Annotated in this window: 44 protein-coding genes and 1 pseudogene (2 of these 45 running past the window's edge); 20 read left to right on the plus strand and 25 right to left on the minus strand. The window is 66.7% G+C overall.

What is annotated here, in order from left to right; all coding sequences use genetic code 11:
• Together ACQY4T_RS21295 and ACQY4T_RS21300 are read right to left on the minus strand one after the other, a co-directional pair.
• Positions 1 to 662, minus strand: partial view of an LLM class flavin-dependent oxidoreductase gene (locus tag ACQY4T_RS21295; RefSeq protein WP_428534770.1) — the start only. 670 nt of this gene lie to the left of the window's left edge; 662 of the gene's 1,332 nt are visible here — the first part of the coding sequence; its start codon is at positions 660 to 662; its stop codon lies off the left edge, out of view.
• 50 nt (positions 663 to 712) lie between these two features.
• Positions 713 to 1,744, minus strand: a complete 1,032-nt coding sequence (locus tag ACQY4T_RS21300) for an LLM class flavin-dependent oxidoreductase (RefSeq protein ID WP_428534772.1) — start codon at positions 1,742 to 1,744, stop codon at positions 713 to 715.
• A 103-nt stretch (positions 1,745 to 1,847) separates the two neighbouring features.
• Here ACQY4T_RS21300 and ACQY4T_RS21305 point away from each other — a divergent pair, with 103 nt between their 5' ends.
• From ACQY4T_RS21305 to ACQY4T_RS21315, 3 genes are all read left to right on the plus strand, one after another.
• Positions 1,848 to 2,594 carry an SIR2 family NAD-dependent protein deacylase gene (locus ACQY4T_RS21305; protein WP_428534774.1) on the plus strand — a complete coding sequence of 249 codons (747 nt, stop codon included), beginning with the start codon at positions 1,848 to 1,850 and terminating at the stop codon, positions 2,592 to 2,594.
• A gap of 505 nt (positions 2,595 to 3,099) precedes the next feature.
• Positions 3,100 to 3,459 (plus strand): type II toxin-antitoxin system RelE/ParE family toxin, encoded by a 360-nt coding sequence (locus ACQY4T_RS21310; RefSeq protein WP_428534776.1) that lies wholly within the window; start codon positions 3,100 to 3,102, stop codon positions 3,457 to 3,459.
• A 2-nt stretch (positions 3,460 to 3,461) separates the two neighbouring features.
• Entirely contained in the window at positions 3,462 to 3,833 is a 372-nt protein-coding gene (locus ACQY4T_RS21315) for a helix-turn-helix domain-containing protein (RefSeq protein WP_428534778.1), read from the plus strand.
• 411 nt (positions 3,834 to 4,244) lie between these two features.
• On the opposite strand, the gene ACQY4T_RS21320 is transcribed toward ACQY4T_RS21315, so the two are convergent.
• A complete protein-coding gene (locus ACQY4T_RS21320; RefSeq protein WP_428534780.1) occupies positions 4,245 to 5,411 on the minus strand; it encodes an acyl-CoA dehydrogenase family protein in 1,167 nt (388 codons plus the stop codon).
• A gap of 90 nt (positions 5,412 to 5,501) precedes the next feature.
• On the opposite strand from ACQY4T_RS21320, the gene ACQY4T_RS21325 reads away from it, so the two are divergent.
• Positions 5,502 to 5,858: a rhodanese-like domain-containing protein gene (locus ACQY4T_RS21325; RefSeq protein WP_428534782.1), complete on the plus strand. Its 357-nt coding sequence runs from the start codon at positions 5,502 to 5,504 to the stop codon at positions 5,856 to 5,858.
• 9 nt (positions 5,859 to 5,867) lie between these two features.
• Here ACQY4T_RS21325 and ACQY4T_RS21330 read toward each other — a convergent pair whose 3' ends face one another.
• Together ACQY4T_RS21330 and ACQY4T_RS21335 are read right to left on the minus strand one after the other, a co-directional pair.
• A complete protein-coding gene (locus tag ACQY4T_RS21330; RefSeq protein WP_428534784.1) occupies positions 5,868 to 7,928 on the minus strand; it encodes a tetratricopeptide repeat protein in 2,061 nt (686 codons plus the stop codon).
• 99 nt (positions 7,929 to 8,027) lie between these two features.
• On the minus strand, positions 8,028 to 9,602 hold the full coding sequence (locus ACQY4T_RS21335; RefSeq protein WP_428534786.1) for a gamma-glutamyltransferase: 1,575 nt from the start codon (positions 9,600 to 9,602) through the stop codon (positions 8,028 to 8,030).
• Positions 9,603 to 9,812: 210 nt separating this feature from the next.
• On the opposite strand from ACQY4T_RS21335, the gene ACQY4T_RS21340 reads away from it, so the two are divergent.
• Complete coding sequence (locus tag ACQY4T_RS21340; protein WP_428534788.1) at positions 9,813 to 10,511, plus strand: EI24 domain-containing protein; 699 nt, start codon at positions 9,813 to 9,815, stop codon at positions 10,509 to 10,511.
• Positions 10,512 to 10,806: 295 nt separating this feature from the next.
• Positions 10,807 to 11,346, plus strand: a complete 540-nt coding sequence (locus ACQY4T_RS21345; protein ID WP_428534790.1) for a bactofilin family protein — start codon at positions 10,807 to 10,809, stop codon at positions 11,344 to 11,346.
• Positions 11,347 to 11,363: 17 nt separating this feature from the next.
• On the opposite strand, the gene ACQY4T_RS21350 is transcribed toward ACQY4T_RS21345, so the two are convergent.
• A complete protein-coding gene (locus ACQY4T_RS21350) occupies positions 11,364 to 13,649 on the minus strand; it encodes an NADP-dependent malic enzyme (protein WP_428534792.1) in 2,286 nt (761 codons plus the stop codon).
• Positions 13,650 to 13,798: 149 nt separating this feature from the next.
• On the opposite strand from ACQY4T_RS21350, the gene mnmG reads away from it, so the two are divergent.
• The 5 genes from mnmG (at position 13,799) to ACQY4T_RS21375 (ending at position 23,550) form a co-directional block, all read left to right on the plus strand.
• Complete coding sequence (gene mnmG / locus ACQY4T_RS21355) at positions 13,799 to 15,667, plus strand: tRNA uridine-5-carboxymethylaminomethyl(34) synthesis enzyme MnmG (protein ID WP_428534794.1); 1,869 nt, start codon at positions 13,799 to 13,801, stop codon at positions 15,665 to 15,667.
• A gap of 292 nt (positions 15,668 to 15,959) precedes the next feature.
• Positions 15,960 to 18,557, plus strand: a complete 2,598-nt coding sequence (gene mutS / locus ACQY4T_RS21360) for a DNA mismatch repair protein MutS (RefSeq protein WP_428543028.1) — start codon at positions 15,960 to 15,962, stop codon at positions 18,555 to 18,557.
• Between the two features lie 13 nt (positions 18,558 to 18,570).
• On the plus strand, positions 18,571 to 21,384 hold the full coding sequence (locus ACQY4T_RS21365; RefSeq protein WP_428534796.1) for a [protein-PII] uridylyltransferase: 2,814 nt from the start codon (positions 18,571 to 18,573) through the stop codon (positions 21,382 to 21,384).
• Positions 21,385 to 21,773: 389 nt separating this feature from the next.
• Entirely contained in the window at positions 21,774 to 22,220 is a 447-nt protein-coding gene (locus ACQY4T_RS21370) for a hypothetical protein (protein ID WP_428534798.1), read from the plus strand.
• Between the two features lie 238 nt (positions 22,221 to 22,458).
• The gene (locus ACQY4T_RS21375) at positions 22,459 to 23,550 is read left to right on the plus strand and encodes a Zn-dependent alcohol dehydrogenase (protein WP_428534800.1); all 1,092 of its coding nucleotides are present in this window, start codon (positions 22,459 to 22,461) and stop codon (positions 23,548 to 23,550) included.
• A gap of 285 nt (positions 23,551 to 23,835) precedes the next feature.
• On the opposite strand, the gene ACQY4T_RS21380 is transcribed toward ACQY4T_RS21375, so the two are convergent.
• The 5 genes from ACQY4T_RS21380 to ACQY4T_RS21400 all read right to left on the minus strand — a co-directional run bounded on the left by ACQY4T_RS21380 (position 23,836) and on the right by ACQY4T_RS21400 (position 28,586).
• The gene (locus ACQY4T_RS21380) at positions 23,836 to 24,048 is read right to left on the minus strand and encodes a dodecin (RefSeq protein ID WP_428534802.1); all 213 of its coding nucleotides are present in this window, start codon (positions 24,046 to 24,048) and stop codon (positions 23,836 to 23,838) included.
• Positions 24,049 to 24,158: 110 nt separating this feature from the next.
• The gene (locus ACQY4T_RS21385) at positions 24,159 to 24,788 is read right to left on the minus strand and encodes an NUDIX hydrolase (protein ID WP_428534804.1); all 630 of its coding nucleotides are present in this window, start codon (positions 24,786 to 24,788) and stop codon (positions 24,159 to 24,161) included.
• A gap of 210 nt (positions 24,789 to 24,998) precedes the next feature.
• The gene (locus ACQY4T_RS21390) at positions 24,999 to 25,793 is read right to left on the minus strand and encodes an arginyltransferase (RefSeq protein ID WP_428534806.1); all 795 of its coding nucleotides are present in this window, start codon (positions 25,791 to 25,793) and stop codon (positions 24,999 to 25,001) included.
• Complete coding sequence (locus ACQY4T_RS21395) at positions 25,790 to 26,296, minus strand: RDD family protein (protein WP_428534808.1); 507 nt, start codon at positions 26,294 to 26,296, stop codon at positions 25,790 to 25,792. Before ACQY4T_RS21395 ends, ACQY4T_RS21390 begins: the two co-directional genes overlap by 4 nt.
• Positions 26,297 to 26,306: 10 nt before the next feature.
• On the minus strand, positions 26,307 to 28,586 hold the full coding sequence (locus ACQY4T_RS21400) for a penicillin acylase family protein (protein WP_428534809.1): 2,280 nt from the start codon (positions 28,584 to 28,586) through the stop codon (positions 26,307 to 26,309).
• 245 nt (positions 28,587 to 28,831) lie between these two features.
• On the opposite strand from ACQY4T_RS21400, the gene ACQY4T_RS21405 reads away from it, so the two are divergent.
• Complete coding sequence (locus tag ACQY4T_RS21405; RefSeq protein ID WP_428534810.1) at positions 28,832 to 29,320, plus strand: Lrp/AsnC family transcriptional regulator; 489 nt, start codon at positions 28,832 to 28,834, stop codon at positions 29,318 to 29,320.
• Positions 29,321 to 29,330: 10 nt separating this feature from the next.
• On the opposite strand, the gene ACQY4T_RS21410 is transcribed toward ACQY4T_RS21405, so the two are convergent.
• Both ACQY4T_RS21410 and ACQY4T_RS21415 read right to left on the minus strand, forming a co-directional pair.
• A complete protein-coding gene (locus ACQY4T_RS21410; protein ID WP_428534812.1) occupies positions 29,331 to 31,652 on the minus strand; it encodes a xanthine dehydrogenase family protein molybdopterin-binding subunit in 2,322 nt (773 codons plus the stop codon).
• Positions 31,653 to 31,728: 76 nt separating this feature from the next.
• Positions 31,729 to 32,658 carry a LysR family transcriptional regulator gene (locus tag ACQY4T_RS21415; RefSeq protein ID WP_428534814.1) on the minus strand — a complete coding sequence of 310 codons (930 nt, stop codon included), beginning with the start codon at positions 32,656 to 32,658 and terminating at the stop codon, positions 31,729 to 31,731.
• Positions 32,659 to 32,749: 91 nt separating this feature from the next.
• On the opposite strand from ACQY4T_RS21415, the gene ACQY4T_RS21420 reads away from it, so the two are divergent.
• The 5 genes from ACQY4T_RS21420 (at position 32,750) to ACQY4T_RS21440 (ending at position 37,621) form a co-directional block, all read left to right on the plus strand.
• Positions 32,750 to 34,213 carry a form I ribulose bisphosphate carboxylase large subunit gene (locus ACQY4T_RS21420; RefSeq protein ID WP_428534816.1) on the plus strand — a complete coding sequence of 488 codons (1,464 nt, stop codon included), beginning with the start codon at positions 32,750 to 32,752 and terminating at the stop codon, positions 34,211 to 34,213.
• Positions 34,214 to 34,227: 14 nt separating this feature from the next.
• The gene (locus ACQY4T_RS21425) at positions 34,228 to 34,662 is read left to right on the plus strand and encodes a ribulose bisphosphate carboxylase small subunit (RefSeq protein WP_428534818.1); all 435 of its coding nucleotides are present in this window, start codon (positions 34,228 to 34,230) and stop codon (positions 34,660 to 34,662) included.
• 142 nt (positions 34,663 to 34,804) lie between these two features.
• Positions 34,805 to 35,707 carry a CbbX protein gene (gene cbbX / locus ACQY4T_RS21430; protein WP_428534820.1) on the plus strand — a complete coding sequence of 301 codons (903 nt, stop codon included), beginning with the start codon at positions 34,805 to 34,807 and terminating at the stop codon, positions 35,705 to 35,707.
• Between the two features lie 4 nt (positions 35,708 to 35,711).
• Positions 35,712 to 36,746 carry a class 1 fructose-bisphosphatase gene (locus ACQY4T_RS21435; protein ID WP_428534822.1) on the plus strand — a complete coding sequence of 345 codons (1,035 nt, stop codon included), beginning with the start codon at positions 35,712 to 35,714 and terminating at the stop codon, positions 36,744 to 36,746.
• Complete coding sequence (locus tag ACQY4T_RS21440; protein ID WP_428534824.1) at positions 36,746 to 37,621, plus strand: phosphoribulokinase; 876 nt, start codon at positions 36,746 to 36,748, stop codon at positions 37,619 to 37,621. The genes ACQY4T_RS21435 and ACQY4T_RS21440 overlap by 1 nt, the downstream gene beginning before the upstream one ends.
• 10 nt (positions 37,622 to 37,631) lie before the next feature.
• Here ACQY4T_RS21440 and ACQY4T_RS21445 read toward each other — a convergent pair whose 3' ends face one another.
• Both ACQY4T_RS21445 and ACQY4T_RS21450 read right to left on the minus strand, forming a co-directional pair.
• The gene (locus ACQY4T_RS21445) at positions 37,632 to 38,621 is read right to left on the minus strand and encodes an adenosine kinase (protein WP_428534826.1); all 990 of its coding nucleotides are present in this window, start codon (positions 38,619 to 38,621) and stop codon (positions 37,632 to 37,634) included.
• Entirely contained in the window at positions 38,618 to 39,811 is a 1,194-nt protein-coding gene (locus ACQY4T_RS21450) for a mandelate racemase/muconate lactonizing enzyme family protein (RefSeq protein ID WP_428534828.1), read from the minus strand. Before ACQY4T_RS21450 ends, ACQY4T_RS21445 begins: the two co-directional genes overlap by 4 nt.
• Positions 39,812 to 40,012: 201 nt before the next feature.
• Between ACQY4T_RS21450 and ACQY4T_RS21455 the strand changes: the two genes are divergently transcribed.
• Positions 40,013 to 40,303 carry a YciI family protein gene (locus ACQY4T_RS21455; protein WP_428534830.1) on the plus strand — a complete coding sequence of 97 codons (291 nt, stop codon included), beginning with the start codon at positions 40,013 to 40,015 and terminating at the stop codon, positions 40,301 to 40,303.
• 39 nt (positions 40,304 to 40,342) lie between these two features.
• Here ACQY4T_RS21455 and ACQY4T_RS21460 read toward each other — a convergent pair whose 3' ends face one another.
• Both ACQY4T_RS21460 and ACQY4T_RS21465 read right to left on the minus strand, forming a co-directional pair.
• On the minus strand, positions 40,343 to 43,435 hold the full coding sequence (locus tag ACQY4T_RS21460) for a bifunctional diguanylate cyclase/phosphodiesterase (protein ID WP_428534832.1): 3,093 nt from the start codon (positions 43,433 to 43,435) through the stop codon (positions 40,343 to 40,345).
• Between the two features lie 371 nt (positions 43,436 to 43,806).
• Positions 43,807 to 44,889: a TRAP transporter substrate-binding protein gene (locus tag ACQY4T_RS21465; protein ID WP_428534834.1), complete on the minus strand. Its 1,083-nt coding sequence runs from the start codon at positions 44,887 to 44,889 to the stop codon at positions 43,807 to 43,809.
• 243 nt (positions 44,890 to 45,132) lie between these two features.
• Between ACQY4T_RS21465 and ACQY4T_RS21470 the strand changes: the two genes are divergently transcribed.
• Positions 45,133 to 46,143: a DMT family transporter gene (locus tag ACQY4T_RS21470; RefSeq protein ID WP_428534836.1), complete on the plus strand. Its 1,011-nt coding sequence runs from the start codon at positions 45,133 to 45,135 to the stop codon at positions 46,141 to 46,143.
• Positions 46,144 to 46,178: 35 nt separating this feature from the next.
• Here the strand turns inward: ACQY4T_RS21470 and ACQY4T_RS21475 are convergent.
• The 7 genes and pseudogenes from ACQY4T_RS21475 to ACQY4T_RS21505 form a co-directional block, all read right to left on the minus strand.
• Positions 46,179 to 46,778, minus strand: a pseudogene (locus ACQY4T_RS21475) (N-acetyltransferase family protein); the annotation flags it as partial.
• Positions 46,779 to 46,877: 99 nt separating this feature from the next.
• Positions 46,878 to 49,247: a type II secretion system secretin GspD gene (gene gspD, locus ACQY4T_RS21480; RefSeq protein WP_428534838.1), complete on the minus strand. Its 2,370-nt coding sequence runs from the start codon at positions 49,245 to 49,247 to the stop codon at positions 46,878 to 46,880.
• Positions 49,248 to 49,560: 313 nt separating this feature from the next.
• On the minus strand, positions 49,561 to 50,439 hold the full coding sequence (locus ACQY4T_RS21485) for a general secretion pathway protein GspK (protein WP_428534840.1): 879 nt from the start codon (positions 50,437 to 50,439) through the stop codon (positions 49,561 to 49,563).
• Positions 50,436 to 51,017, minus strand: a complete 582-nt coding sequence (locus tag ACQY4T_RS21490) for a PulJ/GspJ family protein (RefSeq protein ID WP_428534842.1) — start codon at positions 51,015 to 51,017, stop codon at positions 50,436 to 50,438. The genes ACQY4T_RS21485 and ACQY4T_RS21490 overlap by 4 nt, the downstream gene beginning before the upstream one ends.
• Positions 51,014 to 51,430, minus strand: a complete 417-nt coding sequence (locus tag ACQY4T_RS21495; protein WP_428534844.1) for a type II secretion system protein — start codon at positions 51,428 to 51,430, stop codon at positions 51,014 to 51,016. The genes ACQY4T_RS21490 and ACQY4T_RS21495 overlap by 4 nt, the downstream gene beginning before the upstream one ends.
• On the minus strand, positions 51,427 to 52,650 hold the full coding sequence (locus tag ACQY4T_RS21500) for a type II secretion system F family protein (RefSeq protein WP_428534846.1): 1,224 nt from the start codon (positions 52,648 to 52,650) through the stop codon (positions 51,427 to 51,429). The genes ACQY4T_RS21495 and ACQY4T_RS21500 overlap by 4 nt, the downstream gene beginning before the upstream one ends.
• Entirely contained in the window at positions 52,647 to 54,344 is a 1,698-nt protein-coding gene (locus ACQY4T_RS21505; protein ID WP_428534848.1) for a GspE/PulE family protein, read from the minus strand. The genes ACQY4T_RS21500 and ACQY4T_RS21505 overlap by 4 nt, the downstream gene beginning before the upstream one ends.
• A 447-nt stretch (positions 54,345 to 54,791) precedes the next feature.
• Between ACQY4T_RS21505 and ACQY4T_RS21510 the strand changes: the two genes are divergently transcribed.
• Complete coding sequence (locus ACQY4T_RS21510; protein WP_428534850.1) at positions 54,792 to 55,661, plus strand: ferritin-like domain-containing protein; 870 nt, start codon at positions 54,792 to 54,794, stop codon at positions 55,659 to 55,661.
• 148 nt (positions 55,662 to 55,809) lie between these two features.
• Here the strand turns inward: ACQY4T_RS21510 and ACQY4T_RS21515 are convergent, their stop codons facing one another.
• On the minus strand, positions 55,810 to 57,671 hold the 3' portion of the coding sequence (locus tag ACQY4T_RS21515; protein WP_428534853.1) for a bifunctional diguanylate cyclase/phosphodiesterase. Its footprint extends 943 nt past the window's final position; 1,862 of the gene's 2,805 nt are visible here — the last part of the coding sequence; its start codon lies beyond the right edge, outside the window; its stop codon occupies positions 55,810 to 55,812.

Genomic DNA, 57,671 nt, shown 5'->3' on the forward strand with positions numbered 1-57,671 from the left:
TGCACGATGACCGGCCAGCCCTGCACCGGTCGGGCGATGTTCAGCGGGCCGCGAACCGAGAAGTGCTCGCCCTTGTGGTGCAGCAGGTGCATACGTTCGGGATCGAAATATATTCCCGTCTCGACGTCGCGGATGAAGGCGTCGTCGGCCCAACTGTCCCACAGGCCGGTGACAACATCGTAGAACTCGCGCGCCCGGGCGTAGCGTTCGCCGTGTTCGACGTGGCTTTCCAGGCCGAAGTTGCGCGCGGCCTCGGGGTTCGAGGTGGTGACCAGGTTCCAGCCGGCGCGGCCGTTGCTGATGTGATCGAGCGAGGCGAACTTGCGGGCGATGTGATAGGGGTCGTTGAAGGTGGTGGACGCGGTCGCGATCAGCCCCAGCCGCTCGGTCAGCACCGCGAGGGCGGGCAGCAGGGTCAGCGGATCGAATGACGTGGTGGTCGCGCTGCGCTTCAGCGCGTTCATCGGCATGTTCAGTAGCGCCAGATGGTCGGCCATGAAGAAGGCATCGAACTTGCCGCGTTCCAGGGTCCGGGCGAAGCCGGCGATGTCGCGGAAATTGAAGTTGGCGTCGGGATGGGCACCGGGATAGCGCCACCACGAGGTGTGGATACTGACCGGGCGCATGAAGGCGCCCAGCCGCAATTGCCGCCGCTCTGGCATGGGTTCGGCTCCGATCTGTTAGCCGCAGACTACTGGTTTACCGCGCCGCTTCAAAGCTGGCGCACCCGGGGCATGATTTCGGTGGCGAAGCGTTCCATCTCGGCTTCGAACGGCTGGAATTGCAGCATGAACAACTCGATGCCGGCGTCGCCGAATTGGCGGATGCGCAGGGCAACCTGATCGTAGCTGCCGACCAATCCGGCCGCGGTGCCACCGTTGCTGCCCACCCGCGGCGTCTTCGACATGGTGGCCGCCATGACCGAGGCAGGATCGGTGTTGGCGCGCTGCACCTCGCGGATCGGCGCGTCCAGTTTCGCTAGGTCGGCGAGGCGGACCAGCACGGCCTGGGCGCGGGCCTCGGTGTCGCGGGCGATGACGAAGGCGGACAGCCCGAATTGCAGCGGCCGCCCGGCGCGCGGGCGCGAGCTGACATCGGCAATTAGGGCCCGCACATCGGACAAAGGCTGGCCGTTGATGAACCAGACATCGCCATGATCGGCGACCAGTGCGCGGGCTGGTTCCGATTCGCCCCCGACATAGATTTTCGGCCGCGCGCGATACGGATCGGCGGGACGCAGCGTGTAGTCATCGATGTTGAAGTAGCGGCCGCGGAAGCTCACCGTTTCGCCGCGCATCAATGGTTCGACCACGGCAATCCATTCCCGGCCGTAACCGTAACGTTCGTCGTGCGGGGCGAACGGGATGCCGGCCTTTTCCAGCTCCGGCATGTTCCAGGCGTTGACCAGATTGAGCGCGAAGCGACCGCGGCTGATATGCTCGATCTGCAGCGCCATCTTGGCCAGCACGACCGGGTGATACAGATAGGGCTTGATGGCGGCGATGATCTCGATGCGGCTGGTGACCGCGGCCAGCGCGGCGGCCGAGGTCCACGCCTCCAACTGATCGTTCGGCGCATGATGGGGGTTGATGGTGTGCTGCGCCACAAGCGTGCTGTCGTAGCCCAGTCGCTCGGCCTGCTGGATCAGCGCCAGGTTGCGCGGCCACGACGCGTCGTAGGGTTCTTCCGGGTCCTGCAAGGCGCCGCGGCTGCCGTGAACCAGTGCCCAGATTCCGAACCGCATGCCGGCCTCCCGTTGCGTCTGTATCCGAGCCGGGGCGGGCTGTCGAGCGAGCGGCAATGTGGTAGGCCACTGCGATGCCGGGCGATGATCAGGAGCCGCTGCAATGGACGACGAACTGCGACACCTTGGCCGCCTGATCGACGCCGCGGAGCGGATCGTGCTGTTCACCGGCGCCGGCATCAGCACCGAGTCCGGTATCCCCGACTTCCGCAGCCCGGGCGGCATCTGGACCAAACAGACGCCGATCGATTTCGCCGACTTCTTGCGCTCCGACGAGGCCCGCCGGGAGACCTGGCGCCGTCGCTTCGCGATGCAGCCGGTGTTGCGCCATGCCGCGCCCAACCGCGGTCACCGCGCGGTGGCGGAACTGATCCGCGGTGGCCGGACGGCGGCGGTCATCACCCAGAATATCGACGGGCTGCACCAGGATTCCGGCATTCCCGACGACAAGGTCATCGAACTGCACGGCAACACCACCTACGCGCACTGCCTGGACTGCGGCACGCGCTACGAGATCGAGGCGTTGCGGGTCGATTTCGAGAACGATCGCATCGTGCCGCATTGCGCATGCGGCGGCTGGGTCAAGACGGCGACCATCTCGTTCGGCCAGTCGATGCCGATCGAGGCGATGCGGCGGGCGGAAAACGAAACCCTGCAGGCGGATCTGTTCATCGCCATCGGGTCGTCGCTGGTGGTCTATCCGGCCGCCGGGTTTCCCGAACTGGCGAAGCGCAACCGGTCGGCCCTGGTCATCGTCAACCTACAGCAGACCGGGCTGGACGATGTCGCCGACCTGGTGCTGAACCGACCGATCGGCGATACGCTGGGGGCGGTCGTCGGAGTGGATTAGAGCATCAATCGGTTCAGGTTGAACCGATGATGCTCTGCAACTCATTATTCACGAGGGCTATTCACACTTTGGGTGATGCCACCAAAAGGGATCGCACTCTGTGGATAGCAAGCTGTATTTTTGCAGGTTAAAGAGGCTTGGTCAGGGGGCACCGCCTGACACTCCCGCTAGAGAGGGCGCACAGATGGGAAATGGTACGGCTGCCCTCGATTGGCGCATCGGCCTGTGACCCGTCGCAGCACCCGAAAGGGGGGCGCAGCTTTGGGGTCAAGATACGATGCTGTGCGCCGCTCCGCGGAGCCGTGCCGTGCCGGCGTCGTGTCATCGGTTCGCAGGATGCGAACCATGACCCGCCCTTGGGGCAAGGCGTGGAGGGGCCAAAGGCCGCACTTGATGTCGGGAGCCTGGCCGTAACGACGGGGCAAATGAGGCGGGACAAGTAACCGGTTCGTCCGACATTAAATTATGTAATTGAAAACATATCTCCTCTATGGTATGATGATCAATGGCTTGGATTGTCATCTTCCATGAGACATTCGACGCCGAATTTTTAGGACTGCCTCGTGACGTGCAGACGGCACTCGCGGCAAAGGCGCGCCTGTTGGAAAGCATCGGGCCATTGCTGGGCCGTCCTCACGTGGATTCGCTCAAGAACTCCAAGCACAGCAACATGAAGGAGTTGAGATTCGATGCGGGCGGCGGCGTCTGGCGGGCAGCGTTCGCATTCGATACGGCCCGGCGGGCAATTGTTTTGGCGGCTGGCAATAAGTCCGGAGGGAGCGAAGCGCAATTCTACCGCCGGCTGATCGCCACGGCGGACAAGCGGTTTGACGATCATCTCGCGCGACAGAAGAAGGGAGACTGACCATGGCAAGGACATTGGACGAAGTGATCGGCAGCCTGCCGTCCGATCAGCAGGAAGAGATTGCGGTTGCCGCCTCGCAACTCCTTGAGGAGGAGATGACTTTGCGCGACCTGCGCAAGGCCCATGAACTCACCCAGGTGCGGATGGCTGAAGCGCTGCATATCTCACAGGACGGCGTGTCGCGGATCGAAAAGCGCAGCGACTTCCTGCTCTCGACGCTCCGCTCCTACGTAGAGGCCCTGGGCGGGAAATTGCGGCTCATGGCCGAGTTTCCCAACCGCAAGCCGGTCACCATCGCCGGGCTGGACAGCCTAGCGGCACAAGCCAAGCCGCAGCGCCGCGGGCGCAAGTCACTGGATGAGCGTCAGCCCTAAAGGAGCGCAATAACGGTCATTATACAAAAGAAATATAAATGAACACGCGGTCGGCGGGACCTAGAACAGCAGCACAAATTATATGCCGGGTTTCAAGCCCTTTTAGGCCCGGTGATGGGCGGTGCTATCGAAGAAATTGTAGCGGTGGCCGATTTCGAACTATCAGACGAAGCTGCGCGTCCGTTCGTTGAATTCATCACTGGGTCAACGTGAGACCCGCTTTTATTGCCCGATGGAGGGCGGACCCAGTTGCTGAAGCTCGGGATTATCCCAGATTATGACCGTTGCGGATAGTGCTCGTGCTGCATACGCGGGAGCTTGCTATCACTCGCCGGGCCCGGTCTCGGCGTTTCCCTGTGGTAGCGACGCAGCCTGGCTGACCGGACTGCGCCCCGCCTGATACAGAGTTCATTAGTACGACTTCGGCAAGTCCAGCACCCGTTCCGCCAGATAGCTGAGGATCAGCTCGCGACTGACCGGAGCGAGCCGCGGCAGCATGCTTTCGCGGAACAGCCGTTCAACGTGATATTCCTGCGCATAGCCCATGCCGCCATGGGTCAGCACCGCCTGTTCAGCGGCGTGATAGCCGGCCTCCGCCGCCAGGTATTTCGCGGCGTTGGCCTCGGCGCCGCATTCCCGCCCGGTGTCGTACAGCCAGGCCGCCTTGAAGGTCAGCAGATTGGCGGCTTCCAGTTCCGCCCAGTTCTTCGCCAACGGGTGCTGGATGCCCTGGTTCTGCCCGATCGGGCGGTTGAACACCACGCGTTCGCGGGCGTACCGCGTCGCCTTGGCGAGCGCCGCGCGGCCGATGCCGACGGCCTCGGCGGCGAGCAGCACGCGTTCGGGGTTGAGCCCGTGCAACAGGGCGCGGAACCCCTCGCCTTCCTCACCGATGCGGTCCTCGACCGGGACGCGCATGTCCTCGAAGAACACCATGTTCGAATCGACCGCGTGGCGGCCCATCTTGTGGATCAGCCGCACCTCTGCGTGGGTCTTGTCGAGGTCGGTGTAGAACAGCGTCATGCCGTGCGATTTGCGTTTCACCTTGTCCAGCGGCGTGGTGCGAGCCAGCAGCAGGATCTTGTTGGCGACCTGGGCGGTGGAGGTCCAGATCTTGGTGCCGTTGATGCGGTAGTGATCACCGTGCAGGTCGGCCCGGGTGGTGATCTCGGTGGTGTTGAGCCCGGCGTTCGGTTCGGTCACGCCGAAGCACGACTTGTCCTTGCCCTCGATCAGCGGCGGCAGCATGCGCGCCTTCTGCGCCTCGGTGCCGTACACCACGACAGGGTTGAGGCCGAAGATGTTGATGTGGATGGTGCTCGCCCCGCTCATGGCGGCGCCGGACTCGGCGACCGCTTGCGCCAGGATGGCCGCTTCGGTGATGCCGAGGCCGGCGCCCCCGTAGGCCTCGGGCATGGCGATGCCGAGCCACTGGCCGGCGGCCATGGCGTCGAAGAAGGCATGGGGGAAGGTCGCGCTAGTGTCACGCTCCAGCCAGTAGGTGTCGTCGAAGCGGGCGCACACGCGCAGCACCTGTTCGCGGATTTGCTGTTGCGCTTCGGTGAATGCGAAGTCCATTGCGGCGACCCCTTTCAGGCTGCATCGGCGGATGCGATCATACCGCGCGATGGGATTTTGGCGAAATCGACGCGACGAAAGGAAACTGGGATGGGGCTGTTGGACAAATTGCGTGGCCCCAGCGCCGCTGCGTCATTCGGCTGGCTGGAAACCGACGACCTGTCCGGGTTGCTGGACAGTGCGTCCCCGCCGCTGCTGATCGATGTCCGGGAACCAGCGGAATACACCGGGCCGCTCGGGCATATCGAGACCGCGCGCAACATCCCGCTAGGCGACATCGCGACGCGCGCCGCCGATCTGTTAGCGGAACGACGACCGCTGGTGCTGGTTTGTCATACCGATCGGCGGTCGGCGGCGGCGGCGGAGCAACTAGCGCGGGCGGGAGGCACCGACATCAGGGTGCTGCGCGGCGGCATGGTGGGGTGGCGGTCTCGTCGCGTGGACTGACCGAGTGGCCTATTCGTCGTCCCGCGCCGATCGCCAATGCGCCAGTCGAGCCTGCAACGCCTCGCGTTCGACGGCGGTCAGCTTGTTCCGCGCGTCCCTGGAATAAGCCACCGCCTGCACCTGCCATTCGTTGCCGCTTGCGTGTTCCGCCGCCAGCGTCAGCCAGGTCGCCGCCTCCACCAGATCGTAGCTGCCGTCGAGCCCGATCATGATGGCGTAGCCCAGCATACCGGCCGCCACCGGGTCCCCCGCCTCGGCCGCCTTGCGTTCCCATTGCAGCATCCGCGCGTCGTCGGCCGGCGCGCCGTCGCCGTTGGCATAAGCGATCGCCAACTTGCGTTCAGCCGAGGCGATGCCGCGGTTGGCGGCGACGCCGTAATGCCGCACCGCCTCGGCGCGGTCGCGCGACAGGTCGGCGGAGCCCCGCCAATACAGGTCGCCGATCTTCTCCTCGGCCAGCGGTTCGCCATGATCGGCCGCCAGTCGATACCAGCGCAGCGCCACCAGATCGTTGCGCGGCTGTCCCAATTCGCCACATCGGGCGATATCACCAAGCCGCATCTGCGCGGCCGTCACGTTGCTGTTGCCGGCGAGTTGATACCAGGTCAGCGCCTCATTGGCGTCACGCGCCACGCCGGTTGCCTCCTCATACGACCGGCCAAGCGCGAACCAGGCCGGCGTAAAGCCCAGCGCGGCGGACCGACGATACCAAGCCAGCGCGGTCTGGCTGGATCGTTCTCCAACCCATCCGGTCGCGTAGCCGTCGGCCAGATCGAACGCCGCCGACCCGACGCCGGCGGCGGCGGCTGCCTGATATAGTTTTGTCGCCGTTACATTATCGCGCGCCACGCCATCGCCGCGATGATACATCCGGGCCAGTTCATTTGTAGCAAGACCGCAACCATGATCCGAGGCGTGATGCAACAGTGCGATTGCCCCGGCGGTGTCCCGGGCCACGCCGGTTCCGTGCAGCAGCAGCATCGCGAGATGGAAGCGCGCGAGCGCCAGTTCGCGGCCTCGGTAGGTGGCGGCGTCCTCGGTCAGGAACGCCGCGTCCTTGGCGGCGGCGTCGATCGCGATGCGCAGCCATTTCGCGGCGTCCGCGGGATCGGCGTCGTCGACGCCCACGGCTGCGGCGGCCAGCGCGTGGCCATGTTCGGCGGCATCCAGCAAATAGTCGTGCGCCTGCTCGGGGTCGCGCGCCACCCCCCTGCCCTGGGCGTAGATCTCGGACAGCAGATACATTGATTCCGCATCGCCATGATCAGCCGAACGCTTGAGCCAGGCGGCTTGTTCGAGCGGATCGCGCGGTGTGCCGATGCCGTCGCCGAACGCCAAACCGAGTAGACGTTCCGCTATCGGGTCATTCTGCTGGGCCGCCCAGATATACAGGGTGAACGCGCGCACCGGATCGCGGTCAACGCCAAATCCTCGTTCATACAGCAGGCCGAGCCGGACCTGGGCCAACGCGAAGCCATGATCCGCCGCCCTCCGGTACCAGGCAGCCGCTTGCGCCGGGGCGGGCGCCCCGGTTCGACCGGTTTCGAGATACAGCCCAAGATTGGCCTGTGCCCAAGGGTTGTCCTGCTCAGCCGCGCGGCGCGACCATTCCACCGCCAGCGCCCAGTCCCGCGGCAGTCCGTCGCCGTAGGCATAGATCACGCCGAGCGCTGCCTCGGCCTCGGCGTCGCCCGCGTCGGCGGCCTGGCGAAGCAGCGACGCGGCGCGTTCGGGGTCCTTCTCGATGCCGTTGCCCCGCAGCAGCAACAGTCCGAGTTCCCGCCGCGCCGCGTCCGAACCGAGATCCGCGGCGCGGCCGAACCAACGCGCCGCCTCCGCCGCGTCGGGCGGCGTGTCGATGCCGTCGGCGTACATCCGACCGATCTCGGTCGCCGCCGCGACGTCGCCATCGACCGCCTTGTGCATCAGGTCGTTCCACTGCCGATAGACCACCGCCGGCCTGGGCGACTGCGGCAGCGCCGGGCCGCCGGACGGCGAGGGCGAGGCCAGCCCGGCGGGGACCCAGGCCGTCAAGACGATGGCGACCGAGGCGCAGACGGCGCGATACATGCGTGATGACTCCTCACGATTTCGTGCATATCACCGCATGTAGACACGAAAGTGAAGTTATTTCTGCCGCAAAATCGCCATGATACCGGTAACGTATCGTTACGCCTGGGCGAGCGCCGCCGACCACGGCGACGCCACATCGCTTATACCGGCACGAGTGCCATCCGGTTCGACGACGATGAAGTTCGGGCAGGCGAAGTTGATCGGCATCACGCCATGCTCGACCAATACGGTGGGACCATCGGCGGTCAGCGCGGCGATCACCTCGGGATCCAGCCGCCGGTCGGCGGACACGTGGTCGGGATCGGACACATCGATCCGCGGGTGATGCGCGGCTTGTTGCGGGTCCATGGCAAAATCGGTCAGGAATGCCAGCATCTGGCTGACCGAGGCGAGGATCCGCCGGCCGCCCGATGCGCCCCCCGCCAGGAACGGCCCGGCGTCGTCGCGCAGCAGGATCGGCGACATGTTGGTCAGCGGCCGCTTGCCGCCGGCGATCGAGTTCGGCTGACCGGGGCGCGGATCGAACCACATGACGCCGTTGTTCAGCAGCACGCCCGAGGTCGGCAGCACCACCCGGCTGCCCATCGACGACAGCAGGGTCGTGGTCATCGCCACCATGGTGCCTTCGGCATCGACGACCGACAGATGGGTCGTGCAGGTGTCGGCTGCCAACGGGTCGGCGTCGCCCAACCCTTCGAGACGTTCCTTGTAGGCTTGTTTCATCGCCCGGGCGAAGGCCACATACCAGGCAGCATCCGGTTTGCCGCCGACACGAACTGCCGCCATCTGCCGCAGCACGCTGATCATTGTCGGCGCCGCGGTCAGGCTGCCGGCCTGTTGCAGCGTGTGGCCGCGCCAGGGGAACTGCGTCGCCGGACGCAACACCGCCTGGCACGACCGCAGATCACCGGCGTCGAGCAATCCGCCCATCGCCCTGACGTCGGCGATGATGGCCCCGGCCAGGTCGCCTTCGTATTGATCGCGCAGACCGTAACGGCCAAGATGGGCCAGCGTGTCGGCCAGTGCGCCGAGCCGGAAGAACCCTGGCGAGCCTTGGTATGGCGCCACCGGGGGCAAGCCGTCGGGCAGGTAGATGCGGGCGCTTTCGGCATAGCGGCGCAGCACCGAGGCGGACGCGCCGACCTTCAAGGTGGTGTACCAATCCTGCGGCAGTCCGCGCTGAGCCAGGGCGATGGCCGGGGCGATCACCTCGGCCAGCGGCAGCTTGCCCCAGGTGCTGTGCATCTTCTCGTAGCCGGCGGTCGAGGACGGGATGGCGAAGCTGAGCGGGCCGTGGATGTTGGCGTCATCCTCGACTTCCGGCCAGGCGAACAGGTCGCGCTTGATCCGCCCGGTGAGCCGGAAGGCGCTTGGGTCAAGCCGTCGCGGTGCCACCGGACCGAAATCCACCACCTCCGCCATCGGCTGTCCGGCGCGATGTACCAACGCGAAGCCGATGCCGCCGAGGCCGGAGTTCCACGGTTCCACCGCCGCCAATGCCAAGGCTGTCGCCACCGCGGCATCCACCGCGTTGCCGCCGGCGTCCAGCATCGCCACCCCGGCCTCGGCCGCGCCGCGCACCTGGGAGACGACGATGCCGCGCCGGCCGCGTGCCATCGGCTTCGAAACGACCCAGTTCTGGGTGACGTGGGGTGATGGGGAATAGCTCATGCTTGGGGCTCCGGCCAGCGGGTGAACGCGCGCATCTAGCGCACCCCCCAGGTCGCACCGAGTCAAGCTTTTGCGGCGGCCCCGGCGGGGGTTTGCCAAACCGAGGCCGCCTCGCCTATCCAGGCGCCGGCGCTTTCGCCGCAACCCATCCAACATGCGCATGCCCAGCAGCGCGCGTTGTTACCCGGCACACCGGGTCTGGAAGTCCGCATGCGGCCTGTCGGTTCGACGCATCTGCTGTTGCCTTTCAGCCGCGCGGTCAGCCAGTTCGATGACCCAACGTTTCGCCGCGTGCTGTTGCTCAGCATTGCCTGGTCGGCGGTCTGTTTCGCGCTCTTGCTGGCAGCCTCGATCGGGATCGTGCACCGCATCCTGGAGCTGCACGGCTGGTGGGCCTGGGGCGCCGACCTGCTGGGTTCGATCGCCACCTCGCTTGTGGCGCTGTGGCTGTTCTTGCCGGTCGCGGCGGCGATCGGCACGCTGTATTTCGACCGCATCGCGGCCTCGGTCGAGCATCGGTTCTATCCCTGGCTGCCGCCGCCGAACGGCGCCTCGCTGCTGGCCCAGGCATGGGACGGCATCGCGGTCGCGCTGCGGGTGCTGGGCCTGACCCTGGTTGCGTTGGTGCTGGCGATCGTGCTGCCCGGCATTGGCCTGATCCTGGGCTGGATGGTCACCGCCTACGCACTCGGACGCGGGCTGTTCGTCGCGGTGGCGATGCGACGGATGCCAAGGGAAGCGGCCGAGTCGTTGTACCAGCAGAATCGCGGCGTGGTGCTGTGCCAGGGCGCGATCCTGGCGCTGGCGGCCTATGTTCCGCTGGTCAATCTGTTGATCCCGATCCTCGGCGTGGCGGCCATGGTGCATGTTCTGGACATCGTGCTGACCGAGGCGGCGGCCAGACGATAGTGATTCGCTACCGGTTTTATCGGACAACCCCTCAACAGATTGTTGTTTGCGCCGCACGCTCCATGCTAGGCGAGGGTTGCGTCTTTCAGTTTGGTAAGGTGCCGTGTTCAAACGTCGCAAACCCGACGAGCCTGCTTCGGCAAGGATCGATGACCCGTTTCCGGCGCGGCTGCCGATCGTGCCGCCGGGCCCGAGTGCCACAGATGCCATGCCGATGACCGCGCCGCGACCGCCGCTCGATAGTGGTCTTGGTGTTCCTCCTTTCCGCCCCGCTCCGCCCGAGGATGCGCAAATCATGTCCCGACCGCCGTTTACGCCCACCCCCGCCACACCCGCAGCGCCCGCCGCCGTGGCGCGACCGGCCGCGACGACCGGGCGCCCCGGCGTGCGCGATCCGGCCGAACGCCGAACCCTGGTGGTCGGGCGCGGCATCAGCGTGCAGGGCGTGGTGCAGGATGCCGAACGCCTAGTCGTGGAAGGCACCGTCGAAGCGACGATGATCCATGCCACCGAACTGGCGATCGCGCCGGGTGGCATGTTCAAGGGCGAGGTCGAGGTCGAGGATGCCGAGATCGCCGGCACCATCGACGGCACGCTGACCGCGCGCGGCAGCCTGGTGGTGCGCAGCAGCGGCAAGGCGCTGGGCACCGCGCGCTGCCGGCGTCTGCAGGTCGAGGATGGCGGCCAGATCACCGGGCGGGTCGAAATGATCACCGACCAGCCGAAGGCCGACCAGGGCAGGACCGATCCGGCGCGAACCGACGGAGCCAGAACCGACGCGGCGCAGCGGCCGAGCTTCGAACCGGCGGTTTCCGAGTCTGTTCGTAACGGTTGAAACCGTCAGCCGGCGTATCAGGCTGTGACCGCCTGATACGCCGCCAGGCAAGCCAGATCGACGATCTGGCTGGATGATGCATCCATCGGCACGATCTGCACCGGCTTTTCCATGCCCAGCAGCAGCGGGCCGATTGTCGATCCTGTTCCGATATGATTGGTCAGCCGCGCGGCGATGTGGGCAGAGTGCAGCCCGGGCATGACCAGCACATTCGCATCCCCGGTCAACCTGCAGAACGGGTAAAGCGCTCGGATCGCCGGCTCCAGCGCGACGTCCGGACTCATTTCTCCATCGTATTCGAAATCCACGCCGCGGCTGTCCAGTATTGTGACCGCTTCGCGCATCGGCACCGCCCGATCGTGCGCCGGATCGCCGAACGTGGAGTGCGACAGCAGCGCCACCCGCGGCTCGTGCCCCAGATGGCGCGCCGCAGCCGCGGCGCCGACCACGATGTTGGCCATCTGCTGGCCGTCGGGGCGGAAGTTGACCAGGGTATCGGCCAGGAAGATGGTTTTCCCGCGCATCCCCACCAGCAAGGTCAGACCGAACGGAATGGCGCCCTTGGCCGGCCCGATCGCGTGGCGGATATCGTGCAGGCAGACCGAGGCGGAGCGGGTCAGGCCGGTGACCATGGCGTCGGCGTCTCCGGTCGCCACCATGCAGGCGGCGAACACGTTGCGATCCTGGTTGACCATGCGCTGGATGTCGCGCTGCAGATAGCCCTGCCGCTGCAGCCGGCGATACAGGAAATCGACGTATTTGCCGTTGGCGCCGGACAGCCGCGCGTTGTGGATTTCGATGCCCTCGATTTCGCCAAGCCCCAGGCCGGCCAGCGTGGCCTTGACCCGATCCTCACGCCCGATCAGCACCGGCTGGCCGTAGCCGGCGTTGCGGAACGCCACCGCTGCGCGCACCACCTTCTGCTCCTCGCCCTCGGCGAACACCACGCGGCGCGGGTTCTCGCGCACCATCTCCATCGTCGCGTCCAGCGCATCGGCGGTCGGGTCTAACCGCCCTGACAGGGTGCGCGCGTAGCGCCGCAGGTCTTCCATCGGCTTGCGCGCCACTCCGGACTCGATCGCCGCCTTGGCCACTGCCGGGGGCACCCGCGCGATCAGCCGCGGATCGAACGCGTTGGGGATGATATACTCCGGCCCGAACCCCAGCCGGCGCCCGACCGAGGCGGAGTGTACCTCGTCGGGCACATCCTCGCGCGCCAGCTTGGCAAGCGCCTCGGCGGCGGCGATCTTCATCGCGTCGTTGATCGTGCTGGCACGGACGTCGAGCGCACCGCGGAAGATATAGGGAAAGCCCAGTACGTTGTTGACCTGGTTGGGGTAGTCGCTGCGTCCGGTGGCGATGATCGCGTGCGGGCTGGCCGCTCGGGCTTCCTCCGGGGTGATCTCGGGGTCCGGATTGGCCATCGCGAAGATGATCGGCTTGTCGGCCATCGAGGCGACCATCGGCTGGGTCAGCGCGCCCTTCACCGACAGGCCGAAGAACACGTCGGTGCCTTCCATCGCCTGCGCCAACGTGCGCGCGTTGGTCGCGCTGGCATGCGCCGATTTCCACTGGTTCATGCCCTCGGTGCGGCCGCGATAGACCACGCCCTTGGTGTCGCACAGGATGACGTGATCGGGCCGCATGCCCATCGCCTTCAGCAACTCGACGCAGGCGATCGCGGCGGCGCCGGCGCCGTTGACCACCAGCCTTGTCTCCCGCAGCGAGCGGTCGGTCAGGTGGCAGGCATTGATCAGCCCGGCCACGGCGACGATCGCGGTGCCGTGCTGGTCGTCGTGGAACACCGGGATGTCCATCAGTTCGCGCAGCCGCTGCTCGATCACGAAGCATTCCGGCGCCTTGATATCTTCCAGGTTGATGCCGCCGAAGCCGGGGCCCAGGAAGCGCACCGCGTTGACGAATTCGTCGACGTCCTCGGTGCCGACTTCGAGATCGATACCATCGACGTCGGCGAAGCGCTTGAACAGCGCGACCTTGCCCTCCATCACCGGCTTCGACGCCACCGCCCCCAGATTGCCCAGACCCAGCACGGCGGTGCCGTTGGAGATCACCGCGACCATGTTGCCCTTGGTAGTGTATTCATAGGCCAGCGACGGGTCGCGCGCGATGTGCAGGCACGGCTCCGCGACACCCGGCGAGTAGGCCAAGGACAGATCGCGGGCGGTGGCGATCGGCTTGCTGATGCGGGTTTCCAGCTTGCCGGGCCGGCCGCTGGCATGCATGCGCAGCGCCTCCTCGGCCGAAATGCGCGCCGTCCTGGTGTCGATCGTTCCGTCGGCCATCGCCCGACTCCCCCCTATTTCCGCGCTGGTGACGCGCAGCTTCGGAACGATCATGGGCCTGTCGGGCGTGCAATGAAAGAGGCCGGATCGCGACAGAACGGCGAGCAGGCCATGGCGGTAGGGCATGCTTCCGTGGCACAACAGGCGTCATGAGCGAGCGATTCGATGTCATCGTGGTGGGCGGCGGCCACGCCGGCTGTGAGGCGGCGGCGGCGGCGGCCCGGGTCGGCGCGCGCACGCTGCTGCTGACCCATGCGCTGCACACCATCGGCGAGATGTCGTGCAATCCCTCGATCGGCGGCATCGGCAAGGGCCACCTGGTGCGCGAGATCGATGCGCTGGACGGACTGATGGGCCGCGCCGCGGACGCCGCCGGCATCCATTTCAAACTGCTGAACCGCAGCAAGGGACCAGCCGTGCGCGGCCCCCGGGCGCAGACCGATCGCGCCTTGTACCGCCGGGCCGTGCGCCGGTTGCTGGCCGAGACCCCGAACCTGACGTTGCGCGCCGGCGCCGCGCGCGACCTGGAGATCGGCCGCGACGGGCGGGTCGCGGCGGTGATCGCCGAGGCCGGCCAGCGCATCGCCTGTGCCAGCGTGGTGCTGACCACCGGCACCTTCCTGCGCGGCGTCATCCATATCGGCGCCAGCCAGACCGCGGCCGGGCGCATGGGCGAGCCGCCCTCGGACGGGCTGGCGAGGACCCTTTCGCGCCTCGGCCTGCCGCTGGGCCGGCTGAAGACCGGAACCCCGCCGCGGCTGGACCGGCGGAGCATCGACTGGGACAGCCTGGCGGCGGATCCCGGCGACCACCAGCCGCAGCCGTTCAGCACGATGACCGCGCATCTGCTGAACCGCCAGATCGAATGCCGGGTGACCCACACCACGCCGGAAACCCACCAGGTGATCCGCGCCAACCTGCACCGTTCGGCCGTCTACTCCGGCCAGCTCGCCGGGCGCGGGCCGCGTTACTGCCCCTCGATCGAGGACAAGGTCGTTCGCTTCGCCGACAAGGACCGGCACAACATCTTCCTGGAGCCCGAGGGCCTGGACGACCCAACGGTATATCCTAACGGAATCTCCACCAGCCTGCCGCAAGAGGTGCAGGCGGCGATCCTTTGCACCATCCCGGGTCTGCGCCACGCCCGGATGCTGCGCCCCGGCTATGCCGTGGAATACGATTACGTCGATCCCCGTGCGCTGACCCGGGAGCTGGAACTGCGCTCGCTGCCGGGGCTGTTCCTGGCCGGTCAGATCAACGGCACCACCGGCTACGAGGAAGCCGCCGCGCAGGGCCTGCTGGCCGGGGTCAACGCGGCTCGCGGCGCCGACCGTCAGGCCTCGGTCTGGGTCGATCGCACCGAGGGCTATCTCGGCGTCATGGTGGACGACCTGACCACCCAAGGGGTCGCCGAACCGTACAGGATGTTCACCTCGCGCGCCGAGTTCAGGCTCAGTCTACGGGCCGACAACGCTGATCTGCGGCTGACCGCCAAGGGCATTGCCTGGGGTTGCGTCGGCAGCGCGCGCGGCCGCGCCTTCAGCGCCCACCAGGCCGCTCTGCGCGAGGCAATGCAGCGCGCCGGCGGGGAGACCCTGGCGGCGGCCGCGTTACACCGGGTCGGTCTGGCCGCGTCCCTGGATGGGCGCAGCCGCACTGTGCTCGCCCTGGCCGGCAACGACGAGGTCGCCTGGCCGCTGCTGTGCGCGGCGTTTCCCTGGCTTGCCACGCTCCCGGCGCGGGCCGCCGAACAACTCCGCACCGATGCCCGCTACGCCGGCTATCTGCATCGCCAGCAGGCCGAGCTGCGGCTGGCTCGGCGGGAGGAGGGCGTCGCCCTGGCGGGGATCCTGTTCGAGGATATCGGCGGTCTGTCCGCGGAGATCCGCGAGAAGCTGAATCAGGCCAAGCCGGACTCGCTGGGCGCGGCGGCCCGCATCCAGGGCATGACCCCGGCCGCACTGGCGTCGATCGCCAGCTTCGCACGCAAGCACGCGGCCGCCCCGGCATCTGTATGACGGGCAAGATTATGATAGGCATGATCGTGGCGGCCAGGTTCGATGCGGTCGAAGCACGCAGCCCGGATCGGCCCATCGCCGCGGGCGGCGCGGATCGGCGATCTTCCGCGGGCGGCGCGTTCAGCGCGCGTGGACCATGCGACAGCACAAACCGCTAGAGCATAACCGGGGCGCCCAGGACCCCGCCCAGCAAGGTGCTCAGACCGGCGTCCTTGCCGGCTCGGGCGGGAGCGCGGCCCGGCCCAACGATGCTCCGGGCAAAGTGCCCTCGGGCACCGGGGCGACGCCGGCGATGGCGCAGTGGTTCGCCTCCAAGGCTGATCATCCGGACGCCTTGCTGTTCTTCCGCATGGGCGACTTCTACGAACTGTTCTTCGCCGACGCCGAGGCCGCCGCCGCCGCGCTGGATATCGCGCTGTCGCATCGCGGTGAACACGCCGGCTCGCCGATCCCGATGTGCGGCGTGCCGCACCATGCCTCCGAGGTCTATCTCGCACGCCTGATCCGGCGCGGCTTCCGCGTCGCCATCGTCGAGCAGACCGAGGACCCCAAGGCCCGCGATCCCAAGACCCGCGGCGGCAAGCTGCCGATCCGGCGCGAGGTGGTGCGTATCATCACCCCGGGCACCATCACCGAGGACTCGCTGCTGGAGGCGGGGCGGCCCAACCTGCTGCTGGCGCTGGCATTCGACAGTGCAGGGCTAGGCGCCGCCTGGGCCGATGTCTCGACCGGACTGTTTGAAACCACCGCACTGGCGGCAACGGAACTTCCGGCGTTGCTGGGCCGGCTGGAACCCGCGGAGCTGCTTGCCCCCGACACGCTCGATCTCGGCGAGCGCTCGGCGCTGCGCTCCCCGGCGCCGCTGGCGTCGCCGCCACTGGTCGCCCGCCGCCGGCTGGCCGAGACGTTCGGCACCGCCAGCCTGGATGCCTATGGCAGCTTCACGGACGCCGAAGCGGTCGCCGCGGCGCTGGCGGTGGACTACATCCGCACCACCCAATCCGGCGCCCTGCCCCGGCTTAGCCGCCCCGAACCGCAGGGCCAGGCCGGTGTGCTGCTGATGGATGCCGCCACCCGCGCCAGTCTTGAAATCCTGCGCTCCAGGGACGGGGGCACCGAGCACACGCTGCTGGCTTCGGTGCGGCACAGCGTGACGGCGGCCGGCGCGCGCTTGCTCGCGGCGTGGCTTTCGGCGCCGTCGACCGATGCCGCGACCATCGCCCAGCGCCAGGACGCCTGGTGCTGGTGCGTGGCCGACGTAGATGCGACCGAGCGGTTGCGGGCGATCTTGCGCGGCGCCCCGGACATGGCGCGCGCGCTGGGCCGCTTGTCGCTGGGTCGCGGCACGCCGCGCGATTTGGCGGCCATACGCGACGGGCTGAACGCGGCCTCCGCGATCGCCGGGGTCCTTGTCCCGCCGCTGCCGCAGGCGCTGGCCGATGTGAAATCCGCGCTTCCCACCGGTTCGTCGCTGGCCGAAGATCTGGCGCGCGCCTTGGCCGACCCGGTGCCGACGCGGCTGGATGATGGCGCCGCGATCCGCCCCGGGTTCGACGCCGAACTGGATGCACATCGCACGCTGCGCGACGAAAGCCGCCGGGTGATCGCCGGGCTGCAGCTCGATTTCGCCCAGCGCTTCGGCGTCGCAAGCCTCAAGATCAGGCATCACGCGCAACTCGGCTATATCATCGAGGCACCTGCGGTCGCGGTGGAGAGCCTGCGCGGTTTTGCCGAACTGACGTTGCGCCAGGGGATGGCGAACGGCGCGCGGTTCACCACCCCGGCCCTATCCGAACTGGATCAGCGTATCCGCGAGGCGGCCGAACGCGCGGCGGGTCGGGAACGTCTGGTGTTCGGCCACCTGGTCGCCGCGGCGCTGGGCCATGCCGAACGGATCGCCGCCTGTGCCGCCGCGCTCGCCCGACTGGACGCGGCGCAATCCGCCGCCAGGCTGGCCCAAGGCGGCACCTGGGTGCGGCCCGAACTGACCGACGCGGAAGACTTCCGCATCGAGGCCGGGCGGCATCCGGTGGTCGAAACCGCCCTGGCCGGCCAGGCCGGCTTCGTGCCGAACCGCTGCGACCTGTCCCCCGAACAGCGGGTGATGCTGCTGACCGGGCCGAACATGGCCGGCAAATCCACCTTCCTGCGACAGAATGCGCTGTTCGTGATCCTGGCCCAGGCCGGCCTGCCGCTGCCCGCCGAGAGCGCCGTTCTGGGCATCGTGGACCGGCTGTTCAGCCGGGTCGGCGCCGCCGACGATCTGGCCCGCGGCAGGTCCACCTTCATGGTGGAAATGACCGAGACCGCCGCGATCCTGCACCAGGCCGGCCCGAAATCGCTGGTCGTGGTGGACGAGATCGGCCGCGGCACCGCAACCCTGGACGGCCTGGCGATCGCCTGGGCGGTGCTCGAGAGCCTGCACTCGGCGATCCGCTGCCGCACCATTTTCGCCACCCACTTCCATGAACTGGCGGAACTGGCCGACCGGCTGCCTCGGCTGCGGCCGCACACCATGCGCGTCAAGGAATGGAAGCGCAGCGTGGTGTTCCTGCACGAAGTGGCGGAAGGCGCGGCCGGTCGGTCCTGGGGGGTGCATGTCGCCGAACTCGCCGGCGTGCCGAACCCGGTGGTGCGGCGGGCCGCGGCGCTGATGGCGGCACTCGAACGGAACGGCGGCCCGCTGGGCAAAACCGCCTCGCTGCAGGCGCTGCCGCTGTTCGCCGCGACAGCGGATCAGCCGGACCCGGTGGCGGCGGTGAACCAGCCCGACCCGCTGTATGACGCGCTTGCAGCACTGAAACCGGACGATATGTCACCAAAACAAGCACTCGAGGCGCTATATCGGCTTAAACTGCTGTTGCCGGGTTGCGCAGAAGGACCCAGATAGTACGATCGCTACGATGTTAACCCCGATCCCCTTGCCGCGCGCTCCGGAGGCCGCGGCGTCACTGCTATCGGACGCCCTGGCCGGCATCGCCGACGACACCGGCGCGGTGTCGCGCGATGCAGCCGTCGGTGCGTTCCGGCGCCATCTGGCGCGTATTCAATCGTATGTGCAGCACGCCTTCGAACACGAGCAGATCACCGGCCTGCAAGCTGCCAGGCTGCTGGGCGCACTGATCGACGGCGTGGTCGCGGCGCTGTTCGAGCACACCACGGCCAAGGCCGACTTGGACGGGTTCGAGGATCTCAGCATCGCCGCGACCGGTGGTTACGGGCGTGGTGTGCTGGCGCCGTTCAGCGATATCGACCTGCTGTTTCTGACCGCCGAGGACCCGACGCCGAAGACACTGCGGGTCGTCGAGTATATGTTGTATTTCCTTTGGGATCTCGGCCTGAAAGTCGGTCATGCAACGCGCTCGATCGGCGATTGCCTGACCGAGGGCGGCAAGGACACGACGATCTGCACCGCGCTGCTGGATGCCCGCTACCTGACCGGTGACAAGGCGTTGTTCGGTGACTTTCACCGGCGTTTCCGCGCCGCCTGCAAGCAAACCGGGGCGGCCGAATACATCGCCGCCAAGCAGGCCGAACGGGCGGTGCGGCACCGCCGCTACGGCGACAGCCCGTTCGTGGTCGAACCCAACGTGAAGGAAGGCCGCGGCGGTCTGCGCGATCTGCAGACCCTGTATTGGATCGCGCGCTACATGTTCGACACCCAGACCATGGGCGAACTGGCCGATCTGGGCGGCATCCTGACGCAACAGGAGGCGCGCCACGGCAGGCGCGCCTGGGAGTTCCTGTGGACCGTGCGGTTCCATCTGCACTACGTCGCCGGCCGCGCCGAGGAGCGCCTGACCTTCGACCTGCAGCCGGTGATCGGCGCGCGGCTGGGCTACACCCGGCACGGCCGCCAGGACGGGGTGGAGCGTTTCATGCGCCACTACTTCCTGACCGCGCGCGAGATCGCCCGGCTGACCCGCATCCTGGAGCCGGCCATCCTGCGTTCGGCTCTCGGCCCGCCGGCGCTGGAGGCGGAGACCGACGACGCCCTGCTGGCGGCCGGATTCGTGCTGGCGGAAGGTCAGTTGTTGCCGATCGCCGGACGCGACTTCGACGCCGAACCGATCCAGATGCTGCGCATCCTGCAGATCGCCCGCGATCGCGGGCTGGAACTGCATCCGCTGGCATTGCGGTCGTTCATCCAGAACGAGCGCCGAGCTGTCTCGCTGCGCGGCAACCGAAAGGCGGCGGCGATCTTCATGGACCTGCTGTGCGGCAAGGAGCCCGATCGCCACCGGCCGGGCGGCCACGATCCGGACGGCGCGCACTGGCTTGGCATCCTGAACGAGACCGGGTTTTTCGGCCGCTATCTGCCCGACTGGGCGCGCATCGTCGGCCAGATGCAGTTCGACACCTACCATATTTTCACCGTCGATGAGCACACCATCGAGGCGGTGCGCATCCTCAACACGCTGGAGCGGGGCGAGTTGGCCCACGTCGCCCCGATCGCCTCGGAACTGGTGGAGAACGTTCAGTCGCGGCGTTCGCTCTACTTGGCGATGCTGCTGCACGACATCGCCAAGGGACGCGGCGGCGACCACTCGGCGCTCGGGGCGGAAGTCGCGCTGCAAGTCGGGCCGGCGCTCGGGCTGACCGACGAGGAGACCGAGACCGTCTCCTGGCTGGTGCTGCACCACCTGCTCATGAGCGCCACCGCGTTCAAGCGCGACATCGACGATCCGAAGACCATCCTGGATCTGGCCGACACCATCCAGTCCCCCGAACGGCTGCGGCTGCTGCTGATCGTGACCGTGGCCGACATGCGGGCGGTGTCGAGCAAGGTGTGGAACGGCTGGAAGGCGACGCTGCTGCGCGAGCTCTACGGCCGGGTGGCGGAAGTGCTGGCCGGCGGCCTTGCCACCACCGAACGCGACGTGCGGGTGTCGCGCGCCAAGCAGGCGGCGGGTGCGTTGCTGGACGGCTGGAGTGAACAGGAAATCGAGCACTTTGCCGCGCTCGGTTACGCCGGATACTGGCTGTCGTTCGATCCGGAAACCCATGCCCGCCATGCCCGCCTGATGCGTGACGCCGAGCACCGCAAGGCGCCGCTGACGGTCGATACCCAATTGCTGCCGGCACGCGCGGTCACCGAGGTGACGGTGTACTGCGCCGACTACGCCGGGCTGTTCAGCAAGATCTCCGGCGCGCTGGCGGTCGCCGGCGCTTCGATCGTGGACGCGCGCATCCACACCATGACCAACGGCATGGCGCTCGATACCTTCTGGATCCAGGACACCGCCGGAGGCACCTTCGATGCGCCGCATCGGTTGGCTCGGCTTTCGGTGCTGATCGAGCAGGCGCTGTCGGGCCGGCTGCGACTGGCGACCGAGATCCGCCGCGTGTCCAAGATCGTGCTGGGCCGGCGCATGCAGGCGATCCATGTGCCGCCGCGCGTGGTGGTCGATAACCGGGCGTCGAATACCCACACGGTGCTGGAGGTGAACGGGCGCGATCGGCCGGGGCTGCTGCACGACGTCACCGCCGCGATCAGCGACCAGGGGCTGCAGATCGCATCGGCGCATGTGACCACCTACGGCGTGCGCGCGGTGGATGTGTTTTACGTCAAGGACGTGTTCGGGCTGAAGATCGAGAACGAGAGGAAGTTGAAGCAGTTGCGCAAGGCCTTGCTGCAGGCATTGGAGAATCCCGACGATGTCGCGCCACCGGTTGCCGTTACGCCGGTGCGGAAGCTGAAGCGGGCGGCTGGTTAGGCAATCACTCCGATAACCCATCACATCGCGGTTGCGATGATGATCCGTCTGTCGCTTGCTTGTGGATTGGCGCCTACTTTGTGGCTTGGCGCCAACGACTCGAAGTTGTTGCCGGGTTGGCGGAATCCGCTCGGTAGCGGCTTGCAACAGGCGCAGCTTGGCACGAGCCTGAGACCGGTCTGCAATAGACACCCAGCCCGTGATATCAACATCGTGAGGTCTGAAGGATAGCGTCCCGCTTCCTGCAAGCGATTGACACTAGGGCGCTATATCGAGCAGGGTGGCTATGCGCAACCGGAAGTGATCGATACGAGGCGCGTTTGGGCACCACGTCGATCGTTGTCGCGGGGTACGTCTTCAACCTCCCGAATGCCAATAAGGAGATCATGATGCTTAAAACCCGTTTGCTACAGGCGGCGTGCACCGTTGCCATGCTGGCGGCCGTGCCGGCGCTGGCGCAGACCAGTGCGCCTGCTTCCAACGCCCCGGCCGATAGCACCGCGGCACCCAGCACCGAGGCGCCGGCCAGCCCGGGCCGTGCCATGGGCGGTCATCCGATGCATCACTCGGCGATGGGTCACTCGCACGCCATGATGCACGGCCGCTCCGACACGTCGCAAAACGCCGATGTCGACCGGTTGAACGAACAAAGCTATCAGGCGGCGCAACAGGGGCAGACCTATGGCGGCGTCGGCGGTTCCGGCGCGATGATGGCACCGTCGAGCGGTGCAATGACCCCTAGCGGGTCGGGCACCATGCCAAACAGCACGATGCCGAACAGCACCATGCCAAACAGCACGATGCCCGCCGGCAGTGCCCCCGGCACCAAGCCGTAACGCCGACCTGATGCGGCGTCGCGTCATGCGGCGCCGCATCCCGCGGCCGTCCGCCGCCAAGACGAGACACGACTCCGTCCAACGCGACGGATGGCATGGATGACATGACACCGTCCAATGCGACGGATGGCGATCGGTCGGTCGGACGATCGTGCTTCCCGCCATGCATCAGGGCGAGCGCACCGTCCAGGCTCAACGACCGGCGTCGTCGCCAACCAGAAACCGGAGGAAATATCCAATGAAAGCGGCGGTCTTTCACGCGGCACACCAGCCTCTGACAATCGAGGACGTGGAAATCGAGAAGCCGAAGCGGCGCGAGATCCTGCTGCGCACCGCCTATGCCGGCCTGTGCCATTCCGACCTGCACTTCATGGAGGGCCTCTACCCGTTCCCGGCGCCGGCAGTGTTAGGTCATGAAGGCGCCGCCGTGGTCGAGGCGGTGGGTGAGGACGTCACCTACGTCAAGCCCGGCGACCACGTCATCACCTGCCTGTCGGTGTTCTGCGGCGAGTGCGAGCAATGCATGACCGGGCACACCAACCTGTGCGACAACCCCGAGGTCAAGCTGCTGCCCGGCGTCGCGCGCCGGCTGAAATGGAAGGGCGCGGTGCTGAACCAGGCCTTCCAGTTGTCGGTGTTCGCCGAACAGATGCTGGTGCACGAACATGCGGTGGTGAAGATCAACAAGGAGATCCCGCTGGATCGCGCCGCCCTGGTCGGCTGCGGCGTGATGACCGGCGTCGGCGCGGTGTTTCACGCCGCCAAGGTCGAGCCCGGCAGCACGGTCGCGGTGATCGGCTGCGGCGGCATCGGACTGTCGGCGGTGAACGGCGCCGCACTGGCCGGCGCCTCGCGGATCATTGCAATCGATACCAATGCATCGAAGCTCGAGAAAGCGCGGGAGATGGGGGCTACCGACACGATCAACGCGTCGAACGTCGATGTGGTCGCCGCGGTCAAGGACATGACCGAGGGCAAAGGTGTGCCGTATTCGTTCGAGGCGATCGGATTGAAGGCCACGGCGGAGCAATCGTTCTCGATGTTGCGGCCGGGTGGGGTGGCGACCATCATCGGCATGGTCCCGCTGGGCACCAAGATCGAACTGCATGGCGCCGACTTCCTGCGCGACCGCAAGATCCAGGGCACCAGCATGGGCGGCAACCGGTTCCGCGTCGATATGCCGCGGCTGCTGGAGCTCTGGCGCCAGGGGCGTTTGAAGCTGGACACGCTGATCTCGGGCCATGTCAAGCTGGACCAGATCAACGAGGGTTTCGCCATGCTGAAGTCCGGCGCCCCGGTGCGCAATCTGATCGACTTCGGCGTGGTCTGACCGACCCGCCCGGACGATGTGCTTCGGCCTGGGCCCCTTACTCGCCTGACGCCTGCGCCGAGTCGCTGACCCAGTCGCCACGTCGCCGCCGCGGTTGACGCTCGGGCGCAAGTAGCTCGGGTGTCAGCGCGTCGGGCGCCCATGCCCGGGGCGCGGACCGTTCCGAGGGTCTCCATCTCGGCCTTATCACGACGGACGAGAAAAGCCGCACGAACGTAAATGCTGAGCGGGCATAAACGCGGCGGATGGAAACACACTGTGGCGGATCGACAGCCGACGTCTGGTTTATTCGTCTTCCAGCCTGAAGCCGGCTTTGATCGTCACCTGGTATTGCGCGACCTTGCCATTCTCGATGTGACCGCGCACCTGGGTTACCTCGAACCAGCCGAGATGTCTCAGGGTGACCGCGGCCTTGGCGATGGCGCCGTCGATCGCCTTGCTGACACTTTCCTCGGAAGAGCCGACGAGTTCGACAAGCTTATAGACGTGGTCCGCCATGTTGGTTCTCCCCTTGTGTCGGTGACGCAGACACAACGCAATTGACCCGGCGATACGCCAGCGCCTGGACGACACGAACGCGCGATCTCGGGCAACGCGCGATCCTGGATTCAGTCGAACTCGGTGGCCAAGCCGGGGTCCCGCCAATGCGCGAACATCCGAGCAATCTGATGCGGCAGCGTGCGCCGCAGCGACAACTCGGCCGGCACATCGGCTTCGGCGAACCAGCCGACCTCGCTGGTTTCCAAGCTGGTGGTCGCCGATCCGCCTTCCAGCGCGCAGACGAAGAACATCCGCACCACTGAAAACAGCGTTGGCGGCTGCCCATGTCGGGCGCGGTCCCAGACCGCGGCCAGCTTGACCGGGCGGACATGGTAGCCGGCTTCCTCGAAAACCTCCCGCGTCACCGACTGGGCCGGAGTCTGATTGGTCTCGGCCCACCCGCCGGGCAGCGTCCAGCGGTTCTCGTCGGCGGTCTCGCGCACCATCAGGATGCGGCCCGAGGCGTCGAACACAGCCGCGCGCACCCCGACCTTTGGCGTGGCATAACCCGCTTCGGCGTCAAACAGGGCTTCGATCCGCCCGACCTCCGCGCCGCTGTGTTCGGCCATGATCCGAGCGGCGAGGCGGCGCAAGGCAGCGAAGCGTTCCAGGTCGTAGGGGTCCTTGCTGAACGCCAGGCCGGTCTGCGCGATCGCCTGGATCTCGCGCGCCCAGGTCAGCCAGGCAGGATCGGACATCGGCCAATCGGACATCGGCCGGTCAGACACGGGCCGGACAGACACGGGCCGGTCGGACACGGGCCGGTCGGACATGGGCCGGTCGGACATCGGCCGGTCAGACATCGGCTGGTCAGACATCGGTCGGTCGGACATCGGCCGGTCAGACATGGGCCGTTCGGACATGGGCCGTTCGGACATGGGCCGGGCAAGCCCGAACGGGTCTGGCGATCAATCCGCCGGTTCCGACACCATCGCCACCTCGGCGGCGGCGTCACCGGCCGCCCCACTGGCCGCCTCGGCATCGGTCAGCATCCGCCAGGTCCCGTTCACCAGCACCTCACTAGGGCGGAACCGAGCCTTATAGGCCATCTTCCGGCTCTCCGGCACCCAGTAGCCGAGATACACATAGGGCAGCCGCAGCGCCCGGGCGCGTTCGATCAGCCACAGGATGGCGTAGGTGCCCAATGACCGCTTTTCCATGCCGGGGACGAAAAAGCTGTACACCGCGGACAGGCCGTCGGCCAGCTTGTCGCCAAGGCAGGCGCTGAGCAGCCGGTCCTGGTCATCACGGAACTCGATAATGAAGGTTTCGATCGGCGTGTCCTCGACCATCGCGCGATAGTCGTAGAAGCTCATGCTGGCCATGTCGCCGTCGCCGTGGCGCGCCTGCTGGTAGCGCTGGAACAGTTGGAATTGTTCGGCGGTGGCGCGTGACGGCGCGCGAAACCCCTCCAGCCTGGCGTTGGCCTTGGCGATCTTGCGCAGCGTGCGGTCGGGCTGGAAGGCGTCGACCGGGATGCGGATCGGCACGCAGGCCTGGCAGGACGGGCAGACCGGGGCATAGGCAATGTTGTGGCTGCGGCGGAAGCCGGCGCGAGACAGCCGGTCGTGCAGCCCTTCGGCGTCCGGCCCGATGATCTCGGTCACCACCTTGCGTTCGATGCGTCCCGCCAGGTACGGGCAGGGCAACGGGGCGGTGGTATAGAAGAACTGCGGACGGCGCGGCGGTTTGTACAAGCTCATGAGGCGAACGTTCCCCCCGGCATGTTCCAGCTTCCGCCGGTTTCGGTCAACGTCCGCATCGCTGCCACGCGTACCACGACCAGCCCGCTGACCAGGTCGTGCAGCGTGCGGTGCCGCCGGGTCACCAGCGCCACCACCAGCAGCACGCCGGAGGTCGCCAGCGTCAGGTAGAACGCCAGCACCGAGATCAGCGCCTGCATCGGCATCGGCGGTCCAAGGTCGTAATCGCGGCGCACCGTCAGCCCGGTCATCTGCTGTCCCGGCGTCGCCGTGGATGACCCCAGCAGCGACAGGAAATGATAGCAGAACGGCACCACCGGCAGGATGCTGATGGCGCCGAAGCCGAGCCCCAGGGTCAGCACGCCGAACATCACCAGGATCCACCATAGCACCCAGACCAGCACCGCGATCAGGAAGATATCGAACAGCCACCCCAGGCAGCGGCGGCCAAGCACTCCGCTGGTCAGGAAGTGGTCGTCCAGTGGCGGGTTGGCATAGCTCATCGGGACAGCCTCATGGGATCAATCGGACCGTGCCGGAGACGCTGGCCGGCGCGGGCCCCAGGGTGATGGTAGCACCGTCTCGCCAGCGGATGGCAAAATCTCTGGCATGGGCGCTGAACGGGTTGCCGGATTGACCGGGGGTGATCATGAACAGGCTGCGATCGAGATCGGCCAGGTCATACACCCCGCGATACGACGCGCCGTGCACCGACTGCAAGGCCGCGTTGGTGCCGCCGCGATCCAGCGTGTTGTCGTCACCCGGGCTGGGCAGACTGATCGTGGTGAATGGCCCAAGCAGCGGAATGGCGCGCAGGATCGGGTGGGCGAAGATCGCCTGGTGCGCCACGCCCCAGCGCCAAGCGGCGGGATCGCCGCCGAACCGCGCGCCCAACCGCTTGACCGCCGCAACCAGCGAGTCACGCAGCATCGGCCGGCAATCGCCGCCGCACCAGTGTTCGCCCCCCGGCGCCAGCACCGCGGCGACGAAATCCGAGACCGGCGCACCGATCCCGTGATCCAGTCCGGCTCGGCGCAGCACGGCGGCATGGAACGCGTCGATCCAGGCGTTGAAGATCAGCGGGGCGGGGCTGTCCATCACCGCCCTGCCGTCCCAGCCGCGCAGCAGCTCCAGCGCCTTCGCCGCCGCGCCGGTGGTGCCCGGCACAGTCAGCAGCACCGGCAGGATCTGGACAGCGAAATCGTCGCCGACGTCGGACTGCATGGCGGCGAAGTCGGCAGCGGTGTGACGGTCCGACTGCTGCAGCAATTCGCGGATCCGCCGAGCGCGCCAATCGCCGAACGTGTCGCGGCCCATGAAGACCGGGAATCCGGGCGCCCAGACCGGCTCGTTGGCGTTCACCAGCCGGCCGCTGGCGGGCGCCATGTCGTGCGGCAACTGATCTCCCGAGGCCCAGCCGATCCAGTCGTGCGATCCGTCCCCGGGCACCGGGGCGGACCCGTCGCCGGCCTTGCGGATCGGCACCCGTCCGGTGACGAACAGGCCGATCGTCCTGGCGTCGGCGACCAGCAGGTTCTGCGCCGGCGAACTGATCTGCTCCGCCGCCGCCCGCGCCTGCTCCACCGTCGTCGCTCGGTTCAACGCCAGCAGACCGGATGCCGCGGTATCGTCCGGCGCCAGGTTGCCCATCGCCACCGCCATGATCGGACCCTCAGCGTGATCGAGGTCACTGATCACCGGGCCGTGGCGGGTCTCGCGCACCGTCAGCACCTGATCGGGGCGACCGCGGACCTTGATGCGTTCCTCCCGCACCGCGAACGGTTGCGGGCCGCTCGGGGTCTGATACTGATTGGGACCGGCCGGGGTCTCGATGAAGATGTCTTGGACGTCGGCGCCGGTGGTGGTGAAGGTCCAGGCGATCTTGCCGTTGTGCCCAAGCACCAGGAACGGCACGCCGGGGGCGGTGGCGCCGGCCAGCACGCGGCCCGGCATGTCCACCCGGACCAGGTACCAGATGCCGGGAAAGCTGAACGCCAGATGCGGATCGCCGGCCAGCAACGGTGCGCCGGTGGCGGTGTGGCGGCCATCCACCGCCCACTCGTTCGATGCACTTGGCGGCATGGTGTAGGGGCCGGGGAACTGCGGCAGCACCGCGGCCAGCCGCGACGCCGCGGCAGCGAATCGGTCGGGCAGCGCGTTGGCCGCATCGGGCGGCCGCACGCCGGGCTGGCCCGGCCATAGTTGATCGAGCATCGCGGCCGGCACCCGCCCGGCCAGGGCCTGGCGCGCCAGCTCCTGGCGCCAGTTCATCGACAGCCACAGCCCCATGGTCTTGGCCCAGAGCAGGCTGTCGGACGGCTGCCAGGGCTCCGGCGCCCCTAGCACCAGGAACTCGGGCGCGGCGAAGCGCCCCTTCAGCCTGATCCAGGCATTCACCCCGCTGGCGTAGGCATCCAGCAGCGCCCTTGTCTCGGGCGCTAGCGCGGCGAGATCGGCGACCGCGCCCTGGCGCAGCCCCAGCGTGCGCATCATCCGATCGAGCGGCAGGGTTGCCGCCCCGGCGATCTCCGACAGCCGCCCCGAGGCGACGCGGCGCATCAGTTCCATCTGGAACATCCGGTCGCGGGCGTGTACGAAGCCCATCGCGGCGGCGGCGTCGCGCTCCGATCCGGCATGGATGCGCGGCACCCCGTCGGCATCGTAGGTGATGTCCACCGAACCGGACAGGCCGGGGATCGAGGCGGTCTGGCTCGCACCGGGCAGGGTTAACCACACCGCGCCCACCACCAGCGCGGCCGCTAACAGAACAAGCACGCCGATCGCTGCCAGCACGCGGGCGATTCCTCGAAGCAGAGGGGTCATGCCCCACAAGGTGGTGGTATCGGAACGCTGTGGGAAGAGACCAAATCATGACCGCCGGCTTGTGCCGCCGATCTGCCCTGCCCGGCCGCCGCATGCGGTGAACCATGACGGCGGACATCGGAAATGCGATTTTTCAGCTTGCGGGTAGGCCAGTACGCAATAAGATTAAAGACTATGCTGGTCCTGCGCCTGGGAAACGTCCGTTCAAACAATAAATGAAACCATATCAGTCAGAAACCCCGATCACGCTGGACGCGATCGATCGCCGCATTCTTGCCTCGTTGCAGGAAGATGGCCGAATGACCAACGTCGATCTGTCGAAGCGCGCGGGCATCTCGGCGCCGCCCTGTCTGCGCCGGGTGCGGGCGCTGGAAGAAGCCGGCGTCATTCTGGGCTATCACGCCGACACCGACGCGCAGAAACTGGGCTGGGAAATAACCTTCTTCGCCATCGTCGGGCTGGACAGCCAGAAAGAGGCGGTGCTGTCGGCGTTCGAGCAACTGGTCGGCGGCTGGACCGAGGTGCGGGAGTGTCACATGATCCGCGGCGGCGGCGATTTCCTGCTGAAGCTGGTGGCGCGCGACACCGCGCACGAGAACCAGTTGACCCAGAGATTGACCGGATCGTCCACCGTCAGCCGGGTGCAGACGCTGCAGACAATCCGCACCAGCCGCAGCCTGGCCGGGGTGCCGTTCGGATCCTAGCCGGGGGGCGCTACGACATCAGCGCCTGCCAGACCTTGGCCGGCGTCAGCGGCATCTGCAGAAGCTGGCAGGCATCGGCGTGCTCGGCGCGCACCAGTGCATCGACCACGGCGTTGACCACCGCCGGGGTCGCCCCGATGGTGCCGAGTTCCCCGACACCCTTCACCCCCAGCGGATTGTTCTTGCACGGAATCGATTGATCCAGCAGATGCACGAAGCCGCCGATGATGTCGGCCCGCGGCATGAAGTAGTCCATCATGGTGGCGGTCATCACCTGCCCCGACCCCGGTTCGTAGCGCATGTGCTCGCCCAGCGCCTGGCCGATACCCTGCACCGCGCCGCCGTCCAACTGGCCGCGCACGATCATCGGGTTGACCACGCGGCCGACGTCGTTGACCGAGGCATACGCAACAATCTCGATCGCGCCGGTCTCGGGATCGACCTCGACCTCGGCGATGTGGGCCGCGTTCGGCCAGCTTGGCCCGTTCACCGAACTGGTCGCATCGACATAGATCCGGCTGTCGGGCTGGCGCGCGGCCAGGTCGAACAGGTCGATGCCGCGATCGGTGCCGGCGATGCGGAAGCGGCCCTCGGCGTATTCGATATCCACCGAAGCCGCCTCCAACTGGTCGGCGGCCAGCGCGCGGCCGTTCGCCAACGCCGTTTCGGACGCGTGATGGATCGCCGATCCGGCGGTGAACAGCGAGCGCGACCCTGCGCTGCCAAAACCCTGGCCGCGGTCGGTATCGCCCATCACCAACCTGATCCGTTCGATCTCCACCCCGAACACATCGACGATAAGCTGGGCGTAGGAGGTCGCGATGCCCTGGCCCATCGGCATGGTCGAGGCATACACCTCGATCTCGCCGTCGCCGCGCACCGCGACGGTGACGCGCTCCTCGAACACGTTGCCGCCGGTCCACTCAAGAAACGATGCCAGGCCGCGGCCGCGCAGCTTGCCCGCTGCCCGCGACGCCGCCTCACGGGTGGTAAAATCGTCCCACTTCGCCAACCCAAGTGCCTGGGTCAGGATCGAGCCGAAATTGCCCGAATCGTATTGCTGGCCCATGGCGTTGGTGTACGGCATCTGCTCCGGCTGGATCAGGTTGCGGCGGCGGATCTCGGCCGGGTCGAGGCCCAGCTTGCTCGCCGCGGCATCGAACAGCCGCTCGATCAGATAGATCGCTTCCGGACGCCCGGCGCCGCGATACGCGGCGGTCGGCGCGGTATGCGTCAGCACCGCCTGGAAGTCGAAATCGATGGTGCGGATGTCATAGATGCTGGTCGACACCCAGGGACCGATCAGCAACTGGATGATGATCCCGGTGGTGCCGGCATAGGCGCCGACATTGGCGAACGAGCGCACCCGGTAGGCCAGCACCCTGCCGGTTTCGTCCAGCGCCAGTTCGACGTGGGACTCGACATCGCGGCCATGCGTCGCCGACAGGAAGTCCTCGATCCGCGCCGGCGTCCATCGCACCGGACGCCCGACCGCTCGGGCGGCATAGGCGACGACGATATCCTCGGCATAGAGCCCGGTCTTCATCCCGAAGCCGCCGCCGACGTCACCGACCACGACACGGATCTTCTCCGCCGGCAGACCCAGCGCGGCGCACAGCGAGTCACGCGCGCCCGATGGCATCTGACTGGACAGACGGAACGTCAGACGGTCGTCGTTCGCATCGTAGCTCGCCAGCGAACAGCGCGGCTCCATCGACGCCGGCGCCAGCCGCTGGTTGACCAGGTCCAGCGCGACGACATGAGCAGCGGCGGCGAACGCGGCATCCGACGCGGCGGCATCGCCGTGTTTCATCTGCGCCGCGATGTTGCCGGTGGCCGCCGGCCAGACCAGCGGCGCGCCCGCGGCAATCGCCTCGGCCAGTTCGGTCACCACCGGGCGTTCGTCGTATTCGACGATGACCGCTTCCAGCGCGTCCTTGACCTGTTCGGCGGTTTCGGCGACCAGCGCGACCACCGCCTCCCCCACGAAGCGCACGGATTCGACCGCCAGCGCCGGACGCAGCGGGCTGGCGCCGGGCGAGCCGTCCGGGCGCTGGAACATCGGCGCCAGCGGCAGTGGCTGCACCCCGGCAGCGGCAAGGTCGGCCCCGGTCAGCACAGCCAGCACGCCCGGCATCGCGCGCGCCGCGGCGACATCGATCGAGACGATCCGCGCATGCGCGTGCGGCGAGCGCAGGAAACCAAGCTGGATCAGCCCCGGCGGAGAGAAATCGTCGGTGAAATGTCCGCCACCGGCCAGCAGGCCGGCATCCTCGATGCGGCGCACATCGCGGCCGCTGCCGAAACGCCCGATCGTCGATAGGTCGTCCATTCAATATTCCTGTATTCGTGATGCTAGTGACATGGGACCCAGGCCGGATAGTGGCAAGGGATCATTCGGTTCGGGTTCAGAGCGCCGGTTGGGCGCGGACGATGTCCTCGATGATCGCCTGGCCGTGCCGCAGCAGAAAGCCGCGCAGCCGAAGCTGCAGCGGCAGCAGCGGCAGGCTGCGGCGCTGTACCACGAACCACGATCGCATCAGCGGAAAGCCGTCCACCGCCAGCGGCACCAGCAGGCCCAGCGACAGCTCCAGGCTGATGGTGTGCTGCGAGATCAGCGCCAGCCCCATGCCGGCGATGACCGCCTGCTTGATCATTTCGTTGCTGGAGGATTCCATCGCGATCCGCGGCAGAAAGCCGGCCTTGCGGAAGAATCCATCGGCCAGCAGCCGGGTGCCGGAACCGTCCTCGCGGGTGATAAACCATTCCTGTGTCAGAATGGAAGGATCGAGCCGCGGCTCCCGCGCCAACGGATGCGACGCCGGTGCGACGATCACCGACGGGTGCGACGCGAAGCGGGCGGCAATCACATCGGCACCGTCCGGCGGCTGGCCCATGATGGCGAGTTCGACGTCGCCGCCGGTCAACATCCCGAGAACGTCGCTGCGATTGCCCTCGCGCAGCGAAACCCGGACATCCGGTGCGTCGGCGCGAAATCGGGCGATCATGTGCGGCACGATATACTTGCCGGTGGAGACCAGACCGAGCCGGATGCGACCTCCGCTGAGGCCGTTGAGCGCGGTCATCGCCTCGTCGGCATCCTGCAGCGATCGCAGCACCATGCGCGCATAGCCCAGCAGGACCTGGCCGGGTTCGGTGAGCTGGACCCGCTTGCCGATACGCTCGAACAGGGCGAACCCGGACTGGCTCTCGATCCGCTTGATCTGGAACGACACCGCCGATGGCGTCAGGTGCAGCCGCTCTGCCACCCGGGCCAACGACAGGCTGTCGGCGGTGGCGACGAAGATCTGCAACTGCCTGACGGTGACGTTGCGCATGAGGGATCCCTTATGATTACCGCAAATTTATTTTGCTTTTCCTTCACTGTCCACCGGGCCACGTATCGCCGACTGGTAAGGGAGCGAACCATTGGACAGTCCATTAGACACCAAAATCACCGACATGAAGCAGCGCTACACGTCGGGCGTCCTGAAATACCGCCAGATGGGCTACTGGGAGCCGGATTACGTTCCCAAGGACACTGATATCCTGGCGGTTTTCCGGATCACGCCGCAGGACGGGGTTGACCCCATCGAAGCCGCGGCGGCGGTGGCGGGCGAGTCGTCGACGGCGACCTGGACGGTGGTGTGGACCGACCGGCTGACCGACAGCGAATATTACCGGGCCAAGGCGTATCGGGTGGACCCGGTTCCGGGCAATCCGGAGCAGTTTTTTGCCTATATCGCCTACGACCTCGATCTGTTCGAGGAGGGCTCGATCTCCAACCTGACGGCGTCGATCATCGGCAACGTGTTCGGGTTCAAGGCGCTGAAGGCATTGCGGCTGGAGGACATGCGGATCTCCCCGCATTACTTGAAGACGTTTCAGGGGCCGGCGACCGGAATCGTCGCCGAACGCGAGCGGCTGAACATTTATGGCCGCCCGCTGCTGGGGGCGACGATGAAGCCGAAGCTGGGGCTGTCGGGTCGCAACTATGGCCGGGTGGTGTACGAGGCGCTGAAGGGCGGTCTGGACTTCACCAAGGACGACGAGAACATCAACTCGCAGCCGTTCATGCACTGGCGTGACCGCTACCTCTATTGCATGGAGGGCGTGAACAAGGCGATGGCGGAAACCGGCGAGATCAAGGGGACGTATCTGAACGTCACCGCCGCGACCATGGAGGACATGTATGAGCGCGCGGAATTCGCGCGTGACCTGGGCAGCGTGATCGTGATGATCGACCTGGTGATCGGTTACACCGCGATCCAGTCGATGTCGAAATGGTGCCGCAAGAACGACATGATCCTGCATCTGCACCGCGCCGGACATGGCACCTACACCAGGCAAAAGAGCCACGGCGTTTCGTTCCGGGTGATCGGCAAATGGATGCGGATGGCGGGGGTCGACCACATTCACGCCGGCACCGTGGTGGGCAAGCTGGAAGGTGATCCGAACGTGGTCACCGGCATCTATGATACGCTGCGGGAAACCTATGTGCCGGCTGATCCGCGGCATGGAATTTTCTTCGATCAGCCGTGGGCCAGCCTGAAAAAGACAATGCCGGTGGCGTCCGGCGGCATCCACGCCGGGCAGATGCACCAGTTGGTGCACTACTTGAAGGATGACGTGGTGCTGCAGTTCGGCGGCGGCACGATCGGCCACCCGCAGGGCATCCAGGCGGGGGCGCAGGCCAACCGGGTGGCGCTTGAAACGATCGTCAAGGCGCGCAACGAGGGCCGTGACATCTGGAACGAGGGGCCGGAAATCCTGACCGCCGCGGCGCGCTGGTGCCAGCCGCTGCGGGCTGCGCTGGACACCTGGAAAGACGTGACGTTCGATTTTACCTCGACCGACACGGTCGATGTAATGCCCACGCCGACGCCGGCCTAAAGCGGAGAGAAGAAATGAAGATCACGCAAGGACAGTTCTCCTTTCTGCCGGATCTGACCGACGAGGAGATCGGCAAGCAGGTCGAGTATGCGCTGGACAATGGCTGGGCGTTGGCGGTCGAGCACACCGACGACCCGCATCCGCGCAACACCTACTGGTTGATGTGGGGGCTGCCGATGTTCGACCTGAAGGACCCGGCCGGGGTGCTGATGGAGGTCAATGCCTGCCGCCGCGAGCACCCGAACGACTACATCAAGGTGCTGGCGTTCGATAACAGGAAGGGCCACGAAACCATTCGTATGTTCTTCATGGTGCAGCGCCCCGAGTACGAGCCGGGGTTCGAAGTGATCAGAGCCGCGGGCAGAGGGCGGACGGTCAATTATACCCTGCGCAGCTATGCCACCGAACGGCCGCCGGGTCAGCGCTATCAACCGACGGGTTCGCAATGACCCGGCGTGTTGGAGGGTTTTTGCCGCACCGAGCGCAGCGACTGCTTGTCCTCCGCGGGACGGCCCGGCTGTGGGTCTGCCCCGGCCCGATCCGGTTTCATTCGATGCCGACGCCGGATGACGCGGCGGAGGGACGGCGGGCATGAACACCACCGTCGCGTTCACCGAGGATCGCATCGACCTCGGTGACCTCTACGACCAATCCAACATCGCCGAAGTGCTGAACTTGCTGGACAACGATCTTGTCGGGCTGGTGCCGGTGAAGACCCGCATCCGCGAGATCGCGGCGCTGCTGCTGGTCGAGGCGGCTCGGCGCGGCATGGGCATCCAGGCCGACCCGCCGTCGCTGCACATGTCGTTCACCGGCAATCCCGGCACCGGCAAGACCACGGTGGCCAAGCGCATGGCCGACGTGCTGCACCGGCTGAAGTATATCCGCCGCAACCACGTGGTGACGGTAACGCGCGACGACCTGGTCGGTCAGTTCATCGGCCATACCGCGCCGAAGACCAAGGAGATCCTGAAGAAGGCGATGGGCGGCGTATTGTTCATCGACGAGGCCTATTACCTGTATCGGCCGGAAAACGAACGCGACTACGGGCAGGAAGCGGTGGAGATCCTGTTGCAGATGATGGAAGATCACCGCGACGACCTGGTCGTCATCCTGGCCGGCTACAAGGACCGCATGGACACCTTCTTCCGCAGCAATCCGGGGATGGCCTCGCGCATCGCGCATCACATCGACTTCCCAGATTATTCCGCCGGAGAACTGTTCGAGATCGCCCAGATCATGGCCGGCACGATGCACTATCGTTTTGATACCGATGGGGCGACGGCACTGCGCGAGTATATCGAGTTGCGGATGCGTCAACCCAGGTTCAGCAACGCGCGATCGATACGCAACGCGATCGACCGCTCGCGGTTGCGCATGGCCAACCGTCTGTTCGCCGAACGCGGCCGCACCATCGACCGTTCGGCATTGGAGACCATCACCGCCGGCGATGTCCGCGCCAGCCGGGTGTTCAACGAAACGCTGGAGGCATAGCGCGATGCCGTACAGCCGCACCACGCTGTCCAAGTTCATCATCGAGGACCAGCGCAGGTCCGGCGCGACGCAACCGGACCTGTCGTCACTGCTGAACGACATTCAGACCGCCTGCAAACTGATCTCGCTCGCCGTGTCACGCGGCGTGCTGGACAAGTCCGCTTCCGGCGGCTCCGGGCTGGACGGCATTGCCGACGCCATCATGCGGGAAACCTGTGAATGGGGCGGCCAGTTGCGCGGCATGGCCTCGCGTCGGCAACACGAGCCGTACAAGATCCCGCCGCCCTACCCGCGTGGACGCTGCCTGCTGGTGTTCGATCCGCTGGAGGGGATGAACAACGTCGACGTCAACGTCCCGGTGGGCACGCTGTTTTCCGTGCTGCGCTGCCCCGACGGGGTGACGGAACCGGCGGTCGCCGATTTCCTCCAACCGGGCACTGAACAGGTCGCCGCCGGCTACGCGATCTACGGTCCGGTGGCGATGATCGTGCTGACACTCGGGGCCGGGGTGCATGGCTTCACCCTGGATCGCGACATCGGCGCCTACACGCTGACCCACCCCGACATGCTAATCCCGCCGGCGACGCATGAATGCGCCATCAACGCGGCCAACCAGCGGTTTTGGCCGGCGCCGGTGCGGCGCTATGTCGAGGAATGCATCGAGGGCAGCGCCGGGCGGCGCGGCGACGATGTCTCGCTTCGCTGGATCGCCTGTTCGGTCGCCGAGGTGCACCGGATCCTGTTGCGCGGCGGTCTGCTGATCGATCCGCCGGGACCGTCCGACGGGCTGCGCCTACTGCACGTCGCCAATCCGATGGCGATGCTGGTGGAGCAGGCCGGCGGGGCGGCGTCCACCGGGCGCGAACGCATTCTCGGTATCCAGCCGGAAACCATCGACCAGATGATCCCGGTGATCCTGGGATCGCGTGATGAGGTCGAGCGGCTGATCGCCTATCACGGCGAACACGATCGCGGCGAAGAACCGGTGTTCACCACGCCGTTGTTCAACGTGCGATCGCTGTTCACCGGAGCCGACTGATGTCGCGCAAGCATCCGATCGTTTCGATCACCGGGTCATCCGGCGCCGGAACGACAACGGTCACCACGACCTTCGCGCAAATCTTCCGCCGCGAAGGCATCAACGCCAGCATTGTCGAGGGCGACGCCTTCCACCGTTATAATCGCATTGAAATGCGCAACTTCATGAAAGACGCCAGCGAACACGGCAACCACCATGTCAGCCATTTTGGCCCGGAATCGAATCTGTTCGAGGAGCTGGAGGCGCTGTTTCGCAGCTATGGCGAAACCGGCACCGGCAAGACCAGGAAATACCTGCACAACGACCAGGAGGCCGCACCCTACGCGCAGGACCCGGGCACCTTCACCGACTGGGAAGACGTCCCCGAAGGCACCGACATGCTGTTCTACGAAGGCCTGCACGGCGGCGTGGTGCATGGTGACGTCAATATCGCACGCCATGCCGACCTGCTGGTGGGTGTGGTGCCGATCATCAACCTGGAGTGGATCCAGAAACTGCACCGCGACAAGCAGACCCGCGGCTACACGCAGGAAGCGGTGGTCGATACCATCCTGCGCCGGATGCCGGACTATGTGAACTACATCTGCCCGCAATTCGCCGAAACCCACGTGAACTTCCAGCGCGTTCCGACGGTCGACACCTCCAATCCGTTCATCGCCCGCGACGTTCCCAGCGCCGATGAAAGCATGCTGGTGATCCGGTTCCGCAATCCGAAGGGAATCGACATGCCATATCTGCTGTCGATGCTGCACGACAGCTACATGTCACGCGCCAACACCATCGTTTGCCCGGGCGGCAAGATGCCGCTGGCAATGCAGTTGATCTTCACGCCGATGATCCTGCAGTTGATGGACCGCAAGAAGCGCCACGGGTAGCCCCTGCCGCTCAGGCCGGGGACGCGGCGACAAGTTTGCGAAGGTCGGTCTGCGGCCGAGCGCCATAGTGGCTGATGATTTCGGCGGCGGCGATGCTGGCGATGCGGCCACACCGGGGGAGGGTCTCGCCCGCGGTCAATCCGGCCAGGAAGCCGGCGGCGTAAGCGTCTCCGGCGCCGGTGCTATCGACCAGGCGGGTGGGTTCAGCGGCGATCCGCAGGGTTTCGTTGCCTTGCAGGATCAGGCTGCCGCCCTCGCCGCGGGTCAGCGCCACCAGTGCCGCATCGGTTCGGGCGGCTTCGGCGGCCTCACCGAAGCTGTTGCGCTGATACAGCGCGGTGATCTCGGCTTCATTGCCGAACAGGATATCCACGTGGTTGGCAACCAGGTCGAGAAACGCCTCGCGGTGGCGATTGACGCAGAATGCATCCGACAGCGACAGCGCAACCCGGCGCCCAGCGGCGTGGGCAGCGGCGGCGGCCTTGCGGAACGCGGCCTGGGCAGCGGGCGGATCGAACAGGTAGCCTTCAAGGTAGGTCACGGCACAAGCGCCGACCAGGGCGGGATCGACATCGGCCTCGGTCAGGCTGACGCAGGCACCCAGGAACGTGTTCATGGTGCGCTGCCCATCGGACGTGACCAGGATCAGGCATTGCGCGGTGGGGGCGCCGTCGGATAGCGGGGCGGTCGGGAAGTGCACGCCGATGGCGTTGATGTCGTGGCGGAACACGGCGCCGAGCGGATCATCGGCGACCTTGCCGATATAGGCAACCCGAGACCCGAGGGCAGCGGCGACGGCACAGGTGTTGGCGGCGGACCCGCCGCTGCTCTCCTGCCCCGGCGGCATGGCGGCGTAGATCGCGTCGGCGGTGGCGGCGTCGATCAGCGCCATGGCGCCCTTGTGCATGTCGTGGCGCGACAGGAAGCTGTCCTCGGCGCTGGCCACGACATCGACGATGGCGTTGCCGATGCCGAGGATGTCGTAGGTCGGTTGTGTCATTGTGCTCCTTTGGGTTTCCCTTTGGGCGGGTGCGCCCGGACGGCCGCTTCGTTGACCTCGACGCCCCAGCCGGGACGGTCGGGGACGATCAGCTCTCCGTTCTCCACCAATGGCGGGTCGATGAAAAGCTCATCGCGCCAGGCAACGCTGTCGATGTCGATCTCCATCACGCGGAAGTTGGGCACCACGGCGCAGAAATGCGCGCTGATGGCGGAGCAGAGGTGGCCGTAATAGTTGTGCGGCGCGACGTTGACCTCATAGGCCTCGGCCATGGCGGCGATCTTGATCGATTCCAGGAAGCCGTTCCAGATCACGTCGATGATGGCGACGTCGGCGGCATAGGCGTCGAGGAACGGGCGGAAGGCGCGCCGCCCGGTGACCGATTCCAAGGACGCGATCGGGCATGGCGCGTGGCGGCGGATCAGCGCCAGGGATTGCGGGTCCCAGGTGTCGATCTCCAGCCAGGTGAGGTCAAACGGCTCGACCGCCTTGGCGATACGCAGGTAGCCCTCGGTCTTGAAATGATAATTGACGTCGAGGTGCAGGCCGATATCGGCGCCGGCGCCGGCGCGGAAGGCGGCCAGCAGGTCGCGCACCGATTGCAGCGTGCGCCGGTCGAGGTTGAGTTCGGGGTGGCCCGGGGTGCGGCCGAAGCCGGGGCTGAAGCTGGTCAGTTTTTCGCCGTCGAACGGCAGGATGTTGGTTTTCAGCGCCTTGAAGCCGCGCCGCTTGACCTCGGCACCAAGCGCGGCGACGTCGTCGTAGGTCCGTAGCGGCGGCGTTCCGATCAGCTCGTGGTTGCGCACGCGGTACGACCCGCAGTGCGACCAATATACCGGGACGCGGCGGCGCACCGGGCCGCCGAACAGTTCATACACCGGCACGCCAAGCGCCTTGGCCTTGATGTCGAGCAGGGCGTTGCCGATGGCGGCGATGGCGCGCTGGTTGACACCGCCGGGGGCCTGGACCTGCTTGACATACAGCAGCGCGTCGATCGCCTGCACCGGCCTGGGGTCGGTGCCGATCAGCGCCTCGGCCATGGCCCGGATGACGGCGGTGAGGCCCTGGCTGCCGTCGGCTTCGGTGTATTCCGACCAGCCGACCAGGCCGTCATCGGTGCTGATCTTCAGGAACGAGAAGGTGCGCCAGCCGGCGTCGCAGTGCAGGTCTTCGATCCTGGTGATTTTCATCGCGGGTTTCCTGCTGGTTGGTGTTGTGCCGAACAGGTTATGTGCGATGGCGCCGGCTGTCAGCCTTTCGCACCCCCCCACGGCGAACATAGAACGATATTGTTTCTGCATGAGATCGTGGTAACTACGTTGCAGCCTCGCAACCCACCGCCCGGCGTTGTGGCGCCTGGTGGCGAGCTTTGTCTTTGTCGGAGAGTGTTCATGCTATTCGCAGTCACCCGCCATGACCGGCCCGGCAGCCTGGCGCTGCGGCTTTCGGAACGGCCGATCCACCTCAAATACCTCGAGACGGTGCTGGACAAGATCGTTTACGGCGGCGCGTTGCTGGGCGATGACGGCAAACAGTCGGGTTCGATCCTGATCATCGACGTCGCCGATGCAGCGGCAGCGACCGCATTCGCCGACGCCGACCCCTATGTTGACGCCGGGCTGTTCGCCGGCACGGTGATCCGGGCGTTTCGCCCGGTGTTTAAGGACGGCGGCTGGCTGTAGGAACCCATCCGGCGGCGACACGGCGTCGGCGAAACAAGGTCAGACCGCTATCCCCTGGGTCATCGGCTGCTCGAAATACTCGACGATCTCGCGCAGCGGCCGAGGCACGCTGAACAGGTAACCCTGGGCCTCGCCGCAGCCGGCGGCACGGACATGATGCAACTGCTCGGCCGTCTCGATCCCTTCCGCCGTCGTGACGATGTTCAACTTGTTGGCGAGGTCAACGATCGAACCGACGATCGCGGCGCAATCAGGCCGGGTTACCATCTCACGCACGAACGACTGATCGATCTTGATCTTGTCGAACGGAAAGCTGCGCAAATAGCTTAGCGACGAGTAGCCAGTGCCGAAGTCGTCCAGCGCGATGCGCACGCCCAAGGCATGCAATTGGAACAGCAATGACCGGTTGTTGTCGTTGTTCTTCAACAATGTCGTCTCGGTGATCTCGAGTTCCAGCCGGCTTGCCGGCAGTCCGGCTGATTGCAGCGCCGCCGTGACCACGCCGACAATGTCGCCGCTGTCGAACTGCGCCGCCGACAGGTTCACCGCCACCTTGGTGTGGGCGGGAAACTGCATTGCATCGACGCAGGCCTTGTTGACCACCCATGCGCCGATCGATCGGATCAGCCCGCTTTCCTCGGCGATAGGAATGAACTGGGCAGGAGAAATCAGCCCTCGCCAGGCATGGTTCCAGCGCAGCAAGGCTTCGAAGCCGGCGATGCGATCGCTGCTCAGATCCCACAGCGGTTGATATAGCAGCTCCAGCTCGTCGCGTTCCAAGGCGTGCGCCAGGTCCTCCTCCAGCGCCAGGCGGACCAGCAATTGCCGCTCCATGTCCGGCTCGAACAAGCTCAGCACGCCACGTCCCTGGGCTTTCGCCTGATACAACGCCATGTCGGCGTTCTTCAACAGCGTATCGGCATCGGCGTGACAGTCGGTGGCAACGGAAATGCCGATACTGGTGCCGACGGTGACGGTGTGTCCGGCCAGGTGATACGGTTCACTCAGCGAACCGATGATGCGCCCGCCAAGTTGTTCGGCGGCCTCCGGCACGTCGGCCGCCATATAGGCAACGGCGAATTCATCCCCGCCCAGACGGGCGACGACGTCGCAGCTTCGCACGCACCGCAGCAGCCGCCGACCGGCCGCCTCCAAAAGCGCGTCGCCCACCGGATGACCCAGCGTGTCATTGACGTGCTTGAAGCGGTCCAGATCGAGATACAGCAGCGCCAGCCCCATCTGCCGGCGGTTCAGCGACCCGATCATTTCGTCCAGCCTGAGACGGAACAGCACCCGGTTGGGCAGCTTGGTCAGTGCATCATGGTGCGCGGCAAACCTTATATGCTCTTCCGCTCGGCGCTGCTCCGACACGTCCTCGTAGGTGGCGACCCAGCCGCCGCCCGGTATTGGTTGTTGCGACACGGCGATGGATTGGCCGTCGTCGCCGGTCACGACGAAGGTGCCCGATTGCACCGCGTCGGTCAGGTGACGGTGCTTGATGTACAGCTCATCGACCATTTGCGCCGGCAGCGCGCCGATCGCCTTCAGCCGCTCGAACAGCTCGCCGATCGGCAGACCGGGCGTCAGGGCGGACGCATCGACCCCGAACAGCGTCAGGAAGCGGCTGTTGTTGACGATCAACTGGTGGCCGCCGTCGGTCATCAGCAGGCCCTGCGAAATGTTGTTCAAAGCCGCATTGAACAGCACGTTCTGGACCTGCAGCGCTCGGTCCCCGTCACGCAGCGCGGCATTCTGTAGCTGGACCTCTTCCATCGCCTGGCGGGCCCGTTCGTTGGCGGTTTCCAGATTGGCGAGCGCCCGCTTCAGATCGGTGATGTCGGTGCGAATGCCGACCCGGCCGCCGCCCGGTATCTTGCGTTCGGTGACCAGCACCCAACGCCCGTTCGGCAGCCTGCGCTCCATCGGCCCGGCATTGTCCTGGTGCCATTGCACGGTGGCGGTGATGAAACCCTCGACGTCGTTACCGGCCTCGGGGTATTGGCCCAGATGGGCTCCGTTGCGGATGATATCTTCGAATCGTTCGCCAGGACGGATGAACCCGGCGCTGATGTTGTAGAACTCGCGATACTGCTGGTTGCACAGGATAAGTCTGCTGTCGCTGTCCCACATGACGAAACCGTCCGACATCGACTCGATGGCGCCCTCGAGCACGGCGCGGGCCTTGCTACGTTCGCAATCCGCCCGATTGCGCTCGCGCCGCGCCGCCATCAGCGTCAGGGCCAGCGCCGACAGCAGCACCACGGCGACCGCCACCACGCCGATCAGTCGGTCCCGATCCCGTCGCCAGTCGGCTGTTGCGGTATCCAGATCGAGCGTCAAGGCGATCATCAGGTCGGGGTAGAGGCTGGCCCGGGCAATGCCCAGCGTAGGGGACTTGATGAAATTTTTTGGCACCATGAAGGGTCGCTCGTCCGGCGCCATCGGACTGAGCGCGTCGCTTCGCCGTTTGCCGATCGCCACCTCATCATAGGGCCGGCTGATCACCAGCCGCCCGTCGTGACGCTCCAGCGCGATGCGCAACCCGGGGACTTCGGCAACCGCCGAGAACAGCACCGTCACCAGGGACAGCGGAACCTCCGCCACCGCGTTCAGCACGCCGACGCCAGGCAGCGCCAGCGGGCGCACCAGCAGCACGTCCCAATCGCCGGTGACCGGATTGCGCACCGGGCCGGCGAGCGCCGCCGGGTCGCCCGGCGCGGCGCCCAGGTAGGGCAGCACATCAGGCGGCAGCCTGCCATTCCACGGATTGGGTCGCGCCGATGCCCAGATCTGGCCGTCGCGCCGCACCAGCAGGATATCCCGGAAGTCGAAGGTCTGGTAATTGAACGCGCGCAGGATACGGCCGGCGGTCACTGGATCAAGCTTCTGTCCGTCCTGCACCGTGGTCGCAAACAGCTCGGGCAGGTTCACCAAGGCGCCGTCAACCTGCAGCAACTGGCGGTTCACCACGCGTTCCGTCATCAGGGCGGCATTCTGCAGCGTCACGTTGGCGGCATGCAGACTGGTCTCCCGGGTGCGTTCCAGCAGGAACCAGCAGCCGCCGATCAGGGTCGACAGCACCAGGCCGATGCATCCGGCGATGCCTATCGCGAGCAGGCGGTGGCGGTTCATCCGGCTACCGCGCACCATGCCGAAGCGTGTTGCGTCTGCACGGTCGGCAGACCCTGCTGGCAGTCCACGAAATGGGCGGTCGGCCGCGCAACGGCATCGACTAGGCGCCCTTGCATCCGGCGGACGGCGCGGCCGGCGACGCTGAGGCCACGATCATGCGGGCAGCCGCCCGCAGCTTCAAAAGCCCGTCCTGAACTGCGAAGTCGATTAGCAACTTGCGTGGCCCCACTGATCTCAATGGCGAATGTGCAGAGCTAAATACTAATAAAACGTGAAAGACCGAGGATCGCGGCCAAAATTGCCTGGAAAATCGCCGCCGGCCGCGTCCACCCGGTGCCCGCGTCCGCGCCGGTGGTTCAGGCGGTCTCGGATTACTCGGGCTTCCGCATCGCCCCTCCGGCCTGTTCCGCAGGAACGGACGCCGCCTGCGCTGCCGCCACCCGGATTCCCAGTGGGCCACCCAGCGTGTCGTTCCAGGCGGTGACGCAGTTGTCGCCACACCGCCGAATCCATTGCGGCAGAATCGTTTGCGTCAACAAACGCCGGCGCACAATATCGTCGGCGGCGGTGATCGGTACAAGGGTCATATGAAAGTCCTCGCCTTCGCCGCAGCTGTCCGAACCGATCTCGCAGGCAAGGCCCTTGGCGGTTTCCTGATCGGCGGCTTTCCAGATCGATTGCTCCAGCAACCTGATGCCGTCTCGCAGTTCGCCTCGGATGTCGGGCGGCAGGCGTTCCCAGGCCAATTTGTTGGCACCAAAGAAGGACAAACCCCAACTGACCGCCATGGGCGAGATATAGGACGTCACTTTCGGCAGCCCGATCTCGCCACCGCTCATGGTCCCGGTGATCGCGCAATCCACCGTGCCGGTCTTGACCGACCTCACGATTTCGGAAAACGGGATCACGGTGGGGATCGCGCCGAGCGCCGACATCATCTCGGACTGACCCACCGAGGAGGTGCGGACCCTGAGCCCAGCCAGATCCTGCAGGCTACGGAACCGCGGCGCACAGTACAGCACCTGCGCCGGGTAGGCATAAATCCCAAGCAATTCAACGCCATATTTCTGCAGCAGGATCTGGTGCAGGTGGTCGCGATACAGCTCCACCGTCCGGCGCAACGCGGCGAAATCGGGATTGAGGGTCGGCAGATCGACCGCGTTCAGCTCCGGTTCGTCGCCCGACACCAGCGCCAGCAGCGCGGTGCCGAACGGGACGACGCCAAGCCGCATCAGCTGCAACATTTCCTGGCCCGGCAGCCCGCTGCCGTCGAACGGGTGGATCTCGGCCTGGACCCGGCCATTGGTCAATTGCGGCACCCGTTGCGTCCAGAACGGCTGTTCCAGTTTCTTGTATTGGCTGACGCCGGCCAGGCCGCCGACGATCTTCAACTGGATCGGTCCGTCGGCCGCCCGCGCGTGTACTGCCATCAGCAGGCTGACCAGCAACCCCACGCGGCAGGCATGCTGGACAATAAACCAGGGTGACGATGCAGAGTTTGCCGAACGGCGCATGGACGATGTGACCCCGAGATCGCTGATTTCTTATCTGTGCTAAACACGTTATCGCAACGTGATCCCAACTGCCAATGCTTTCCACACGCGGCGCCAACGGCGATTCACATCAGAACGACAACCATGGGTTGCGACTTCTCGCAACAGGCTGGTAGCATTACGCATCGGTATCAAGGAGCCGTCATGTCGGTGGTCCGGATCGAACCCTCAGCCAGCAGCGGATCGTCAGCCGACCGATCGGCGCCGAACGGGCCCCGAAGTCGGCGCATCGGCTTGATCTTCGTGGTGATGACCGCGCTGGGCTGGGGTCTCAATTGGCCGGCGACCAAATTCCTGGTGAAAACCTGCCCGCCGCTGTCCGCGCGTGGCATTTCCGGCCTGGCGGCGGCTTGCGTACTGTTCGGACTTGCCGCGCTGCGCGGCGAGAGGCTCGCTGTGCCGGGCAAGCTGTGGGCGCGGCTTTCGCTCGCCTCGGTGCTGAACGTCAGCGCCTGGATGGGCCTGACCAGCGCGTCGCTGCTGTGGCTGGCCGCCGGCCAGGCCGCGACACTGGCCTACACGATGCCGGTCTGGGCTGCGCTGCTGGCCTGGCCGATCCTCAGCGATCGGCCAGGGTTGCGCCAGATCGCGGCCATCGTGCTGGGCATCGGCGGGATCGCCATCCAGGTCGGCGGCAGCGGCCTTTACCTCGACGCCACCCGCTTGCCCGGCGTCGCGCTGGCACTGTCCGGAGCAATGCTGTTCGCGCTCGGCACGGTGTCGGCCAAGCGGATGCCGATCCCGCTGCCGCGGCTGGCGCTGACCGCCTGGCAGGTGTTTCTGGGTTCACTCCCGCTGCTTGGCGCCGGCCTGTGGTTTGAACATCCGCATTTCCATTCCCTGCCGCTGATCGCATGGCTGTCGCTGGCCTACACCGCGTTGATCTCGATGGGGCTGTGCTACCTGCTGTGGTTCGCCGCGGTCAGCCGGCTGCGGGCTTCGCAGGCGGCGATCGGCACCCTGCTTACGCCGGTCATCGGGGTCACCGCGTCATCGCTGATGCTCGGCGATCCGCTGACCCTGGGTCAGACCGCGTCACTCGCGCTGGTGGCGGCAGGCATCGTGCTTGCGGTCAAGGACTCACCATCCGGCACGGTGATGCCGGCCTGCAGCCATTCGATCTTGCCGTCCAGATCTTCTCGCGCCAGCCGGTAGTAGGTCCGCGGCAGCACCCGGGCGCCGCAGGTTTCATACATCCGCCGAGCCGCCGCGTTGCCGGTTTCCGTGGTCCAGTCCAGGGCGGAGAATGTCTGCGAATAGGTCAGTCGCGCCGCCGCCTTCACCAGCGCCTGCCCGACTCCAAATCGGCGCATCGCTTGCGCGACGTAAAGGTCTCGGATGTACAGCGCGCGACTCAGCTCGAAGGCCGGGAACGTCACGTTCAAGACGATGGACCCGGCGATCGCCCCAGCCACCTCGGCCAGCAGCACCCTGGGGTCGAACGTGGCGCGAACCGGTTGGCAGGCCAGCGTCGCCGCCTCGATCGCCTGCTGATCCGACACCGGGCGGCGGTAATGGCGTTGCATCTCGGCGAACAGATCCGCCAGGGCGCGAATGTCGGACCCGGTGGGCGCCCGCACTGTTACCTCGGGCAGGTCGGCAGCCAGATCGGCAACGGTTGCCCCCGGCAGCGAGCCCATCATGCGCCCGACCCGCGGTGCGGCGGCAGTCCCACCAGCCGCCCGATCGCGGGCTTCGTCAGGATAGTGAAACAGTGGCGACTCATGCTGCGGACCTTCGATGTCACGGCCAGATCGTGGCTGCTGACGACAGTCTGGCTGCCGAAACATAACAACAAGTTAACGGTAAAGCCACTGTTATCGCGGCCGACCGAACCGGGCGATCGGACGGGAGGCGATCGAGCGGCGCCGAACCCATGACCGCGTCCGTTACTGCTGCAGTTGCAACTGGCGCCGCAACCGCAGCGAAGGGTCGGACTGACCGGATGGCCCCAGGTTGTTCAGGAAGCCCGGCACCGCCGCGGCATTGATCAAATGGTCCCGCAGGTCCTCGGTCAGCGCCCGTGCATCGCGTTGGTCATGCACCACGTGCGGGGTGATCAGGATCAGCAGCTCGGTTCGCTGGCGGGTGTTGTTCTGGTTGCCGGCCAGCAGCCCCAGCAGCGGGATGTCCTTCAGCCACGGTATCCCCTGGTTGCCCACCGACGCGGTATCGGTGATCAGTCCCGCCAGGCCGATGGTCTGCCCGTCCTGCACCACCACCCGGGAACTGACGTTGCGCTCGTTGAAGGTCGGCGAGTCGACCCCCGGCGTGGTGATCGTGGTCGCTACGCTACTGACATCCTGCATCACATCCAACGTCACCAGACCGCCACTGTTGACCCGCGGCGTCACCTCAAGAATCACGCCGGTCTGCTGGTAGTTGATCGAGCTGACGATCGGCGCGTTGCTGGTGATGGTGCTCTGTGACGACTGGGCCAGATAGGGCACCACGGCGCCGACCTGAAGCCGCGCCGGTTGATTGTCCAGCACCATGAGTTCCGGCGAGGAAAGCACATGCACCTTGGTGACCTGCTGCAACGCCTCGAGCGCGAACGGCACGCCACCGGCCCCGCTGCCGCCGAGGAAAAACCCGGGAAAGGTCAGGTTCAGCGCGGCCGCCGACGGGCTGGCAACATTCGCGGTCTGCGGCTGGGTGTTCAGAATGCCGTTGATGCCGCCGGATTTGAAAAAGAACTGCGTGCCGTATTGCAACGCGTCGTTCAGCGTCACCTCGGCGATCACGGCATCGATCCTGACTTGCAACGGAAGGATGTCGATCTTGCGCAGCATCGCCTCCATCGTGCTCAGTTCCTGCGCGGTCCCATACACCATGACCGAGTTGTTCTGATCATCCGGTATCACCCGCAACGTGTCGGTGCCCTGGTCGCCGCCACCGCCTGGCTCCAGCCCGCCCAGCAGCGGATTGGCACCGGCGGCCGGCGGCGCCTGCGATGCCCCCGCCGCCGGCGCGCCGCCTTGGTTCGGCGACGTCCCCTGCTGCCCCAGGCCCGGCCCGCCACCGCCCGAGGAGCTGATGCCGCTCGACAGGTTGCCGCGACCCAGCGACCCGGCCGATCCGGCGCCCAGGCCGCCGCCGCCAAGCCCGCCGCCGCCGCCACCGCCGTTGCTGCCGGACAGACCGCCGGAGCCGCCGCCCTGGGATTGCTGCGACTGTGACCGCGCGGCGGTCGGCTGCGCGGTCACGTTGTTCGGGGTGAACGCCTGCTGCAGCACATAAGCCACGTCCTCGGAGTGGCTGTTCTGCAGATAGTAGACATGCCAACTGCGGATCGTCTTCTGCCGCGCCCGATCGATCAGCGCATACACCCGCCGAGCTTCGTCGATATAGCGCGGCTGCGGTGACACCAGCAGCACGGCGTTGATCCGCGACAGCGGAATCACCCGCACCAGCCCGGCGAGGGTCCCGCCGCCAGCCCCGCCGCTCTGGCCCCTGAACGCGTCCTGCAGCGCCTGCGCGAAATCCTTCACGTCGCCATTGCTGACCGGCAGCACGGCATAGGACTGGCGCGCCAGCACATCGACGTCGAACGCCTGCACCAGGCCGATCAGGCCTTCCCGCGCGGCCGGTTCGCCGGAGATCAGCAGGGCGTTGCGCGCCGGGTCGGCGGCGATCTTGCCGCCCTGGCCGACATAGGGCTGCAACACCTTGGCGAGGTCCTCGGCGGTGGCATAGCGCAGCGGCACCACCTCGGCTCCGGCGGTTCCCGGACCGCTGGCCGCGACCGCCACCGCCTGCGCGATCGGCAACACGCGATACAATCCGCCGCTGGTGGTCAGCGCCGCGCCGTTCTGCGCCAGCAAGGACTCCAGCGCCGGCACGACCTGGGCCCGGGTCAGCGGCTGCACCGTGTGCAGCGTTGCGGTGCCATGCACCGCCGGGTCGATCGTGTAGTTCACCTTCAGGATGCCGCCCAGGATCTGCGCCGCGACCTCGCGGATGTCGGTATCGGCAAAATCCAGGCTGACATCGCCCGATCCCGCCGCCGCCGCCGTCGCCGGCGTCTGGGTGGGCGGGGTGTTCTGCTGGCCATACGCGATTTCCGGTGGTGCCAACGCCCCGGGCGATCCGACCGCGCCATTGACCCGCGGCGGCGCCGCGGCAGCCCCGCCGGGCAACTCGGTAAGCGCCGGTATGGCGGGCGGAGACGGGCGATTGCATCCATTCAGCGCGATGAGACCACACAACACCGCAAGCGTTCGGCACGAACGCTGCTTGCGAACGACGTCCTGTCGCATTCTTCCGGTCTGCCCCGCCCTTATGCTGGCGCACTGATGGACCGGACCGCCGGCGCGATGCGACGCAATCCCTTGTGATCGATCAGTACAACAACGTGATTAACGTTAATAATTTATAATAAAGAACGTCCGCCACCCGCTCACGCCGGCAAGAAGCCGCGATTTCGCGGCAACTGTCGAAACGAATCGGCGATCATCCGGCACCAATCAATGGCCGACCGGATGCCACACTGTGGCGACAATGCACGTCCCACCGCCGCCTGCCGGCAACCCGCGCGCCCGCGATCGCGTCCCGCGGCCCGATTCGGGATCATTACTCAGCCGCGACGGCGGACCCCGCGCCGGCTGCCGAGGCCACCGCCTGAGCGCTGACCGCATCGACGCGCTGGCGCAGCAGGATATTCACCCGCGGCGAGGCATTGCGAAAGTTGGCGGAGGCGACGACCACGATCGAATAGCGCGACGATTGCGGCCCCAACGCGGTGGCGTGGATGCGCAGCATTTCGTCCGCCGTCCGCGCCGCCGTGGCCTGCGACGTGGCCGCGTCATCGGCCACGCCGGAGGCATCGCTCAATGCCCTGGCCACGATCGGGTCGCGGGACGACATATCGGGGTCGTCGTCGGACAGCACAGTCAGATGCGGCGCCAGCCTGGCATACAGATCCGCCGTCATGCCCAGCACCTCGGTCAACTCGTGGACGCTCTGGAATGGCGTCCCCGGCGGCCCGTAGTTCCGCCCCCCCGCCCGATAGTCCGCCGCCTTGGCGCCGCCCTGCCGCGGACTGGCGTTCTCGGTGTGCCAATCCAGGATGGCGGCGGCAAGCCGGTCGGCCAAGGCGGGCGGACCGCCAACCTGGATGATCAACGATTTCAACAGATCGCCCGAGGCGGTGTTCAGGTTGACCCGGTCGGTCTCGTTTTCGATCCGGACCAGAACCGCGGTTTGACCGATCCGCACCTGGTGCACCACGCCATCGGCGCGCAGCCGCGGGTCGGCTGCCGCCTGCATGTGGAACATCACGTCGGCGACCGCGCCGTCGGCCGCCGCCGCCAGCACCGCCGCCTGCTTCAGGTTGTCCGCCAACTGTGTGTCCGACCGCCCGGCGGCGACGATCTGAGTGCCCAGCAACGCCAGCAGGCCCATGGTCCACAGCACGATCAGCAAGGCGAAGCCACGCTGACCCCGGTTCATGGCCGCGACAGCATCGGCGCGACGACGATATCGGGCCAGCGCGGCGGCTTGGCACCGGCGAACACCACGCGCAGCCGCACCAGCAAGGGCGGATCCGGTTCATGCCACTGCGACACCCACATCCCGGGCCGACGCCAGTATTCGATCGCCAGCCGAGCGACGCCGTCGACCAGATCGGTCTCCGCCGGCTTGGGCGGCGGCCCGAACGCAACCGAATGCGGGTCCAGCCGCCAGCGCAGCACCAGCCTTGTGCCGGACACCGCCAGCCCGGCCTGCACCCGCTCCGGCCGCAATCCCGAACCGGGCAGGCGCATCCGGGTCACCCCGGTCAGGCTATTGGCCGACCCGTCGATCGACGGCCGTGCCGGGTCCTCGCCGGGGACCAGGTTTTCGACCACCGTACGCATCACCCGGTCCACCGCCTCCAGGTCGGTCTTGCCGTCCGACATCCGCGCATCCTGGCGCCAGGCGGTCAGACCGAACCGCACGGTCTGGCTGAGGCCGACCAGCAGGAAGCCGAACACCGCCAGCGCGACGATGATCTCCAGCAGGGTGAAGCCCGCCTCACGCCGCGTCATCCGCCGACCTGTTCGGTATCCAGCCGCACGCTGCGTTCGGTGCCGCCGTCGTTCCAGCCGATCCACACGCTGACCGCATACAGTACCACCGGAAACGACACCGACGCGCGCGGCCCGACCAGCCCGGCCGGGCGCAGCGCCGCGCTGCCGGCCGGAGCCACCCGCAGCCGATAGCGGAAGCCGCCGCCGTCGCTGCCGCGCCAGTCCCCGGCCGCCAGCGCGGTGCCATGCGTAGCCACGGTCAGCCGCGATTTCGCCCGCACAATGGCCTGATCGTACATCGACGCGGTCTGCGTCGCGTGCAGCCCGGTGCCGACCGCCTCGAACAGCACCGCCGCCGCGATCCCCGCCACGATCAGCGCGATGATCACCTCCAGCAGGGTGAAGCCGCCCGGTACGGCCGGCCGCGTCATCCCGACGCCAGATTGTTCAGGCTGAGCATCGCGGTCATCAGCGAGGCGACGATGCCGCCGACCGCGACACCCATCAGGATGGTCATCGCCGGCACCAGCAGCGCGGTCAGCCGCTGCGTCGCCAGCCGGGTCTTTTCCTCATGGATGTCGGCCGCGCGCAGCGCCATCGGCCCAAGCTGGGCGGTCTCCTCACCCAGGCGCAGCAGATGGATGCTGCGCGCCGGAAACACTTGGGCGGCGTCCAGCGCTCGGCTCAACGATCCGCCGCCGCGCGCCGTCACGCTGGCCTGCTCGACCGCCGACCGTGCCGCCCGGTTGCCCATCGCGTCGCGCACGATCGCCAGCGCCGGGATCAGCGCCACACCGTTGTGCAGCAGCGTCCCCAGCACCCGGGTGAACCGCGCCGCCGCCACTTCACGGATCAGGCCGCCAACCACCGGCAACCGCAGCAGCGCGCGATCGGTAATCAGGCGGACCCGGTTCTGCCGCAGCGCCGAACGCGCCACGAACACCCCCAGCACGATCGCCGCCAGCAGCCACAGCCCGTCGTGCTGCACGAAAGCGCCGGCGGAAATCAGGAATTGCGTCGAGGCCGGCAGCGCCACCCCGCTCTGCTCGAACATCGGCACAAACTGCGGCAGCACCTCGGTCAGCAGCAAGGTCACCGCGCCGATCATCGCCACCAGCAGCACCGCGGGATAGATCATCGCCGAGGTCACCGTCGCCGCCAAGCTGCGCTGCCGGTCAAGCAGATCGGCGATCCGGCCCAGCGTCGGACCCAGGTTGCCGCCGGCCTCGCCGGCCCGCACCAGCCCGACATGCATCGGCGGAAACGTCGTCGGATAGCGCGACATCGCCACCGACAACGGGCTGCCGTCGCGCACCGCATCGCGCAACCCGGTGATCGTCGGCCTGACCCGCGCCGAGGCGGTCTCCTGCATGTAGCGCAACGCGCGGTCCAGGTCCTGTCCGGCCGTCAGCATCGTCGCCAGCTCGCGCACCAGGTCGGCGACATCCTGCTTGCGCAATCCGCGCCGGCCGCCAAGATCGAGTTGCAGCAACCCCGACCACCGAGCCGCCCGGTCGGCCGGTTCGGTGCGCACCGGCATGCTGCCCTGGCGCTGCAGCCGACCGATCACCTCGGCCTCGGTCGCTGCGTCCATCACCCCAACAAGGCGTTCGCCGCCGGCACCGATCGCGGTATAGCGGAACGAGGTCATGCGTCCGCCCGGATGCTGCGCGTCAGTTCCTCGATCGTAGTGTCGCCGGCCAGCGCGGCGGCCAGCCCGGCGTCGAACATCAGCTCCATGCCGGCAGCAACCGCCGCGCGTTCGATCGTGGCATGGTCGGCGCGGGCGAAGATCAGCCGCTCGATCTCGGGGCCGAGGTCGAGGAACTCTGCGATCGCGGTGCGGCCGCGATAGCCGGTCTGCCGGCAGGCGGCGCAACCGACGGCGTGCGACAGCATGATCGGGCGGTCGGTGGTGCGCCGGTCCAGCCCGAACCGCTCGATCAGCGCGGCCGGCGCCGGTTCCGCCCGCCGGCAATCGGGGCACAGACGCCGCACCAGGCGCTGCGCCATGATGCCGCGCAGCACCGCGGTCAGCAGGTAGTCCTCCACCCCCATGTCGCGCAGCCGGGTCACCGCCGCGGCGGCCGAGTTGGTATGCAGCGTCGACAGCACCAGGTGCCCCGTCAGCGCCGCCTGCACCGCGATCTGCGCGGTCTCGCCGTCGCGGATTTCGCCGACCATGATGACATCCGGATCCTGCCGCAGGATCGAGCGCAGCAAGCTGGCAAACGTCAGGTCGATCTGCGCGCGCACCTGGATCTGGTTGATGCCCTGAAGCTGATACTCGATCGGGTCTTCCACGGTGACGATCTTGCGCGTCACCGCATTCAGCGCCAGCAGCCCGGTATACAGCGTGGTGGTCTTGCCGCTGCCGGTCGGCCCGGTCACCAGCACGATCCCGTTCGGCAGTTCCAGCGAGGTCTCCAGCTTGCGGATGACGCGCGGTGCCAGCCCGAGCCGGGCGTAGTCGAACACCACGGCGGTGCGGTCGAGAATGCGCAGCACCACGGTTTCGCCGTGCAGCGACGGGATCGTTGACACCCGGAAATCGACGTCCTGACCGCGCACCGCCATCTTGATGCGCCCGTCCTGCGGCATCCGCCGTTCGGCGATATCCAGCCGCGCCATGATCTTGATGCGCGAGGTGATCGCCGCGGCCAGGTGCCGCGGCGGCGGCTCCGCTTCATGCAGCACGCCGTCATAGCGGTAGCGCACCCGCAAGCGGTCCTCGAACGGCTCGATATGAATATCGGACGCCTGGGTCTCCACCGCCCGGGTGATCAGCAGATTGACCAGGCGGATCACCGGCGCCTCGCTCGCCAGGTCCTTCAGCCGTTCCGCATCTTCCTCCAGCGGCGCGTCGGCGTCGGCGTTCGGGTCGGCCTGGGTTTCCTCGGGATACAGCCGATTGAGCGCGGTCTCGAGCTCGATCGGCACCGCGACCTCAAGCCGCACCGGCAGGCCGGTGGCGACGGCGACCGCGGACTGGGTGAAGCGGTCCAGCGGATCGGCGGCGGCCAGCACCAGGGTCTGGTCGTTGGCGGAGATCGGCATCGCGCGGGCGTGGCGCAGAAACCCAGCGCTCAGGCGGTCCGGCAGCACCGGTTCGATGCGTGGATAACGGTCGGCCGCGGTGATCGGGATCGACAGCAGGCTGGCATAGGCCTCGGCCAATCCCCGCTCCGACACCAGGCCAAGCTGGATCAGCACCGCATCCAGGCGCTGGTCGGATTCAGCGGCGACGCGGCGCGCACGTTCCAGGGTTCGCGGCGCGCAGTGGCCTTGCCGCAGCAGGATCTCGCCAACAGCGTCAAGCTCCTGATCGATGACTGTGGTCCCCATGCTGGCGATCCCATCAAGAGCGTCTCGGTGACGTGCCAGCTTGCATAGGCCGCCCGGCAAATCGCCGGCAAATGACAGCTCGGCGATGCCACGTTACGCGGGTTCGGCGCAGCCGGATCAATCGCATGACGCGATCACCGGCATGGGCGCCCCCGATCGCGTCGTGTCCGTCGGGTTCCGGGCTTGCGACGTCAGCCGCTCAACAGGCTAACCCTCGGCACCGGAAAGAAATATTGGAAATAGTTCTGCTCGTTCACTGTGTTTTGGCATAGTCAGCACATATACGACAGCTTCGTGACAATATTTATTCTTCATAGTGGTAATCCACCTCCGCATTCAGCCCGTAATCCTACCGTGACCCGAGGCCGATGACTGCAAATGCCGCGCGGAACACAACCACGCCAATAAGAGATTGGGAGTTATTGACCGATGTCAGAATTCGACGAGATGAGCACAAAACTGCTTACATCCGATCGACGCAAACTGCTCCGCAACGCAGGACTGGGAACCGCCTTCGCCGCCGCGGCCGGATTTGGCCTGTTCAAGCCGACCCGCGCACAAGCCGCCGGTGCCCCGAGCGACGCCGATATCCTGAACTTTGCCCTCAATCTTGAGTATCTCGAGGCGGAGTACTACCTGTTCGCGGTCAATGGTACTGGCCTGGCCGCCACCGACATCAACGGCGTCGGCGCTACCGGCGGGGTGATCGGCGGCGCCGCGGTGCCGTTCAAGACCCCGGCCATCCAGCAGTACGCGGTCAAAATCGCCAACGATGAGCAGGCACACGTGCAGTTCCTGCGCGCGGCGCTTGGCAGCGCCGCTGTCGCCCGCCCCGAGATCGACCTCTTCAACAGCTTCAACACCGCGGCGGTCGCCGCCGGCCTGGTTCCTGCCGGCGGAACCTTCAACCCGTTCGCCGACGAACTCAGCTTCCTGCTGGGTGCCTACATCTTCGAAGACGTCGGTGTGACCGCCTACCATGGCGCCGCGCCGCTGATCCAGTCGAAGGACTATCTCGCCGCGGCCGCCGGCATTCTGGCCGTCGAAGCCTATCACGCCGGCAGCATCCGCACCTTGCTGTTCCAGCTCGGCCAGGGCGACGCAACCGCCAAGATATCGGCACTGCGCGCCGCCGCTTCCGGCGCGGCCGACGATCAGGGCGTGGTCTGGAACGGCCAGGCCAACATCACCCCGACCGATGTCAACGCGCTGGCCTTCAGCCGCACCACTACCCAGGTGTTGAACATCGTCTATCTCGGCGGTGCCAGCGGCAATTTTGGCTTCTTCCCGCAAGGCCTGAACGGAGCGATCGCCTGATCGCCACGGCGTTCACCTCGTCTGCCTGATGTCAAATCCGGAGTTCGTCGGCCATGACGAACTCCGGATCGGCGACACGACCGACTGACCAGCATCGAAGCCTGACCTGCCTGACAAATGAAACTATCCTCAGCCGTTTCCGGTGTCGTCAGGCAGCGTCCTGACGTGCTGGAAACCGCAACGCGACCCGCTCGGCCGAGGCGGTTTGAGGGTCGTCAGCATTGCCGCCGACGGATTTCAGGTTGTCGCGAATGAAATCCTGCACCTGCGCGCCCGGCATCGGCCGTCCCAAGAGATAACCCTGGATTTCGCCGCAGCCGCGGTCACGCAGCGCTGCCAGTTGCTCTGCCGTCTCCACCCCCTCGCCCACAGTAGCCAGGCCAAGGTTGCGGCACATGTCCAAGATCGCCTCCAGAATGACCCGAACGCCCGGGTCATCCGCCTGACCCTGAACGAACGCCCGGTCGATCTTGATCTTGTCGAAACTGAAGCGCCGCAGGTAACTCAGGCTGGAATAACCAGTGCCGAAATCGTCCAGCGCAATCCGGATGCCCATCGCCTTGATCGCCTTCAGGTTCGCCAGCACCGCCTGTCCGTCGTCCGCCAGCACGGTTTCGGTGACCTCGATTTCCAGCAGCTCCGGCGCCAGCCCGGCCCGCAACAGCGATGCGGCGATATCATCCTTCAGCCCATCGCTGTGAAGCTGCATGACCGATACGTTGACCGCGACCGGAAGCCGCGGCTCCCAGTTCGCCACCGCCGCGCAGGCGCGGCTCAGCACCCAGCGGCCCAGACGATCGATCAGGCCACAACTCTCGGCCATGCGAATGAAAACGTCAGGCGACACGTAGCCGCGCACCGGGTGGCGCCACCGAGCCAGCGCCTCGAACCCGACGACCCGCAACGACGCGCTGTCAAACTTCGGCTGGAAGTGGACCTCCAGTGCGTCATCGTCGAGCGCTCGCCGCAGGTCGCGTTCCAGCAGGCGGCGATCGGTCACCGCCTGGGTCAAGTGTTCGTCGAAGCAGCGGTACATGCCACGCCCGCCGGTCTTGGCGCTATACAGCGCCATGTCCGCCTGATTGAGCAACGTGTCCACGTCCAGACCGTCACGCGGATAGAACGCGATCCCCAGACTGGCCCCAATGCGGATCTGCTGGCCATCCACCTGCACCGGGTCCGCCAAACGCCGCAGCAGACGCTCGGCAAACGATTCGACATCGCCGCGCTCACGCAGTTTGGTCAGCAGAATGACGAATTCGTCGCCGCCCAGCCGAGCAACCACGTCGCTTGCGCGCATCAGCGCCTTCAGACGCCCGGCGACCTCGATCAGAAGCTGGTCGCCGACATCGTGTCCCAGCGTGTCATTGATCGGCTTGAAACCGTCGAGATCGACGATAATCAGCGCGGTCAGCTCCGCCTCGCCGGCGCCGCCATCGATGATCCGCGCCATCCGCTGGCGCAGTTCCATCCGGTTCGCCAGCCCGGTCAACGCATCGTGGTGCGCCAGGTGCTCTACCTGTGCGTGCGCCAGGCGCTGTTCGGTGATGTCGGTGTAGGTCTGCACGAATCCGCCATCCGGCAGCGCGTGGGTTCGTATCTCGATGATCGTGCCGTTCTTCAGCGCGGTCTCGACCTTGTCGCTGCGTACCGACCCGGCGGCCAGGGTCAATCCGCGGCCGGTATCGGCGCTGATCACCCCGGTCATCAGCTCGCTCGCCTGGAACGCGACCTGCTTCATCGCCGCGTTCGCCAACTCATCGGGGCCGGCGAGCAGGTCCAGAACCCGCGGGTTGATCACCACCACCTTGCCCTGGACATCGACCATCAGCACACCCTGGCTGATCGTGTCCAAGGTGACCGACAAAGCGCGGCGTGAGGCCACGCTGCGGCGCTTTTGCCTGACCCAGAAGAAGCCGATCAGGCCGACGGCGCAACTGACCGCCGCACCGCCCAGCAGCGCATCGACCCGCAGCCCCCGATACCAGTCGAACACGGCGTCGGTGTCGA

Source organism: Rhodopila sp. (assembly GCF_965277825.1).
Taxonomy (GTDB): domain Bacteria; phylum Pseudomonadota; class Alphaproteobacteria; order Acetobacterales; family Acetobacteraceae; genus Rhodopila.

What these genes read in the sequence shown, in the direction of transcription:
- mnmG (WP_428534794.1), top strand. Translation starts at nt 13,799, where the DNA reads ATGAGCGAGCGATTCGATGTCATCGTGGTGGGCGGCGGCCACGCCGGC.
- ACQY4T_RS21440 (WP_428534824.1), top strand. Translation starts at nt 36,746, where the DNA reads ATGTCGCGCAAGCATCCGATCGTTTCGATCACCGGGTCATCCGGCGCC.
- ACQY4T_RS21405 (WP_428534810.1), top strand. Translation starts at nt 28,832, where the DNA reads ATGAAACCATATCAGTCAGAAACCCCGATCACGCTGGACGCGATCGAT.
- cbbX (WP_428534820.1), top strand. Translation starts at nt 34,805, where the DNA reads ATGAACACCACCGTCGCGTTCACCGAGGATCGCATCGACCTCGGTGAC.
- ACQY4T_RS21370 (WP_428534798.1), top strand. Translation starts at nt 21,774, where the DNA reads ATGCTTAAAACCCGTTTGCTACAGGCGGCGTGCACCGTTGCCATGCTG.
- ACQY4T_RS21380 (WP_428534802.1), bottom strand. Translation starts at nt 24,048, where the DNA reads ATGGCGGACCACGTCTATAAGCTTGTCGAACTCGTCGGCTCTTCCGAG.
- ACQY4T_RS21490 (WP_428534842.1), bottom strand. Translation starts at nt 51,017, where the DNA reads ATGACGCGGCGTGAGGCGGGCTTCACCCTGCTGGAGATCATCGTCGCG.
- ACQY4T_RS21340 (WP_428534788.1), top strand. Translation starts at nt 9,813, where the DNA reads ATGCGGCCTGTCGGTTCGACGCATCTGCTGTTGCCTTTCAGCCGCGCG.
- ACQY4T_RS21335 (WP_428534786.1), bottom strand. Translation starts at nt 9,602, where the DNA reads ATGAGCTATTCCCCATCACCCCACGTCACCCAGAACTGGGTCGTTTCG.
- ACQY4T_RS21385 (WP_428534804.1), bottom strand. Translation starts at nt 24,788, where the DNA reads ATGTCCGATCCTGCCTGGCTGACCTGGGCGCGCGAGATCCAGGCGATC.
- ACQY4T_RS21510 (WP_428534850.1), top strand. Translation starts at nt 54,792, where the DNA reads ATGAGCACAAAACTGCTTACATCCGATCGACGCAAACTGCTCCGCAAC.
- ACQY4T_RS21330 (WP_428534784.1), bottom strand. Translation starts at nt 7,928, where the DNA reads ATGTATCGCGCCGTCTGCGCCTCGGTCGCCATCGTCTTGACGGCCTGG.
- ACQY4T_RS21410 (WP_428534812.1), bottom strand. Translation starts at nt 31,652, where the DNA reads ATGGACGACCTATCGACGATCGGGCGTTTCGGCAGCGGCCGCGATGTG.
- ACQY4T_RS21415 (WP_428534814.1), bottom strand. Translation starts at nt 32,658, where the DNA reads ATGCGCAACGTCACCGTCAGGCAGTTGCAGATCTTCGTCGCCACCGCC.
- ACQY4T_RS21320 (WP_428534780.1), bottom strand. Translation starts at nt 5,411, where the DNA reads ATGGACTTCGCATTCACCGAAGCGCAACAGCAAATCCGCGAACAGGTG.
- ACQY4T_RS21435 (WP_428534822.1), top strand. Translation starts at nt 35,712, where the DNA reads ATGCCGTACAGCCGCACCACGCTGTCCAAGTTCATCATCGAGGACCAG.
- ACQY4T_RS21325 (WP_428534782.1), top strand. Translation starts at nt 5,502, where the DNA reads ATGGGGCTGTTGGACAAATTGCGTGGCCCCAGCGCCGCTGCGTCATTC.
- ACQY4T_RS21505 (WP_428534848.1), bottom strand. Translation starts at nt 54,344, where the DNA reads ATGGGGACCACAGTCATCGATCAGGAGCTTGACGCTGTTGGCGAGATC.
- ACQY4T_RS21470 (WP_428534836.1), top strand. Translation starts at nt 45,133, where the DNA reads ATGTCGGTGGTCCGGATCGAACCCTCAGCCAGCAGCGGATCGTCAGCC.
- ACQY4T_RS21495 (WP_428534844.1), bottom strand. Translation starts at nt 51,430, where the DNA reads ATGACGCGGCCGGCCGTACCGGGCGGCTTCACCCTGCTGGAGGTGATC.
- ACQY4T_RS21485 (WP_428534840.1), bottom strand. Translation starts at nt 50,439, where the DNA reads ATGAACCGGGGTCAGCGTGGCTTCGCCTTGCTGATCGTGCTGTGGACC.
- ACQY4T_RS21345 (WP_428534790.1), top strand. Translation starts at nt 10,807, where the DNA reads ATGTCCCGACCGCCGTTTACGCCCACCCCCGCCACACCCGCAGCGCCC.
- ACQY4T_RS21425 (WP_428534818.1), top strand. Translation starts at nt 34,228, where the DNA reads ATGAAGATCACGCAAGGACAGTTCTCCTTTCTGCCGGATCTGACCGAC.
- ACQY4T_RS21455 (WP_428534830.1), top strand. Translation starts at nt 40,013, where the DNA reads ATGCTATTCGCAGTCACCCGCCATGACCGGCCCGGCAGCCTGGCGCTG.
- ACQY4T_RS21310 (WP_428534776.1), top strand. Translation starts at nt 3,100, where the DNA reads ATGGCTTGGATTGTCATCTTCCATGAGACATTCGACGCCGAATTTTTA.
- ACQY4T_RS21460 (WP_428534832.1), bottom strand. Translation starts at nt 43,435, where the DNA reads ATGAACCGCCACCGCCTGCTCGCGATAGGCATCGCCGGATGCATCGGC.
- ACQY4T_RS21500 (WP_428534846.1), bottom strand. Translation starts at nt 52,650, where the DNA reads ATGACCTCGTTCCGCTATACCGCGATCGGTGCCGGCGGCGAACGCCTT.
- ACQY4T_RS21395 (WP_428534808.1), bottom strand. Translation starts at nt 26,296, where the DNA reads ATGAGCTATGCCAACCCGCCACTGGACGACCACTTCCTGACCAGCGGA.
- ACQY4T_RS21365 (WP_428534796.1), top strand. Translation starts at nt 18,571, where the DNA reads ATGTTAACCCCGATCCCCTTGCCGCGCGCTCCGGAGGCCGCGGCGTCA.
- ACQY4T_RS21305 (WP_428534774.1), top strand. Translation starts at nt 1,848, where the DNA reads ATGGACGACGAACTGCGACACCTTGGCCGCCTGATCGACGCCGCGGAG.
- ACQY4T_RS21450 (WP_428534828.1), bottom strand. Translation starts at nt 39,811, where the DNA reads ATGAAAATCACCAGGATCGAAGACCTGCACTGCGACGCCGGCTGGCGC.
- ACQY4T_RS21300 (WP_428534772.1), bottom strand. Translation starts at nt 1,744, where the DNA reads ATGCGGTTCGGAATCTGGGCACTGGTTCACGGCAGCCGCGGCGCCTTG.
- gspD (WP_428534838.1), bottom strand. Translation starts at nt 49,247, where the DNA reads ATGCGACAGGACGTCGTTCGCAAGCAGCGTTCGTGCCGAACGCTTGCG.
- mutS (WP_428543028.1), top strand. Translation starts at nt 15,960, where the DNA reads ATGGCGCAGTGGTTCGCCTCCAAGGCTGATCATCCGGACGCCTTGCTG.
- ACQY4T_RS21390 (WP_428534806.1), bottom strand. Translation starts at nt 25,793, where the DNA reads ATGAGCTTGTACAAACCGCCGCGCCGTCCGCAGTTCTTCTATACCACC.
- ACQY4T_RS21445 (WP_428534826.1), bottom strand. Translation starts at nt 38,621, where the DNA reads ATGACACAACCGACCTACGACATCCTCGGCATCGGCAACGCCATCGTC.
- ACQY4T_RS21350 (WP_428534792.1), bottom strand. Translation starts at nt 13,649, where the DNA reads ATGGCCGACGGAACGATCGACACCAGGACGGCGCGCATTTCGGCCGAG.
- ACQY4T_RS21315 (WP_428534778.1), top strand. Translation starts at nt 3,462, where the DNA reads ATGGCAAGGACATTGGACGAAGTGATCGGCAGCCTGCCGTCCGATCAG.
- ACQY4T_RS21375 (WP_428534800.1), top strand. Translation starts at nt 22,459, where the DNA reads ATGAAAGCGGCGGTCTTTCACGCGGCACACCAGCCTCTGACAATCGAG.